The sequence below is a fragment of the Paraburkholderia strydomiana genome, from assembly GCF_046030495.1.
Taxonomy (GTDB): Bacteria; Pseudomonadota; Gammaproteobacteria; order Burkholderiales; family Burkholderiaceae; genus Paraburkholderia; species Paraburkholderia strydomiana_A.
The window spans coordinates 114,626-155,081 of the sequence record NZ_JAQQCJ010000019.1; the positions used below are offsets into that span (position 1 = coordinate 114,626).

33 protein-coding genes and 2 pseudogenes (1 of these 35 only partly in view) are annotated in these 40,456 nt (G+C 62.4%); 10 read left to right on the forward strand and 25 right to left on the reverse strand.

Annotated features, from left to right (window positions below):
• Nucleotides 1-46, reverse strand: the 5' portion of a protein-coding gene (locus tag PQQ53_RS23990; RefSeq protein WP_408326660.1) for a pyridoxal-phosphate-dependent aminotransferase family protein. The gene continues 1,175 nt to the left of window position 1, outside the view; the window shows 46 of its 1,221 coding nt (coding positions 1-46); it begins with the start codon at nt 44-46; the stop codon falls past the left edge of the window.
• 161 nt (nt 47-207) lie between these two features.
• Here PQQ53_RS23990 and PQQ53_RS23995 point away from each other — a divergent pair, with 161 nt between their 5' ends.
• Complete coding sequence (locus PQQ53_RS23995; protein ID WP_408141837.1) at nt 208-933, forward strand: GntR family transcriptional regulator; 726 nt, start codon at nt 208-210, stop codon at nt 931-933.
• A gap of 401 nt (nt 934-1,334) precedes the next feature.
• Here PQQ53_RS23995 and PQQ53_RS24000 read toward each other — a convergent pair whose 3' ends face one another.
• The 5 genes from PQQ53_RS24000 to PQQ53_RS24020 form a co-directional block, all read right to left on the reverse strand.
• Nucleotides 1,335-2,666 carry an MFS transporter gene (locus PQQ53_RS24000; RefSeq protein ID WP_408326663.1) on the reverse strand — a complete coding sequence of 444 codons (1,332 nt, stop codon included), beginning with the start codon at nt 2,664-2,666 and terminating at the stop codon, nt 1,335-1,337.
• A 76-nt stretch (nt 2,667-2,742) separates the two neighbouring features.
• Entirely contained in the window at nt 2,743-3,696 is a 954-nt protein-coding gene (locus tag PQQ53_RS24005; RefSeq protein ID WP_408154560.1) for a hydroxymethylglutaryl-CoA lyase, read from the reverse strand.
• Nucleotides 3,693-4,886, reverse strand: coding sequence for a CaiB/BaiF CoA transferase family protein (locus PQQ53_RS24010; RefSeq protein WP_408141843.1), 1,194 nt, complete (start codon nt 4,884-4,886; stop codon nt 3,693-3,695). The genes PQQ53_RS24005 and PQQ53_RS24010 overlap by 4 nt, the downstream gene beginning before the upstream one ends.
• 187 nt (nt 4,887-5,073) lie before the next feature.
• The gene (locus PQQ53_RS24015) at nt 5,074-6,006 is read right to left on the reverse strand and encodes a LysR family transcriptional regulator (protein ID WP_408141845.1); all 933 of its coding nucleotides are present in this window, start codon (nt 6,004-6,006) and stop codon (nt 5,074-5,076) included.
• Nucleotides 6,007-6,083: 77 nt separating this feature from the next.
• Nucleotides 6,084-6,722: an HD domain-containing protein gene (locus PQQ53_RS24020; RefSeq protein WP_408141846.1), complete on the reverse strand. Its 639-nt coding sequence runs from the start codon at nt 6,720-6,722 to the stop codon at nt 6,084-6,086.
• A gap of 241 nt (nt 6,723-6,963) precedes the next feature.
• On the opposite strand from PQQ53_RS24020, the gene PQQ53_RS24025 reads away from it, so the two are divergent.
• Both PQQ53_RS24025 and PQQ53_RS24030 read left to right on the forward strand, forming a co-directional pair.
• The gene (locus PQQ53_RS24025) at nt 6,964-7,926 is read left to right on the forward strand and encodes a GlxA family transcriptional regulator (protein ID WP_408326666.1); all 963 of its coding nucleotides are present in this window, start codon (nt 6,964-6,966) and stop codon (nt 7,924-7,926) included.
• Between the two features lie 331 nt (nt 7,927-8,257).
• Nucleotides 8,258-9,016: an SDR family oxidoreductase gene (locus PQQ53_RS24030; RefSeq protein ID WP_408326668.1), complete on the forward strand. Its 759-nt coding sequence runs from the start codon at nt 8,258-8,260 to the stop codon at nt 9,014-9,016.
• 704 nt (nt 9,017-9,720) lie between these two features.
• Here the strand turns inward: PQQ53_RS24030 and PQQ53_RS24035 are convergent.
• From PQQ53_RS24035 to PQQ53_RS24075, 9 genes are all read right to left on the reverse strand, one after another.
• The gene (locus PQQ53_RS24035) at nt 9,721-10,578 is read right to left on the reverse strand and encodes a class II glutamine amidotransferase (RefSeq protein WP_408141851.1); all 858 of its coding nucleotides are present in this window, start codon (nt 10,576-10,578) and stop codon (nt 9,721-9,723) included.
• 246 nt (nt 10,579-10,824) lie between these two features.
• Nucleotides 10,825-11,190: a response regulator gene (locus tag PQQ53_RS24040; RefSeq protein WP_408141853.1), complete on the reverse strand. Its 366-nt coding sequence runs from the start codon at nt 11,188-11,190 to the stop codon at nt 10,825-10,827.
• 20 nt (nt 11,191-11,210) lie between these two features.
• On the reverse strand, nt 11,211-12,182 hold the full coding sequence (locus PQQ53_RS24045) for a chemotaxis protein CheX (protein ID WP_408326671.1): 972 nt from the start codon (nt 12,180-12,182) through the stop codon (nt 11,211-11,213).
• 37 nt (nt 12,183-12,219) lie between these two features.
• Nucleotides 12,220-12,759, reverse strand: coding sequence for a hypothetical protein (locus tag PQQ53_RS24050; RefSeq protein ID WP_408326674.1), 540 nt, complete (start codon nt 12,757-12,759; stop codon nt 12,220-12,222).
• Nucleotides 12,756-13,496, reverse strand: coding sequence for a methyl-accepting chemotaxis protein (locus PQQ53_RS24055; RefSeq protein WP_408326676.1), 741 nt, complete (start codon nt 13,494-13,496; stop codon nt 12,756-12,758). The genes PQQ53_RS24050 and PQQ53_RS24055 overlap by 4 nt, the downstream gene beginning before the upstream one ends.
• Nucleotides 13,497-13,531: 35 nt before the next feature.
• The gene (locus PQQ53_RS24060) at nt 13,532-15,922 is read right to left on the reverse strand and encodes an ATP-binding protein (protein ID WP_408326679.1); all 2,391 of its coding nucleotides are present in this window, start codon (nt 15,920-15,922) and stop codon (nt 13,532-13,534) included.
• Between the two features lie 386 nt (nt 15,923-16,308).
• On the reverse strand, nt 16,309-17,844 hold the full coding sequence (locus tag PQQ53_RS24065) for an efflux transporter outer membrane subunit (protein WP_408326682.1): 1,536 nt from the start codon (nt 17,842-17,844) through the stop codon (nt 16,309-16,311).
• A complete protein-coding gene (locus PQQ53_RS24070) occupies nt 17,841-21,059 on the reverse strand; it encodes an efflux RND transporter permease subunit (protein WP_408326684.1) in 3,219 nt (1,072 codons plus the stop codon). Before PQQ53_RS24070 ends, PQQ53_RS24065 begins: the two co-directional genes overlap by 4 nt.
• Before the next feature lie 14 nt (nt 21,060-21,073).
• Nucleotides 21,074-22,294 carry an efflux RND transporter periplasmic adaptor subunit gene (locus tag PQQ53_RS24075; RefSeq protein ID WP_408326687.1) on the reverse strand — a complete coding sequence of 407 codons (1,221 nt, stop codon included), beginning with the start codon at nt 22,292-22,294 and terminating at the stop codon, nt 21,074-21,076.
• Nucleotides 22,295-22,642: 348 nt separating this feature from the next.
• Between PQQ53_RS24075 and PQQ53_RS24080 the strand changes: the two genes are divergently transcribed.
• Complete coding sequence (locus PQQ53_RS24080) at nt 22,643-23,380, forward strand: response regulator (RefSeq protein ID WP_408326690.1); 738 nt, start codon at nt 22,643-22,645, stop codon at nt 23,378-23,380.
• A complete protein-coding gene (locus PQQ53_RS24085; RefSeq protein ID WP_408326693.1) occupies nt 23,364-24,611 on the forward strand; it encodes an ATP-binding protein in 1,248 nt (415 codons plus the stop codon). Before PQQ53_RS24080 ends, PQQ53_RS24085 begins: the two co-directional genes overlap by 17 nt.
• 154 nt (nt 24,612-24,765) lie before the next feature.
• On the opposite strand, the gene PQQ53_RS24090 is transcribed toward PQQ53_RS24085, so the two are convergent.
• The 4 genes from PQQ53_RS24090 to PQQ53_RS24105 all read right to left on the reverse strand — a co-directional run bounded on the left by PQQ53_RS24090 (nt 24,766) and on the right by PQQ53_RS24105 (nt 27,583).
• The gene (locus PQQ53_RS24090; protein ID WP_408154584.1) at nt 24,766-24,951 is read right to left on the reverse strand and encodes a hypothetical protein; all 186 of its coding nucleotides are present in this window, start codon (nt 24,949-24,951) and stop codon (nt 24,766-24,768) included.
• A 676-nt stretch (nt 24,952-25,627) separates the two neighbouring features.
• Nucleotides 25,628-26,146: a hypothetical protein gene (locus PQQ53_RS24095; protein ID WP_408141872.1), complete on the reverse strand. Its 519-nt coding sequence runs from the start codon at nt 26,144-26,146 to the stop codon at nt 25,628-25,630.
• Nucleotides 26,147-26,367: 221 nt separating this feature from the next.
• Nucleotides 26,368-26,847, reverse strand: a complete 480-nt coding sequence (locus PQQ53_RS24100; RefSeq protein ID WP_121319791.1) for a nuclear transport factor 2 family protein — start codon at nt 26,845-26,847, stop codon at nt 26,368-26,370.
• 13 nt (nt 26,848-26,860) lie between these two features.
• Nucleotides 26,861-27,583, reverse strand: coding sequence for a TetR/AcrR family transcriptional regulator (locus PQQ53_RS24105; RefSeq protein ID WP_408326696.1), 723 nt, complete (start codon nt 27,581-27,583; stop codon nt 26,861-26,863).
• A 108-nt stretch (nt 27,584-27,691) separates the two neighbouring features.
• Here PQQ53_RS24105 and PQQ53_RS24110 point away from each other — a divergent pair, with 108 nt between their 5' ends.
• Nucleotides 27,692-28,342: a YceI family protein gene (locus PQQ53_RS24110; RefSeq protein WP_408154588.1), complete on the forward strand. Its 651-nt coding sequence runs from the start codon at nt 27,692-27,694 to the stop codon at nt 28,340-28,342.
• Nucleotides 28,343-28,413: 71 nt separating this feature from the next.
• Here the strand turns inward: PQQ53_RS24110 and tdh are convergent, their stop codons facing one another.
• Together tdh and PQQ53_RS24120 are read right to left on the reverse strand one after the other, a co-directional pair.
• Nucleotides 28,414-29,445 (reverse strand): L-threonine 3-dehydrogenase, encoded by a 1,032-nt coding sequence (tdh, locus tag PQQ53_RS24115; protein WP_408154590.1) that lies wholly within the window; start codon nt 29,443-29,445, stop codon nt 28,414-28,416.
• Between the two features lie 13 nt (nt 29,446-29,458).
• Nucleotides 29,459-30,658 (reverse strand): glycine C-acetyltransferase, encoded by a 1,200-nt coding sequence (locus tag PQQ53_RS24120; RefSeq protein WP_408326699.1) that lies wholly within the window; start codon nt 30,656-30,658, stop codon nt 29,459-29,461.
• A 167-nt stretch (nt 30,659-30,825) separates the two neighbouring features.
• Between PQQ53_RS24120 and PQQ53_RS24125 the strand changes: the two genes are divergently transcribed.
• The 3 genes from PQQ53_RS24125 to PQQ53_RS24135 all read left to right on the forward strand — a co-directional run bounded on the left by PQQ53_RS24125 (nt 30,826) and on the right by PQQ53_RS24135 (nt 33,121).
• On the forward strand, nt 30,826-31,464 hold the full coding sequence (locus PQQ53_RS24125) for a helix-turn-helix domain-containing protein (RefSeq protein ID WP_408141882.1): 639 nt from the start codon (nt 30,826-30,828) through the stop codon (nt 31,462-31,464).
• Nucleotides 31,465-31,581: 117 nt separating this feature from the next.
• Nucleotides 31,582-31,980, forward strand: coding sequence for a DUF2471 family protein (locus tag PQQ53_RS24130; RefSeq protein WP_408141884.1), 399 nt, complete (start codon nt 31,582-31,584; stop codon nt 31,978-31,980).
• Between the two features lie 58 nt (nt 31,981-32,038).
• Nucleotides 32,039-33,121, forward strand: coding sequence for a tyrosine-type recombinase/integrase (locus PQQ53_RS24135; RefSeq protein WP_408326702.1), 1,083 nt, complete (start codon nt 32,039-32,041; stop codon nt 33,119-33,121).
• A 51-nt stretch (nt 33,122-33,172) separates the two neighbouring features.
• Here PQQ53_RS24135 and PQQ53_RS24140 read toward each other — a convergent pair whose 3' ends face one another.
• Nucleotides 33,173-34,399, reverse strand: a complete 1,227-nt coding sequence (locus PQQ53_RS24140) for a DNA-binding protein (protein ID WP_408326704.1) — start codon at nt 34,397-34,399, stop codon at nt 33,173-33,175.
• A 2,077-nt stretch (nt 34,400-36,476) separates the two neighbouring features.
• Here PQQ53_RS24140 and PQQ53_RS24145 point away from each other — a divergent pair.
• Entirely contained in the window at nt 36,477-37,826 is a 1,350-nt protein-coding gene (locus PQQ53_RS24145; RefSeq protein WP_408141887.1) for a replication initiation protein, read from the forward strand.
• Nucleotides 37,827-37,872: 46 nt separating this feature from the next.
• Here the strand turns inward: PQQ53_RS24145 and PQQ53_RS24150 are convergent.
• The 3 genes and pseudogenes from PQQ53_RS24150 to parA all read right to left on the reverse strand — a co-directional run.
• Nucleotides 37,873-38,742, reverse strand: a pseudogene (locus PQQ53_RS24150) (ParB/RepB/Spo0J family partition protein); the annotation flags it as partial.
• Between the two features lie 74 nt (nt 38,743-38,816).
• Nucleotides 38,817-38,928, reverse strand: a pseudogene (locus tag PQQ53_RS24155) (ParB/RepB/Spo0J family partition protein); the annotation flags it as partial.
• Between the two features lie 25 nt (nt 38,929-38,953).
• On the reverse strand, nt 38,954-39,616 hold the full coding sequence (gene parA, locus PQQ53_RS24160) for a ParA family partition ATPase (RefSeq protein ID WP_121319770.1): 663 nt from the start codon (nt 39,614-39,616) through the stop codon (nt 38,954-38,956).
• Between the last annotated feature and the right edge of the window lie 840 nt (nt 39,617-40,456).

Consider the following 40,456-nt stretch of genomic DNA (forward strand, 5'->3'; position numbering starts at 1 on the left):
TCTGCAGAAAGTGACGTCCAGCGGGATGAAAGTCTAGCTTGAGCATGGGGCTCCTCCGATTGAATTTTGCATTCAAAAAACTATATCAGACGAAGTGTGACGCTCCCAAGGCAAAATTTGCGTCTGAGTGCCGGTGTTTACCCGCGCTATTAACTAATCTTTCGGCTTCCGATAAAATCCCAACTTATGCATGTTGAGGGCTTTTGTATGCAAAATTCGGATTTCACTGCAGGTGTAACCGCTTCCCCGCTGATGCCGAAGGTCGAGCGCCAGCGCCTGCACGACACGGTGGTGGAGCACATTCGCCGCTTTATCGTCGAAGGGGCGCTGGAGCCGGGCAAGAAACTGAACGAGCGGGAGTTGTGCGAGACGCTCGGCATCTCGCGCACGCCGTTGCGCGAAGCGCTGAAGGTATTGGCCGCCGAAGGGCTGATCGAGATTTCGCCGAATCGGGGCGCGTCGGTGTCGAAGATGTCGGAAGCTGAGTTGCGCGAGACCTTCGAACTGATGAGCGGCCTCGAGGCGTTTTCCGGCGAACTGGCCGCGGAACGCATGACCGCCGCCGAGCTTGCCGAGATCAAGGCGCTCCATTACGCGATGCTCGCGTGCCGCACCCAGAACGATCTGCCCGGCTATTACAGCCGCAACCAGGCGATCCACGACAAGATCAACGAGGCCGCGAGAAATTCAGCGCTGCGGCAAACCTATATCGCGGTGAACCGGCGCTTGCAGGCGCTCAGGTTCCGTTCGAACTTTCAGGTTCCGAAGTGGGACAGTGCGATTCACGATCACGATGAAATGCTGAAGGCGCTCGAAGCGCGTGATGGCAAGAAGCTGAGCGCGATTCTGCGGCAGCATTTGCTCGACAAGCGCGATGCGGTTTTGCAGGTGCAATCGCAGGAAGCGGTGGCGGCTTCGTCGTTGAAGACTTGAGATGCCTCGAGTTGTTTTGCCTTCGGCTTCGTGACATGCAGCGCCATCAGAACGCTCACGCCGAAGGCAAAAACTTGTCCACCTAAAATGTTCGCAAGCCTGTGGACAACATTCGCATATCCCAGCCAAGTGATTGATGCAGCAGCAGTATCCTGTTGCGGTTCATGTGTAGGCAGGGTTCGCCGTTACGGGATGCTTCGCGCCTGAAAGGCCGTTAGCAAGGACGCCATACGGGACGCGACGGAGTTGAACCCTAGTTGTCCACATAATTTGGGCACAAGCCTGTGGACAAGATGCGCACAGGCCTGCCAAGTGATTGATGCCACAGGGCTATCTTCCTGCGGCTCGCTCGCGGGCAGACCGCCAAGGGCGGCCCGCTCTACGTTATGCGGGGACCACCCTCACCGCGCCCCTTCCTTGCGCCGCAGCGACTCCGGCATCCCGTACAACATGATCAGCGCGCAGATCACGCTCATCGTGCCAATCACATACAACGCGGGCGTCGTGCTCCCCGTCAGATCCTTCACGCGTCCCACCATGATCGGGCTCACGATCCCGCCGAGTTGTCCGAGCGTGTTGATCAACGCGATCCCGCCTGCCGCGCCGGCGCCTGTGAGCAGCTTGGGCGGCAGTGCCCAGAACGCCGGAATCGACGCCACCACGCCCGCGCCCATCACCGCCAGCGCGATCACGAGCAAGGTGGTCTGCTTGTCGAAGAAGCCCGCGGCAAAGAAGCCGATCGCCGACATCACCAGCAAACCGAACACGAACTTGCGCCGCTCGCCGGTCGCGTCGGACAGGCGGCCCACCACCACCATGCAGATCGCGCCGCAAATATAAGGCACGGCCGTCAGCAAGCCGATCATGGTCGGGTTGTTGGTGCCCGCCACGTGGATCAGGTGAGGCGTCCAGAAATTCAATCCGTACGACGCCACCTGAATCAGGAAGTAGACCAGCCCCAGCGTCAGAAAGCCCGGAGTTTTGAGCGCGCCCATCAGCGAATGGCCCGTGCCCGGATGACGGCTCTGCTGCGCAATCTGACCCGACAGCAGCGTCTTCTCAGACGGCGACAGCCAGCCCGCGTCCTCGATGCGATCCTTGAGCAGTTTCAACACCATGATCCCGAGGACGACGCAAGGCAGCCCGCCGAGCAGAAACAGCCAGTGCCAGCCGGCCATGCCCAGCACGCCATTCATGTGCCCGATCACGAGCCCGGCGAGCGGCGCGCCAACGAGGCCCGAGAACGCGGACGCCAGGAACAGCATCGACGTGATACGCCCGCGATAGCTCGGCGGAAACCACAGCGTCAGGTAGTACAGCACGCCTGGCGCAAAACCCGCTTCCATCGCGCCGATCACGAAGCGCAGCCCGTAGAACTGCCATTCGTTGTTGACGAATACCATCGCCGCCGTCGCAATACCCCACGAAATCATGATCCGCGCAATCCAGCGCCGCGCGCCGACCTTGTACAGAAACAGATTGCTCGGGACTTCGAACAATACATAGCCGATCACGAACAGACTCGCGCCGAGACCGTACGCGGTATCGGACAGACCGAGATCGCTTTGCAACTGGAACTTCGCGAAGCTGATGTTGATGCGGTCGAAGAACGCGAACAGATAGCAGATCATGATCAACGGCATCAACCGCCACGCGACTTTGCGGATGACGGCCACGAGGTCGTCCGCGCTGTCCTGACGGCTGCCGCTTGCAACTGCGCCCAGGTCACTCATGCTTGCCTCCAATGCCGGATTCGGCGAGGCCGTCCGGTCGTTTAGTCGGTTAATCGATCAGTCGGTTTGGGGGAAATCAGATTTGCAGAACGTATTCGGGTACCGGATGCACGTCGCAATTGCGGCCCGCCTTCGCAAGCTGGCCAGGCACGTCGTGGCCGAGCAACGCAGGCAAACCGCGCGACAACGCGAGCAGCGTCGGCAGATCGACGCCAGTGGGAATGCCCATCTCGTCGCACATGTTCACGAGGTCTTCCGTGCAGATGTTGCCGGACGCACCCGGCGCGAACGGGCAGCCGCCGAGGCCGCCCAACGCGGCGTCGAAGCGGCGCGCGCCGACTTCGTATGCCGCCAGCACATTGGCGAGACCGAGCCCGCGCGTGTTGTGAAAATGCAGCGTGAGCGCGGCGGCCGGCAGCCGTTCGAGCACACGCGCGACCAGCCGTCTCACGTGGCGCGGATTCGCCATGCCGGTCGTGTCGGCCAGCGTGATGCCCTCGATGCCCATCTCGCGATACGTATCGACAATGCCGACCACGCGGTCTTCGTCGATTCGTCCTTCGAAGGGGCAGCCGAAGGCGGTCGCCACCGTCGCGTTCAGCAGCACGCCTGAGCCTTGCACGTACCGCACGATGTCGTCGAACGCCATCAGCGATGATTCGCAACTCATGCGCATGTTGGCACGGTTGTGCGTCTGACTCGCGGACATCACGAGATTCAGTTCGTCGGCGCGCGCGGCGAGCGCGCGTTCGGCGCCTTTCAGGTTCGGCACCAGCGCGACGTAGATCACGCCGGGATGCCGTTCGATCTGCTGGAACACCGCGTCGCCGTCGCGCAACGCCGGAATCGCTTTCGGCGACACGAACGAACCAGCCTCGATGCGCGTGAAGCCTGCGGTCGATAGCGAATCGATCAGTTCAATCTTGTCGACTGTCTCGACCCACGTGGGCTCGATCTGCAAGCCGTCGCGCGGAGAGACTTCCTGCACGATCAGCTTGTCGAATTGGGCGTCGTTGTTGGCGGCGTTCATTGCACGGCTCCTTCGCGGCGCAGCCGCTCGATGTCTTCGTTGGCAAATCCGAGTTCGCTGAGAACACTGCCGGTATGCTCGCCGAGCGTCGGCCCTTGCCAGCGCACTTCGCCCGGCGTGTCCGACAGCTTCGGCACGATGCCCGGCATCTTCACCGACGCGCCGCCCGGCAATTGCGCTTGCAGCAACATGTCGCGCGCCTGGTAGTGCGGATCGGCGACGATATCGGCCACCGAATAGATGCGCCCCGCCGGCACTTCGGCGCGTTCGAGCGCGGCCAGCACGTCGTCGGTGGCATGGCGCGAAGTCCACGCGGTGATCGCCTGATCGAGCATCGCGGATTGTTTCGCGCGGCCGTCGTTGTGCGCGAGCGCGGGATCGTCGGCGAGATCGGGGCGGCCGATCAGTTGCATGAGGCGCTTGAAAATCGGATCGCTGTTGCCGGCGATCACGACGTAGCCGTCGTCCTCGGTGCGATACGTGTTCGACGGCGCGATGCCCGGCAACGCGCCGCCGCTGCGTTCGCGCACGTGGCCGAGCAGGTCGTATTCCGGCACGAGGCTTTCCATCAGATTGAACACACTCTCGACCAGCGATACGTCGACCACCTGGCCTTCGCCCTGGCCGGTCTTCACGCGCAGCAGCGACATCAGCGCGCCGATCACGCCATGCAGCGACGCGAGCGAATCGCCGAGACTCACGCCGACGCGTGCCGGCGCGCCGTCCACTTCGCCGGTCGTATAGCGAATTCCGCCCATCGCTTCGCCGATCGCGCCGAAGCCCGGTCGGTCGCGATACGGACCGGACTGGCCGTAGCCGGAGATGCGGACCATCGTCAGTTTCGGGTTGATCGCGTGCAGCACGTCCCAGCCGAGGCCGAGCTTTTCGAGCGCGCCGGGACGCAGATTTTCAATCACCACGTCGGCATCGGCGGCGAGACGTTTGACGATCTCGACGCCGTCCGCCGATTTCAGGTTCACGCAGACCGACTTCTTGTTGCGTGACTGCAGATACCACCAGAGCGAGGTGCCTTCATGCAGCTTGCGCCATTTGCGAAGAGGGTCGCCGGTCTCGGGCGCTTCGATCTTGATGACGTCGGCGCCGAATTCGGCCATGAGGCGCGCGGCGAACGGCGCGGCGATGAGGGTTCCGATCTCGACGACGCGGATACCCTGAAGGGGTCCACCCATGATGCTGTCTCCGAAGCTGGTTTCGTATTGGAAGACAGCTTAGGAGCGGCGTGGCGGCGGCGTCCAACCGCAATTCGCCAACGACCGTTCGCGAACGGCGAACGCTCGGTGTTAGACGGCGGCTGGTGCAGGTTTGGGGGCGTCAGCGGCGTGGGCTGGCGTCGGGGGCTTATAGGGCTTCGGCGGTCTAGGTTGCTTCGGCGGCTTCGGTTGCTTCGATCGAGCGCAGGTGGTCGAACAGCAAACGGCTCACCGGCGAAAGCGCGTCGACGTCGCGCACCACCAGCACGAGGCTGCGTTCGGACCAGTCGTCCTCCAGCGGCGTGCCGACGAGCCCGAGCGGGGCGCCCATCAGTTGATAGACCTTGCGCGGCAGCACCCCGACGCCCATGCCGGCTTGCACCATCCGGCAGACCGCGTCGAAGCCCGGCACGTGGATGCGCAAGCGCAGCGGCTTGCCCGCCTGACGCGCGGCCAGATGCGTGCGAGCGTTGATCGAACTCGCGGCGTGCAGGCCGACGTGATCGCCGTCGAGCGTTTCGGCGAAGGCGACGCTCCCGCGCGCCGCCAGCGGATGATCGTCGCGCATCACGAGCACCAGCGAATCGCGCCGATAGTGCTCGACGTGCAGGTCGTGCGTATCGGCGTCGCCGGAACAGATGCCGAGATCGGCGAGGCTGTCGTCGACGGCTTCGACCACGCCGCCGCTCGGCCGCTCTTCGAGATCGAGCTTGACGCGCTCGTGCTGCAACTGGAACGCGCGCAAATCTTCGGGAAGAAACTCGACGATCGCCGACAGATTGGCCATCATCCGTATGTAGCCGCGCACGCCGCTCGCGTGGCCCGCCAGTTCGATGCCGATATTTTCGATGTCGCGCATGACACGGCGCGCGTGATGCAGCAGCGTTTCGCCCGCCGGCGTCAGCGTCATGCCGCGCGCGGTGCGCTGAAACAGCGTCGCGCCGACCGCCTGTTCGAGTTCGAGCAGACGCTTGCTCGCGGCGGAGACGGCGATTGCCTCGCGCTCGGCGGCACGCGTGAGCGTGCCTTCTTCGTAGACGGCGAGAAACAGCTGAAGCGTGGTGAGGTCGAGCCTTCGGAGAAGGTTTTTGATTACCATGGCGGGGCGCCGCGTTGTGTGCGATCCGTCTATTTTGACGCCAGATGCGCAAAATGGGGCGACGCCCTGTCAATCGCTCAGTCCTTCCACGCCGACCCAAGAATCATCGTGCAGAAATTCTCGCGATGATAATGCGGGTCTTTCAACGCCAGCACATCCGCCTTCACGTTGCCGAAGGTCGTTTCCGGCTTGTGGATCGTGCCGTGCGCGAACGCGTCGATGATGCCTTCCTTGAAGTGCGCGCCGCGCGGATGCGCGTGAATCACCTCATGTCGCTGATGCTCGGTGAACTCGTCGTAAGCGAGACCGAGCACGTCCATCTCGACGCCCGCCGTGACCAGTGCGACCACCGGCTTCATATGCTGCGGAATGCCAGGCGTCGTGTGCAACGCGATCGAATTCCATACCTGTTCGATGTCGTCCTCGCCAATGCCGTGACGTCGCAGAAAATCACGCGCCGCGTTGGCGCCATCCACTTCGAAGCGGTCATGTTCGCTGCTATACGGCGCGACGAGTCCCATGTCGTGAAACATCGCGCCGATGTACAGCAACTCGGAATCGTACTTCAACTGCTTGCGCGCGCCGGCCAGCGAGCCGAACAGAAAAACGCGCCGCGAATGGTGATAGAGGAGTTCGGTTTCGGTATCGCGCACGAGTTGCGTGGCTTCACGCGCCATCATGCTGTCGGGAATCTGGATGCCTGCGATCGTGGTCATGTGATGTACTCCGTGACGGATTCGAATGAACGGGAGGCGCTGTTCTCGCGACGTCAAAGCGCGTTTGGTATGCTGATCCGCGGCGCTTTTTCGTGCGCTTCGAACTGCGCATCCGATGAAGCCCAGTATTGGCCAATGCGCTGCCGCGGACAATCGCCGTGGACCGTTGAACACTGCCAAACGCACCGCGTTGACTGCCGCGCGCTGCGGATTTTCGTCCATCGTCAAAGGAAGTCTTTCGATGCCAACCGTCGCGATCGCGATCTTCCCCGGCGTGCAGGCGCTCGATGTCGCCGGACCTGTCGATGTGTTTTCCGAAGCCAATGGGTTCCTCGCGCCTGCCGATCGCTACGCGGTCAAACTGATCGCAGCGGAGTCCGCGCCGCTGCGCGCTTCGAACGGCATGACGCTGGTCGCCGACGCCACGTTCGACGACGCGCGCGGGCCGTTCGATCTCGCGCTGGTCGCGGGCGGCCCCGCGCTGCCGAATAATGAAAAACCCGACGCACGCCTGCTCGACTGGTTGACGAACGTCGCCGCACGCTGCGGCCGCTTCGGCTCGATCTGCACCGGCGCGTTCGTGCTCGGGCACGCGGGCTTGCTCGACGCGCGCAACGTCACGACGCACTGGCAGCATGCGGCGCAACTGGCCGCGCAATTTCCGCAGGCGCGTGTCGATTTCGACCGCATCTATCTGCGCGACGGGCCGCTCGTGACATCGGCGGGCGTGACGGCCGGTATCGATCTGTCATTGGCTTTGGTGGCCGAGGATCATGGTCCGCATACGGCGCTCGCCGTCGCCAAACGGCTGGTGGTGTTCGCGCAGCGGCAAGGCGGGCAGTCGCAATTCAGCCCTTATCTGACGGCGCCCGCCGACGATACGTCGCCAGTCGCCAGGGTGCAGGCGCACGTGATGGAGCGGATTTGCGAGAGCTTCACGGTGAAGCAGCTGGCGGATGTCGCGGGTATGAGCGCGCGCAACTTCGCGCGTGTGTTCGTCCAGGAGACCGGGGTGACGCCGCATGAGTTCGTCGAGCGCGCTCGCGTCGATGCGGCGCGCAAGCTGCTGGAGAGTAGTGGTGCGGCGCTTAAGGCGATTGCTTATGACTGTGGGTTTGGGACTGCGGATCGGATGCGGATTGTGTTTACGAAGCGGATTGGGGTGACGCCGATGGGGTATCGGGAGAGGTTTCGGGCGGGGTGAAGGGTGGAGCGTTTGTGGTCCCGCGAAGGCCAGCGTGGTCCCGCGGGCATCGGCTGGCTTGCCGCCACGGGCGGCTGCAAGCTTCCCCGTCGCTGCCGTCGACAGCGCAAGGGTACGAATGGCTGACGTGGGTTGCAATAAGCCCTTCATGACCACGTCCAGAAGGACTAGCCCCGCCAAGGCACCGCCGCGATTGCATCCCCTCTACCCGCGCGAACCCTCTCCCCCACAACCGCCAAAACACACCCCATCGCCCATCCCACCCGCAAAGCCCCACAAAAAACCCTATGAGAAAATGGCCCCTTGCCAGCCACCGTCCACAAGGAACCCCATGCCCTCCACGTCTCCCATTCGCGCAATCGTCACCGGCCACACGCGCGGCCTGGGCGCGGCGCTCGCCGAACAACTGATCGCACGCAACGTCACCGTGCTGGGCCTGTCCCGCTCGCGTCATGCAACCCTCAAGACACGCTTCCCGACACAGCTCGAAGAAATCGAACTGGAACTGGCCGACCCCACCCGCGTCGCGCAATGGATCGCAACCGACGCACTGCGCGCATTCGTCAGCGGCGCGCAAACGGTTGTGCTGATCAACAACGCGGGCATGGTGCAACCCATCGGTCCGATCGAAGGGCAGGACGCGGCGGCTATCGCTGGCGCGGTGAGCCTCAACGTGGCCACGCCGCTGATGCTGGCCAGCGCGCTCGCCGCAGCGGCCGTCGATGCGAGCGACCGGCGCATCGTGCACATTTCGAGCGGCGCGGCCCGCAATGCGTATCCCGGCTGGAGCATCTACTGCGCGACCAAGGCCGCGCTCGATCATCACGCGCGCGCAGTCACGCTCGATGCAAACCGCGCGCTGCGCATTTGCAGCCTCGCGCCGGGCGTCGTCGATACGGACATGCAGGCGGAGATTCGCGGCAGCGGCGAAGAGCAGTTCCCGATGCGCCCGAAGTTCGAAGACCTTAAACGCAACGGCCAACTGTCGACGCCGGAACAATGCGCCGCGCAATTGGTCGACTACGCGCTCGACGATGCATTCGGGCAAACGCCAGTGGCCGACATCCGCGAGATCGCCAAACCGGCGTAACGCGCGACAACGACGCCTCCCGAAAAATCTCACCTTTGCCGCGCAGCGGTGCGGGTTCGGCTTGAGGCGTCGCTCGAACAGCTCCCGAAAACGCTCACCTTTCGAGCTTGGGGGCAGGGCGCAAAGGCATGCTGGGCGTGCTGCGGTGGGTGCGAAACAGGCTACTCCCGCAAACCCTCACCTTTCGCGCAGTACGGAGTGATCAGCGCGCCGATCCAGGAACCGTGAGGGGCAACGCGTTGCGCGCGGTATTGTGCGCCGCGCACGACGGCTCTGGCAGCAACGGCGTATGGATTCCCCACCGCCCATCGGGCTGACGACTAAACCGTTGATACAGCACGCACTATCCGTCACGTTGAGCGCAGCAATGCGCAGTGGCGGAGTGCGCCGCCAGGCCAACACCACCGCATCGATCAGCGAGTGTTGGCCGACCTTGTCATCGCAATTGGCGAAGAGTGAGGCAAAGCGAGGCGCACGGACTCACGTATCGTCCAAAGCCTTCGGCTCCCGAATGTTCTCACCGTAGAGCCGCGAGGAGCATATTGAAGCCAGGCCGTTCGAAGGCAACCGATCAATTCACGCACGCAATCAGCACGTGCGATGGCGTCCGGCAGTCATCGGTGCCCGGCGGTTAACCCCTTAATTCAAGGTAAAAAACGCCCGCGCTCAGCGTCATTCCTTCGCAGGACACGCGCAGCGCGAAGTCACGCCGCCATCGCAGCGGATAGCTCGGAGGGTGCGTACTTCGAGGTCGCGAGGACTTCGGCGGGAACGGCAACATAGGCGCGCCGCAACAGCGCGCCACTGCGAAACATCAGCAGATCACCAGGCTTGCAGGCGGTCCAGACTTCATCGGTCAACGGCGTCGTAGCGATCACCGCCGTCCGGTCGGACGGCGTGCCGCGCTCGGCGAAGTTCACCGTCAGATCATCGTCCACCAGACGCGCGCTCGAAAACGGCCAATGGCGTATCACGTATGACAGACGCGTCGAGCAATACGCAAACTGCGCCTTGCCGTTCGACAGCACGAAGTTGAAGATGCCGAAGACGTTGAGCGTGCGCGTCGCGTGCTCGATGACGTCGAACACCGCGTCGATGTCATCCGGGTCTGCATCCGCATGCGTGGCGAAATGCGCGTGCAGGCGGTTCATGATGAAGCAGAACGCCGCTTCGCTATCGGTCGAGCCGACCGGCGCGAACGGCCCCGGCTCCTGCTCGCGGAACGGCTGCAGGTCGCCGTTGTGCGCGAACACCCATTGCTGGCCGCGCAACTCGCGCATGAACGGATGGCAGTTCTCGACCCGCGCACCGCCTTGGGTCGCCTTGCGGATGTGCGCGACGACATTGCGCGACTTGATCGGATAGCTTTTCAGAAACTCGGCGACGGGCGATTGATACGCCGGCCTTTCATCGACGAAGACGCGGCACGCGCGGTCTTCATAGAACGCCACGCCCCAGCCGTCGACATGATGATCGGTCAGGCCGCCACGCGCGGCGAAGCCGGTCAGCGAGAAGCTGACGTCGGTGGGTTCCGCGCAACTGAGGGCGAGCAATTGGCACATGTCCGGCTTCGTCCTAAGCCCGTTGTGCCAGGACGCGCGCGTGCGCCGTCACCGCCTTCGCAGTGATGGTATCTATGCGCCCAGAAGGTTTCGCCGCCATTGCAAGTCACCCGGTGTCGTTCACATTCACTGGGAGACTAGCGTGTTTCAACAGCCGCCGTTATAGCGAATCATGCTTTGCAAATCACCGGTTTCACGGCTCCCGAAAACCCTCACCTTTCGCGTGCCGCGCCGCCGCCGAGCCGCTTAGCCCGCCAGCTTGCGGAGCGTTTCCAGCACCGCATCGCCCTTGAACGGCTTGACGATCCAGCCTTTGACGCCGGCCGCCTTGCCGCGCTCCTTCATCGCCGGGCTGCTTTCGGTGGTCAGCATGATGACGTTCACCGTCGTGTTCGCGAGTTCGCCGCGAATCTTCTCGACCATCGTCAGGCCATCCATGTTCGGCATGTTGACGTCGCTGATCACGAGCTTGATGCCGGGGCTGGCTTTCAACCTGGCGAGGCCGTCCTTGCCGTCCACCGCCGTATCGACGTCCAGGCCGTTCTTCTTCAGAAAGCCGGCCACTTCGTCGCGCACCGTGCTCGAGTCATCCACCACCAGAATTTTCGCCATGTTGTTTCCTTTGACACTACTCAGAACAAATCCAGTTCGCCTGCTTCGACCATCGCGCCGACATCGCCGGAGACTTCCCTGAAATCTTCTGGCGACCAGCTCAGGCTGAACACGAAACGTTGATGCAACCTGACCGCGCGGCCCGATTGCGGCTCACGCAGCCAGTACATGAAGCACAGTTGCGGGTTGCCGCTGCCGAACGAGATGTACTTGTGCTTGTGATTCACCAGCAGCGGCACCTGCACCTCGCTGCGCCGCGAAGCATCCGCGTCGCCGACATAGCGATTCTTGAACGAGCCCCACACGAGGTTCGTCACTTCGCCGAGCACGCTGTTCAGATCGCGGAAATCCGCCTCGCCGTCGGGCGCGTTGTCGATCATCCGGTAACGGTCGAGCAAGTCGAGAATCGGGGTCTCTTCGGCCTGCATCATCATGTAGCCGCGGCACCACGCGCTTTCCAGCGGAATCAGGCTGAACACTTCGCCAAAGATGATGCGGTCGCGCACGATGTACGGCGTATCGCACGTAATGGTCAGGTCCTTGAACACGTCGCCGAGAATCGCCTGGGTCATTTCGGCGATACCGCGCACCAGCGCATTCGGATAGTCGAGGCTGAAAATGTATTCGTCGATCACGCGGCGCAGCGGCGCCATATCGTGCGCGACGTAAGCGGCGCAGACCACGCGGCGCAGGCTCTCGGGCAGGCCCTCCGTGCTCGGGTCGCGCTCACGCCGCATGATGATCGGCAACTCGGGACGCACCGCGTTGATCCTGATCGCGAGTTCGGCGCTGGCCTGGGGCGAACCGCCGTAGTTTTCGGCGAACAGTACCGCGCCGAGATCGATGTTCGAGCGCAGCACCGACTGCAAGCGGTTCTTGCCCACTTTCACGCCGACCAGATTGTTCTCGTCGCAAAAGCGCTTGAGCGCCTCTTTGTGCCCGGGGCAATCGTCCAGCACCAACACCTTGCTGACCGGCTCGTTGAAATTCATTTCGCTTTCCTGATGGCGGCGACGCGTGCTGTCATGGTCAAAACAACTCCAGTTCGCCGCTGGTTTCTTCGATGGCGCTCGTGTCCGCGACGAAGTCGAGCGGCGCATGCGCGCATACGCACACGGTCGCGGCGAGCCGCACGTCGCCGTTGAGCACGACCGAATACGACGACAGCAGAGCCGGCTTCAATTCATGCAGATGAGGCAGGCAATGCGCGTTCAACACATACGGCGTCGACATGCCGAGGTCTGGAAAGTAGCGCAGCAGCTCCTGGTTCATCGCGCCGCAACACAGGTTGCAGATTTCCAGAAACGCTTCCTGGAACGGGCGCTCGTCGGTGCCGTTCAGGTAGTAGCCGCGCGTGCTGTCGTCTTCGTCGAAATGCAGGATCAGCAGCAGCCTGAATACGATCGACGAAATGGTCAGCACGACCACCTGCGTGTCCTTCGTTGCGCCAGCGCCGGCTTCGACAAGCGGTGCGATCTCGCAGAGGTCGTCCGCATTCGCGAGCAGGCGCGTTTGCGCCGCCTTGCGGAAGATGCGTTCGAAGCTGTCGCGGGCCTGGGCCGAAATCACATCGGCACCTGATCGAGCTGCGCATGAAAGCGGTTGGCGAGCGACTCGACACTGGCAAGCGACGCCGCGATCATCTTGCCGCCCGCCTGGATGTCCTGGAACGTGGATGTCGTGGTCAGATCGTTGCGATGCAAGCTGTCGCGATAGCTCTTCGACAACTCCTCGGAACGCGCGGCGAGCGAGCGCACTTCGCTTGCCACCACCGCGAAGCCGCGACCGGCCGGACCCGCGCGCGCCGCTTCGATCGAGGCGTTCAGCGACACGATCACCACATGCCGCACGATCGACGACAACTCCTGATTCTTCGCGTGCATGTCGTGGTTCTGCGTCATCAGCGAGATCATCTGCTCGTGCCAGCGCTCGAACGTCGCGCCGAGTCCCTTCAGACGCGCAGCCTCACCGGCGATCTGGCGCGCCTGGCTGGTCCACCGCTCCGTGCTCCCGTGCGCGGCGTCGAGTGACGCCCGCAATTCATCGGCGCGGGCCGACTGCTGCATCAACTCGTCACGCAACTGTTCGGTCAACGCATGCAGTGCCTGCTCGGCTTGCTCGCGTTCTTGCAGCGCTTCGCGATGCGCCGCGTGCGCGGCTTCGAGCGCGTCGATCCGCGTTTGCGCTTCGCCGCGCAGTCGCGCCGTCAGCTTCGCGCTGTGCAGCTTGTGAGCGGCCCATGCCGGCAGCGCGATCAACGCGCCGCCCGCCAGCGCAGCGAATAGATACTCTTGATACTGTTGCATCACAACCAATCCTTGCGAAGTCCGTCGGTCGGCGCTCAGCCCGCCACTGCGTCGAGTTGCAGTTCGCCGGCCCGGCCGCGCGCCTGAACGCCGAGCGTGTCGACCGCGACGCTGTCCGGCAGGCAGACGATCGTCTGGAACTGACGGAACGGCGCGCCCGTGTGGTCGTCGGTGAAGCGCAGTTCGATGCTGCCGTTCTCGCGCCGCAGGAAATCGCGTACGGCGTCCATGCCGACGCCACGCCCCGACACTTCGGTAACCGTCTCAGCCGTCGAGAAGCCCGGCCGGAAAATGAAGTCGGCCACCGCCTCGTCGCTCAGCGTGTCGTCATTGCCGATCCAGCCGCGTTCCTGCGCGATGCCGCGAATCCGCTCGAGCGCGAGACCGCGGCCGTCGTCGCTGAGCGTGATCTGCAAGGCGCCGCTGTCCACGCCCACTTCAATGTCGACCGTGCCGGCCGGGGTTTTGCCATGCGCACCGCGAACCTCGGCGGGTTCGATGCCGTGGTCGATCGAATTGCGCAGCAGATGCATGAACACGTTGCTCAGCGTGCCGCCCGCCTGACCGCGCAAACGGTAGCCGTTGTCGTCGATCCGCACGGCCGGCGCGGGCTTGCCCAACTCGCTCGCGAGCGACGGCAGCGAGTCCAGCACGCCGGACAGCGCGTCGCGCACGCTCTGGCTGCCCAGTGCGCTCAGCGTACGGCGCAGCGCATCACGCATTGACTGCAACGCGTGAAGCTCGGCGGCATCGGTACGCTCCAGCATATTGAGTGTCTGCTGGATGTCGTCCTTGTCGACCATCACGTAGCGGCCCGCGTTGCCCGCATCGTTCGCCTGGCCTTTGCCCTTGCGTCCGAGGCTTTGCTCGTTGATCTTCGCGTAGCTTTCGATCGCCTCGCGCACCCGCGTCAGTTCGCGCATCAGATGCTCCTGATCCCACGAGCGATCCGCGTCCGGCTGGCGCAGTTCGTGATAGCTGCGCTCGGTTTCGTGCACGACGTTGGTCAGATGCTGCAGGTTGTAGGTCCGCGCATTGCCCTTGATGGTGTGCATGTTGCGGAACAATTCGGCGATCGCCGCATGATCCGCTTCGGAATGCTTGCGAATGATGCGCTCGTTCTCGCTGACAAAGCCCGCCGAACTCTCGATGAAGTGATGGAACTTCTCCTCGCTGACCGCGAGAATCTCGCCGATCATGTCGAGGCGGCGGCGCTGTTCGCTCGCTTCGGCCGCGAGCTTGCGCAGTTCGGTGACGTCGCGCACGCACAGCATCAGGCGCACGACGGTGTCGTTTTCGTCGGTGATTGCCGACCAGCTGAGGTCGAGTATCTTCACGCGGCCATCGGGCATGCGCTTCGAAATCTCGCCCACCAGCAGGTGCTGATTGAACGCGAAGTTGATGCAGTCTTCGCCGAGGCACGCATGGGTGGCCGCGTCGATTTGCGACAGCGCGTCGGCGCCGAGTTCGGTATCCGCGAAAACGAGGTCCATCAGGGCGCGCCCGGCGATGTCCTTCGTCTCGAAGATGTCTTCCAGATACGCCGAGTACTCCGCGTGAATCTTCGCGCCGTCGACCACCGTCAGAATGCCTTGCTGCATGTTCTGCAACATCGCCTGGATGTCGGCGGTTTTCTGTTTGAGTTGCGCGGAGCTTTCCTGAATCTTCTCGATCATGCCGTTGAACGCGACGATCGAGCAGCCGATCTCGTCGAGCCGTCCCACCGGCACGCGGCGCGTGAAGTCCTGGCTCGACGCGATCTCGCTCATCATGGCCTGCATGTGGCTGAGCGGGCGGGTGATCTGGCGATAGAGGAGCGCGCCGATCGAAGTGAGCAGAATGATCGCAAGGCCGGTGACGGATGCGATGGCCGTGGTCGTCGTGGCGAGCGTGGCGTTCAGCGCCGTGATCGCGTCGTCTTTCTCGCGATTCTTCTCGACGCGCAAGGTCTCGACGATGCCTTCGAGCTCGTCGCGATACTGCGCGACGTTAGCGAACAGATACGCCTGCGCGAGTTCGTTCTTGCCGTCGGCTTTCATTTTCGCGGTGTCGGCAATCGCGGAGAAGTAGTTCTCCAGGCTGTCCTTCGCCTGCACGACGAGACCCTGCTGCGCGTGGCTCGCGGCCTCCCTGGCCTGCAGCGCGAGTGCCTGTTGCAGCGAGGCTTTTTTCTTCTTCAGCTCGTCCTCGGCCTGGGCGACCATGTTGGCGTCGGGCGCATAGACGAGCGTCATCGTGGCGAGCTGCACGTCCTTGACTTGCGACACGAGGTCGGCGGATGCGAGTGCGCTGGGCACCACGCCCTCGGTCACCTTGCGCACTTCGGCGGCGCTGCCGCGCGTCTGGTAGACGGCATAGCCGCCGATCGCCGACAAGGCGGCGAACATCAGAACAACCAATAGCGTGATGCGATGACGGATCGTCATTTGAACCCCCCGGGGTCTGGCCTGCGCGCCAGCCCTCGATCGGAGCAGCGCGTTTTTGTGCGAAATATATGGTCTGACTTGCAGCGCTGCGGAGTATTGCCGATGCATATTACTCAGCGATGACTACATCGCTTTTTTCGCACACCCGAGGGGCTAAATTGAGTTCTAAAGTTTGCGTGGAAAAGGCCGTTATCCAATGCCCGTTCTATTGCGACGCGATTACGTCGCTAGGAAAAACGCTCGATGCACACGACTTCGCCCGAATTCGATCGCGCCGCACGCGTCCGCCTGGGCTCCCGAATTTCCTCACCTTCGGGGCTAAAGTGCGCCGACAGGTGTGCATATTCTCACCTCGCCGGCTCCCGAATCTTCTCACCTGTTCGCTGTCAGCCGTGTTCCCAACCACCGCCCAGCACCTTGTATAGCGTCACGAGATTCGCCTGCCGCGACAGGCTATCCGTCGCAAGCTGCTGTTGCGCGGTAAACAGCGTGCGTTGCGCGTCGAGAAAGGTGAGGAAGCTGTCCGTGCCCGCCTTGTAGCGCGCTTCGGCGAGCGTGTAGTAGCGCTGCGCGGAGGCCACATAGTCGCGATCCGCCTGCACCTGATCGACGTAAGTGGCGCGCGCCGTCAGTGCGTTCGATACTTCCTTGAACGCGGTCTGAATCGCGCTTTCGTAGTCGGCCACCTCGATCTGCTTTTCGATCTTCGCGACATCGAGCGATGCCTTATTGCTGCCGTAATCGAAGATCGGCACCGATACGCTCGGCGCAAACGCCCAGGCACCCGTGCCCGCCTTGAACAGATTCGAGAGCGTCGAACTCGACGTGCCGGCCGACGCGGTCAACTCGATCTTCGGGAAGAACGCCGCGCGCGCGGCGCCGATGTTCGCGTTCGCCGCCTTCAACGCATGCTCCGCCTGGACGATATCCGGACGACGGGTGAGCAGCAGCGACGGCACGCCCGCACCGATATCGGCGAACATCGATTCGTCGTCGAATGCGCGGGGAGGCGGCAGGTCGTCGGGAATCGGCGCGCCTAGCACGGCCACCAGATTGTTGCGATCCTGCGCGACCGCGCGCCGGTAGGACGCGAGGCTGGCCCGCGCGCTCGCGAGCGAGTTCTGCGCCTGCTGCACGTCGAGCAGCGAAGAATTGCCCAGCTCCTGGACGCGCTTCGTCACATCGAACGTGGATTGATTCGCCTTCACTGTGTCTTCGGTCAACTGCAGCAGACGCTCGTCGGCCAGCAAGGTCAGATAGTCGGTCGCCACCGTGGCGATCAGGCTGATCTGTGTGCTTTGCCGCGACGCGTCGGTTGCGAGGTAGGTCTCCAGCGCCTGACGCTTGAGGCTGCGCAGGCGTCCAAAGAAGTCGATCTCCCACGACGTGGTGCCGACGCTCAGATTGCTGACGCTGCTCGTCACGCCTTCGGTGCGTTCGCGGGTCAGGCTGCCGCTCGCGCTGATCGACGGCGCAAGCGCGGCGCGTGCGATGCGGTATTGCGCTTCGTATTCGGCCACGTTCAACGCGGCCACGCGCATGTCGCGATTGTTGGCGAGCGCGATGTCGATCAAACGTTGCAGGCGCTCGTCGCGGAAGAACGTGCGCCATGCGGTGTCGGTGGCTAGCGGGGCAGTGGCGGCGCTGATGGTTGCGGTCGTTGCGGTCGTTGCGGTCGTTGCGGTCGTTGCGGTCGTTGCGGTCGTTGCGGTCGTTGCGGCAGTGCCGCTCGCCGCTTCCGCGCTCGCGTTTGCCGATGCTTTTGCCCGTGCGGCGGCGCTCGTGCTTTCATACGCATCGCCTTGCGGATACGTCGCCGCGACGGGCGCCGCGGGCCGTTCATAGTGCGGGTCGAGCGTGCATCCCGTCAGCATGGCGAAGGCGAACGCGACCATGCACGCGCCCGGTTTGAGTCTCATCATTCGACACCTTCCTGTTGCTTGGCGTCGCCGTGTTCACCGAACAGACGGCGCACGACGACAAAAAACACCGGCACGAAAAAGATCGCGAGAATGGTCGCCGCGATCATGCCGCCCATCACGCCGGTGCCGATCGCATGCCGGCTCGCCGAACCGGCGCCGGTGCTGATGACGAGCGGGAGCACGCCGAAAATGAAGGCGAGCGAGGTCATCAGGATCGGCCGCAAACGCAGCCGCGCGGCTTCGATCGTGGCTTCGATCAGGCCGCGTCCCTGGGCTTGCAGGTCCTTGGCGAACTCGACGATCAGGATCGCGTTCTTGGTGGACAGCCCGATCGTGGCGAGCAGGCCGACCTTGAAGTAGATGTCGTCGGACAGCCCGCGAAGATGCGCGCCCAGCACCGCGCCGAGCACGCCGAGCGGCACGACCAGAATCACCGCGAGCGGAATCGACCAGCTCTCATATAGACCGGCAAGGCACAGGAACACCACGACGAGCGAGATCGCGTACAGATAGATCGCCTGCGAACCGGCCACGCGCTCCTGGTACGATTGCCCGGTCCAGTCGATGCCGTAGCCGGCGGGCAGTTTTTTCACGAGCGCATCGACGGCGGCCATCGCCTGGCCGGTGCTGGTGTTCGCGCCGGTTTGCGCGGTGATTTCCATCGCCAGCGTGCGGTTGAATCGCTCGATCTGCGGCGGTCCGAAGGTCCACTTACCGGTGGCGAACGCCGAGAACGGCACCATCTGGCTGTCGTAGCTGCTGGTCGTGCTGGTCGTGCTTGTGGCGCTGGTCGTGCTCGTTGCGCTCGAACTGCTGGTCGAACTCGAACTACTTGAGCTGCTTGTCGTACTCGCCCTCACGTACCACCGTCCAATGTCGGACGGCATCATCCGGTATGGCGCATCGGCCTGCACGTAGACCTTCTGGATGCGTCCCGTATCGACATAGTTGTTCACATACGCCGAGCCGAACGCGGTCTGCAACGTATCGTTCACATCGGCGATGGACAGCCCCAGCGCGCTCGCCTTCTCGCGATCGATATCGACATGAAACTGCGGCGTATCGTCGAGGCCGCCGGGGCGCATGCCGGACAATGCGCTATCTTTGGCCGCGAGTGCGATCAACTGCTGGCGCGCGGCCATCAGCTTGTCGTGGCCCTGGCCCATGCGGTCTTCCAGTTCGAAGTCGAGTCCGCTCTGCGTGCCGAGCTCCTGAATCGCTGGCGGATTGAGCGCGAAAATCTGCGCGTCGCGCGTGGCGGCGAAGTGCTGGTTCGCATGCTGGATCAGCGCCGCCGCCGAGCCGTCGCTGCCGCGCCGCTTGCTCCAGTCCTTGAGGCTCACGAATGCGAGCGCGTTGTTCTGGCCCGAGCCGTTGAAGCTGAAACCGGTCAGCGTGATGATCTTGTCCACCTGCGGAAGTCCGAGGTAATACGCCTCGACCTTCTTCACGACTTCCAGGGTCTGCGCGGCGGGCGTGCCCGCAGGCGCGGAAATCGACGTGATGAGGGTGCCTTGATCCTCGTCGGGCAGATACGACGACGGCAGCTTCATGAAGAGCAGCGCCACGACGCCGCCGATCAGCAGGTAGATCACCATGTAGCGCACCGGATTGCCTAGCACGCGCGAGACCGCCGAATCATAGCGATCGGTGCCGCGTGCGAGCACGCGGTTGAACCACCCGAGCACGCCACGCTTCGGATGATGCGCGACGTCCGCGCGCCGCAGCAGCGTTGCGCACAGCGCGGGCGTGAGCGTCAGCGCGAGGAACACGGAGAGCAGCATCGCCGCGACGATCGTCACCGAAAACTGCCGGTAGATCGCGCCCGTCGATCCCGAGAAGAACGCCATCGGAATGAACACGGCAACCAGCACCGTCGTGATGCCAACCAGCGCGCCGGTGATCTGCTTCATCGCCTTGCGGGTCGCTTCGAGCGGCGACAGCCCCTCTTCCGCGATCAGGCGCTCGACGTTTTCGACGACCACGATCGCGTCGTCCACCAGCAAGCCGATCGCCAGAACGAGCCCGAACATCGACAGCACGTTGATCGAGAAGCCGACCACCGACATCACCGCGAACGTGCCGAGCAACGCAACCGGCACGACGATGGTCGGAATCAGCGTCGCGCGCAGGTTCTGCAGGAACACGTACATCACGACGAACACCAGCATCACCGCTTCGATCAGCGTCTTCACCACCTCTTCGATCGAAATCTTCACGAAGGGCGTGGTGTCGTACGGATAATCGACCACGACGTTGCGCGGCAATTGCGCGCTCAGTTCGGTGAGCTTCGCGCGCACGGCCTTCGCGACGCTCATCGCATTCGCGCCGCTCGCGAGCTTGACCGCGAGCGAGGCGGCCGGCTTGCCGTTCAGGCGTGAATCCGTGCTGTAATCGTCGCCGCCCACCTCGATGCGCGCGACATCCTTGAGCATCACCTTCGAGCCGTCGCTGTTCACGCGCAACAGAATGTCGCCGAACTGCGCGGGGGTGGTGAGCAGGCTCGATGCGGAAATCGTCGCGTTGAGCGCCTGGGTTTTCGTGGACGGCGAGCCGCCGATCTGTCCCACCGACAGCTGCACGTTCTGATTCGTGATCGCAGTGGTGACGTCGCTGGTGGTGAGGCCGACCGCTTGCAGCTTGACCGGATCGAGCCAGATGCGCATCGCGTGCTGCGCGCCGAACAGCGTCACGTCGCCGACGCCGTCGATCTGCGTGAGCGGGTCTTCGATCTGCGTCGCGATGATATTGCCGAGGTCGATGGAATTCGTGCTGCCGTCGGTCGACGACAACGACACGATCATCAGAAACGAGTTCGCGGCCTTCGCGACCTGCACGCCCTGCTCCTGAACCGTCTCCGGCAGCGACGAGCTGGCCTGCTCGACCTTGTTTTGCACCTGCACCTGCGCGATGTCCGCATCGGTGCCCTGCTGGAACGTCAGCGTGATGCGTGCCTGGCCCGATGAACTGCTGGTGGACGACATATAGAGCAGATGGTCGATGCCGCTCAGCTTCTGCTCGATCACCTGGGTGACGGTGGTCGCGATGGTCTCCGCGGATGCGCCCGGATACGTCGCCGTGATCTGCACGGATACCGGCGCCACGCTCGGATATTGCTCGACCGGCAACGTCCCGATGGAAGCGCCGCCCACCATCATGATGACGATGGCGATGACCCATGCGAGGATCGGTCGGTTGATGAAAAAACCTGCCATGGGAGAGTCTCGCTTTAGCTGTGGGCGGCCGACGCGGCAACGGCGTTGTCCGCGGTGGCGGGCGTGCTGCCCGCTTCGACCGGCTTGACGAGCGCGCCCGTGCGCGCCTTCTGCGAGCCCGCGACGATCACGCGATCGCCCGCTTTAAGGCCACGGGTGATGAGCCAGTCGGCGCCCGACGCGGTATCGGCGGTGACGGGCGTCTGCGCGACCTTGTTGTCGGCGCCGACCGTGAGCACGCTCGCGGAGCCGTCCGCCGCGCGCGACACCGCGAGTTGCGGCACCGTGATCGCCTGCTGGTTCACGCCTTCTTCGAGCCGGGCGCGCACGAACATGCCGGGCAACAACGTGCCGTCCGGATTGGGAAACACGCAACGCAGCGTCACCGAGCCGGTGGTGGGGTCGACGGTGATGTCGGAAAACAGCAGCCTGCCTGGCTGCGCATAGGTGCTGCCGTCTTCCATCACCAGATGCACGAGCGCGCCGTCGCTGCCCGCCTGCTGCAACTGGCCGCTCGCGAATTCCTTCTGCAGACGCAGCCAGTCCGCCGACGAACGCGTGACGTCGAGGTACATCTCGCCGGTCGCCTGGACCGTCGCGAGCGCGGTGGTCTGTTCGGCGGTCACGAGCGCGCCTTCGGTGACGCTCGATTTGCCGATGCGTCCGGCGATCGGCGCGACCACTTTGGTGTAGCCGAGGTTGATCGACGCGCTCTTCAATGCGGCGCGGTCGGCGAGCACATCGGCCTTCGCTTCGTCGAGCGCGGCGACGGCGTCGTCGTAGTCCTGGCGGCTCACGCCCTGGATCTTCGACAATTCCGCGTAACGCGCCGCCTTGGTCTGCGCGGCGTTGGCGGTCGCCACCGCTTTGGCGAGCGTGCCGACGGCCTGGTCGTACGTGGCCTGGTAGCTGGACGCGTCGATCTGATAGAGCACGGCGCCGGCCGCGACCAGCGAGCCTTCGGTGAAAAGGCGTTGCCTGACGATGCCTTCGACTTGCGGCCTGACTTCGGCGACGCGAATCGCCGACAGACGCCCCGATAGTTCGGTGCTCGAAACAACGGCGTGCGGCGTGATCGTTTCGACGCCGACTTCGGGAACCGGCGATTGCGCTGCTTGCGACGCCTGTTCGCCGCAACCGCTCAGCATGAACGTGGCGGCCGCGACGCCGGCGGCCAGCAGCGTGAAGCACGGCGCGCGTCGTGACGGCTCGGCGGCGATAGAGGGATTGGGCATGCTGTGGGCATCCTTCGACTGGAAACGACAAAGGGCCGTCCGGCATGCGTCGTTCGTTCGCGGAGGAAAAGCCACGCAACGCGATGCCAGCGGCAAGATATGGCCGCAGCATAGTGAGCAGCGTCTTACGTTGGCTTAGGCGGGGATTACGAGGTGTAACGCTCGGCGTGGGATCGAAGCGAAGACTCGCGCTTGCCACTCGAACTGGCGGCGCTGCCGTAATAAACTGTAAGGCCGGACAAGAACCCGAAACCGCCGCCGCCGCGCGATTCGCTATATTGCGGCGTAAGACAAACGGGCGGCGGCGCTGTCCGTTCATCAATCGTCCTCATCGATCAGGGCCCAGCCATGTCCGACACGCCCATCCAGGTTTTACTGGTCGACGACGACGCCGACCTTCGCGACCTGCTCCGCACCTTCTTCCAGCAGCGCGGCATCGAGATGTCCGTGCTGCACGACGCCAACAATCTGGCGCGCCGGCTCGAACGCGAGCGGCCCTCGATCATCGTGCTCGATCTGATGATGCCGGGCGTCGACGGCCTCAGCGCGCTCAGGCAATTGCGCGCGAACGGCGACACGATTCCGGTGATCATGCTGACCGCGCGCGCCGACGGCGTGGATCGCGTGATCGGTCTCGAACTCGGCGCCGACGACTATCTCGGCAAGCCGTTCATGCCGCAGGAATTGCTCGCGCGCATTCATGCGGTGCTGCGCCGGCATGCCCCGCCCGCGACCGTGTCGACGCCGCCCGAGAAGCGCGAGGCGCTGCGCTTCGGCCGCTTCCGGCTCGAATTCGTCACCCGTACGCTGTTTCGCGACGACGAACCGCTCAAGCTGACGGGCAGCGAATATGCGCTGCTCGAAGTGCTCGCCCAACATCCGATGGAAACGCTGTCGCGCGCGAAGCTCGTCGACCTGCTGCACGGTCCGCACTCCGACGTGACCGAGCGCGGCATCGACGTGCCGGTGTGGCGCCTGCGCCGTCTGCTCGAAGACGATCCGGCCAATCCGCGCCGCATCCAGACCATACGCGGCACCGGCTATATGTTCGTGCCCGGCGGCGGTGACGATGAAGAATCCCTTTAACACGCTGTTCGGGCGGCTCTCGTTGATGACGGTGGGCCTCATCGTGCTGGTTCACGTCACCTCGATGGTGTTGGTGGACCGCGAGCGCGGCCAGATCGACACCGGCCATGCGCAGCGTGCGGCGCTGCTCGCGGTCGAGGCCGAACACGAAGGCTCGCTCACGCCCGCACAGATCTCGGCGACGCTCGGTATTGCCAGGGTCAACGCCAACGACGCGATTCCGTATGGCTGCCCCGCGCCTTGCGAAAACACCTCGGGTCCGTTCGAAACCGACTTGCGCGCGAAGTTGCCGGCCGGCAGCGAGGTGGTAGCCGACCCCGACAGCGGCACGGTCTGGGTGCGCTATGCGGGCCATCCCGGCTGGCTCGTGCTGCAAAATTCGATGCTGCCGGCGCGCCGCTTCCTCGGCGCCTCGGCGACGATGCTGGTGTTCGCGGTGGTCGTCGCGTTGTTTGGCGCGTGGCATTTGCAGCGGCCCTTGCATCGGCTCGCGCTCGCGGCGCGCGAGTTTCGGGTCGGCCATCGCGCGCCGGTGGTCGAGGCGAGCGGGCCGCGTGAGCTAAAGGAGCTGATCGGCGACTTCAACCAGATGGTGCACGAACTCGCGCAAGCCGAGCAGGAACGCGCGGTGATGCTCGCAGGCGTCGCGCACGATCTGCGCGCGCCGATCACGCGCATGCAGGTGCGCGCGGACCTGCTGCCCGATGAAGCGAACCGGCGCGGCTTTCTGCGCGATGCGGAATCGTTGTCGCGCATCGTCACGCAGTTTCTGGATTTCGCACGAGAGACGGCGGACGCGTCGCCCACTACAAGCGTCGATGCGCACTGCCGCCGGCATTACGGCGACAGTCTCGCGGACGACGCGCTCGTGCGTCTCGATCTGCAAGCGGGCGATGGCTTCGGGTTGCCGCTCGTCGACCTCGACCGGATTCTGACGAACCTGATCGAGAACGCGCTGACCTATGGCGACCCGCCGGTCGAAATCTCGACGTCGCGGCACAACGGCCACTACACGTTGCGGGTGCGCGATCACGGCAGCGGCATTCCGGCCGATCAACTCGATCGTGCATTGCAACCGTTCGTGCGGCTTGACGAAGCGCGCAGCGGCGATGCGCATTGCGGGCTGGGGCTCGCGATCGTGCGACGGCTCGTGCGCTATAACGGCGGCACTTTTCATGCGGACAATGCTGTCGATGGGGGTTTTGTGGTGTCGCTGACGTTTCCGGTTTAGGTTGTCGGCCGGGGTTGTTTGCCGAGGTTTCCCCGCTCAGGTTGTCTGCTCAGTTGTCTGCTCAGGCTGCCTGAGCGGCTCGCTGTTCAGTTTGCCGCGCGGTTGCGGCATCGTTGCTGCATGGTTTCCGCGCGGTTCACGTGAGGTGTGTCGCTCAACCCTGAGCGACATTGCCCGGAACGACGATCGCGCCATGCGGCCCGTCGCCTCCACCGTGGCCGCCACCGGGTCCGCCGCCACCCGGACCACCACCACCCCAAGCCGGCGGCGGTCCCCACCAGCATCCGCTCAACGTTGCGCTCAGTGCGGCGAGCGCCGCGATTGCCAACAGCTTCTTCATGCTTTCTCCTTCGATCTATCTGCGGTGACGCGACAACGTCGCTCGGGTTTCGAGGGACGATGCGATGCGTCATCCGCAACTTATCAAGCGGCGAAAGATCATGTTTTACGAGGCCGTTACAAGCTCGGCAGGCAATGACTACGACGAGGCGGCCTCGCTGTCGCGGACGTCGTCTTCCAGCGCCGGTTACGCGGAGTTCGAGAAGTGTTGCGCGGCATGCGTGCGCGTTCACCCTTTGTTTGCATATGGAAGAGGATGTAAGGGGATCGGCGGCTTCGATTCGCGCCGTTGTCTTGATAGGTGAGTTGTTAGATCTGCGACACGTCACCTTGAGCGGCCATGCCGACGACTCCCTGGAAATCCTCACCTTCGCATCGGTGCGGATTCTGAGTGGCCATGGATCACCTCCTGGAATTCCTCACCTTTGCGCCTATTTCGAGGCTTCCAAGGTGCTATTCAGCTCGTCGAACGGCTCGCTTCGCGGCGAATGGAAAGCCCGTCTCCTGGAACTCCTCACCTTATAGCCGCGATGAGACGATCTCCTGGAATTCCTCACCTTTGAGCGCGGTGATCACATCTCCTGGAATTCCTCACCATTCGCCGCACGGTCGCCATCCCCTGGAAATCCTCACCATCCTGGAACGGCTCACCTTGGTGTGCGTGAGCGGTAGTTCGCTCAGAACTTCACCTTCACCTGAAACCCGATCGTAAACGGCAGATCGTCCGAAGGAATCGGCGGAATCACGATGAAGTTCGCGCCCACGCGTTTGTATTCGACCATCACGATCGGCGCGACCACCGGTCCGATCGTGTGATTGCGGCCCAAGCCCCAGTTGCCGTAGTTATAGCCGGAGATGATCCCGGCCATCGCCGCGAGCCGCACGATGCCCCAGTGCGCGAACTCCGGCGCCCAGACGCCGCCGCCATAGTACGAAGGTCGGCGCAGCGAGTTACGAAAACCGCCGGCGGTCAGCGCCCATTGATTGTTGAGCCAGCACTCGACGCCGAGGCCCGGATTGAACTGTTCGAAATCGGTATTCGGATCGGGGTTGATGTGATACGAGCCGAGCATGGCGTCGACCCATATGCCGCCCTCGCACCAGCTGCCGGCCTGCGCGGCGGATGCCGCCGCCAGGCTCGCGATGAGCGCCACTGCAGTACGTCGGATGTTCTTTTTGATCTGCCGAAAATGCATGTCCTCTCCGCCACCGGTCGAGCGCCGGTGTCATCTATGTTCTGGCTATGAGTTTGCCGTCCGTCGCGCACTGTACCTCAACCCGCACACGCGATGTTGAGGCTGCGCTCGGACGTGCGGGCACAAGACGTGCCCGCAGCCTGGAACCGCAACGATAACGGAGAACCGATGGCAAAGCGGTGAATGCGTGCCCGCATCCACCGCCATTTTCGATGGCGGGTCTAGAGCCCGAGATCCGACAGGCCCGGATGATCGTCGGGACGGCGCCCGAGCGGCCAGCGATACAGACGGTCGGCTTCGCGGATCGGCAGGTCGTTGATGCTGGCATGACGGCGCGCCATCAGTCCATGCTCGTCGAACTCCCAATTCTCGTTGCCATACGAGCGGAACCAGTTGTTCGAATCGTCGTGCCATTCGTAGGCAAAGCGCACTGCGATACGGTTATCGGTGAACGCCCACAGTTCCTTGATCAGCCGGTAGTCGAGTTCTCTCGCCCATTTGCGGCGCAACAGGCCGACGATCTCCGCGCGGCCATGCGTGAATTCGGCGCGATTGCGCCAGATGCTGTCCGGCGTGTACGCGAGCGAAACACGCTCGGGATCACGCGTATTCCAGCCGTCTTCCGCAGCGCGCACTTTCTGAATCGCGGTTTCGCGCGTGAACGGTGGCAACGGCGGGCGGGTTTCGATGGAGTCGGCCATGATGGTTCCTCGGTCAGGTTGCGGCGCGCCGGGATGGCGGTCGCCGGTTTGCGGAAGGGCTTGTGGTTTTGCCTGGCGACGTGCCTGTGACGTTGCCGGTGGACGTAGCGCGTTCGCCGGCGGATGGGTTGGCCTCGGCGTCGAGCAAGGTCTGGGCTGCGCTGCGCGCGTCGAGCGCGGCGTCGGCCTCGCCGCTCACCAGCGCCACGGCGATTGCACCATCGAGCAGAAGCAGCCACTGACGCGACAATCGCGCGGCACGCCGCGCATCCATGTCTGACTCGACTGCGAATTCATCGCACTGGGTTCGCACGAAATCGAGCAGACGTTCCTTGTGTTTGCGCGCGACGCTCCGGATCGGATCTTCCGCCGACGCAATCTCACCGGCCGCGTTCAGAAACGCGCAGCCATGAAAATCGTCCGACGCAAACCATTCGCGCAGCACCTCGAACATACCGAGCAGACGCTTGCGCGCACTTTTGCCGCGCCGCTGCGTGCCGGCGATAAACCAGTTCATCCAGCGTTCGTCGCGCCGTTCGAGTGCGGCCGCGACGAGCGCGTCTTTCGATTCGAAATGCGTGTAGAAGCTCTTGCGCGCCGTGCCGGACTGCTTGACGATCGCGTCCACGCCGGTTGCGTGGATGCCGCCGGCGTAGATCAACGCTTCGGCGGCATCCAGCAGACGCTCGCGCGCGCTGCCGGGCGCGGCTGCTTCAGTGAGAGTGTCGGTAGCCATGGACGAAGGGTAGAACGATCATTCTCCCTCGTCAAGTTTTTGCGGGTTCCGGCAGCCAGGTGCGCTAGCTGCTATCGTGATGACGATCGCTCAACCGGAACGAACTTCATGAACTCATCGCCTGTCCGCGCCACGCTGGCGCGTGTCCTGCTGGGCGCCACGTTGCTGACGGCAGTCGCCTGCACACCGCTGCAAGTCCTCACGCATTCGGTCAGCCAGAACGAGGCGCGCGTGCCGGTCGGCCGCTACGAGATCGATCCGGACCACACCAGCATCACGTTCGACATCGACCATTTCAAATACTCGCGCTTTACGATTCGCTTCGATCGCAAGCAGGGTCAGCTCGACTGGAGCGAGGGCGGGCTCGAGCGGAGCTCGGCATCGGTCACGATCGACGCGGCGAGCATCGATACGAACGTGCCGCTGCTCGACAAGATGGTGAAGGGCCCCGACATGCTCGACGTCGCACGCAATCCGGCGATTCGCTTTGCGAGCACGCGCTTCGAGCGCACCGGCGAATCTCGCGGCACACTGAGCGGTGATCTGACGATTCGCGGCGTCACGCAACCGGTGACGCTCGACGTCACGTTCAACGGTTTCGCGCCCGATCCGCTGACGAAGAAAGACACGCTCGGCTTCTCGGCAGAAGGCCGTTTCAGCCGCGCGAAGTTCGGTTTGTCGACGTGGTATCCGGCCGTCGGCGACGACATTCATGTGCGCATTCAGGCGGAGTTCGTGAAAACGCCCGCAGGCGGGTGAGCGCGATGCGGGCGTTGGGTCGGCCGCGAGCCAAGGCGTTGGGCTCGTGGCGATGTGGCTGACGTGTCAACTCACGCAGCCGTCCAGTCGAGAATCACCTTGCCGCTCTCGCCGGAAAGCATCGTGGCAAAGGCCTGCTGATAATCGTCGACCTTGAAATGGTGCGTGAGGATCGGCGACAGATCCAGACCGCTTTGCAGCATCGCGACCATCTTGTACCAGGTTTCGAACATCTCGCGCCCGTAAATGCCCTTGATTTCAAGGCCTTTGAAGATCACCTGAGTCCAGTCGATCGCGGTCTGCGCGGGCGGAATGCCGAGCAACGCGATCTTGCCGCCGTGATTCATCGCTTCGAGCATGCCGGTGAACGCGCTCGGCACGCCCGACATTTCCAGGCCGACGTCGAAACCTTCGGTCATGTGCAGATCGGCCATCACGTCGCGCAGCGATTCGCGCGACACGTTCACCGCGCGGGTCGCGCCCATCTTGCGGGCGAGTTCGAGGCGATAGTCGTTGATGTCGGTGATCACGACATTGCGCGCGCCGACGTGTTTCGCGATCGCCACCGCCATGATGCCGATCGGACCCGCCCCGGTAATCAGCACGTCCTCGCCGACCAGATTGAACGACAGCGCGGTGTGCGTCGCGTTGCCGAACGGATCGAAAATCGCCGCGAGATCGTCGGAGATTTCGGGTGGAATCTTGAACGCGTTGAATGCCGGGATGACGAGGTATTCGGCGAACGCGCCTTCACGATTCACGCCGACGCCGACCGTATTGCGGCACAAATGCCGACGTCCCGCGCGGCAGTTGCGGCAGAAACCGCACGTGATATGTCCTTCGCCCGACACGCGATCGCCGATCGCAAAGCCGCGCACTTCCTGTCCCATCTCGACGATTTCGCCGACATATTCGTGACCGACGTGCATCGGCACCGGAATGGTTTTTTGCGCCCAGTCGTCCCACTTCCAGATGTGGATGTCGGTGCCGCAAATCGCGGTGCGCGTGATGCGGATCATCACGTCGTTGTGGCCGACTTCGGGTTTCTTGACGTCCGTGAGCGTGAGGCCCGGCGCGCGTTCGAGTTTTGCCAATGCTTTCATATGCGCCTCCGTGTCAGATCACGCCCAGTTCACGGCCAACGCGCGCGAAGGCGTCGACGACCCGGTCGATCTGCTCGGGCGTGTGCGCCGCGCTCATTTGCGTGCGGATGCGCGCGCGTCCTTTGGGCACCACCGGGAACGAGAAGCCGATTACGTAGACGCCTTCCTTCAACAGCGCATCGGCCATTTTCGAAGCGAGTAGCGCGTCGCCGAGCATCACGGGAATGATCGGATGTTCGCCCGGCACGAGCGTGAAGCCGAGCGCGCTCATCTTGCTGCGGAAGTGCGCGCCGTTTTCACGCACACGTGCGCGCAATTGCGCGCCTTCGTCGCTCGCCAGCAGTTCGAGCACTTTCAGCGACGCAGCGGCGATGCTCGGCGTCAGCGTGTTCGAGAACAAATAGGGACGCGAGCGCTGCCGCAGTAACTCCACGACTTCCTTGCGTGCGGCGACGTAGCCGCCCGATGCGCCGCCCAATGCTTTGCCGAGCGTGCCGGTGATGATGTCGACGCGCGACAGCACGCCACAATGTTCCGGCGTGCCGCGCCCATGTTCGCCGACAAAACCCACCGCGTGCGAGTCGTCGACCATCACGAGCGCGCCGTAGCGGTCGGCCAGATCGCAGATGCCGGCGAGGTCGGCGATGATGCCGTCCATCGAGAACACGCCGTCGGTGGCGATCAGTTTGAAGCGCGCACCGGCGGCGTCCGCTTCTTTCAGTCGGGCTTCGAGATCGGCGAGGTCGTTGTTCTTGTAGCGGAAACGCTTCGCCTTCGAAAGCCGCACGCCGTCGATGATGCTCGCGTGATTCAGCTCGTCGCTGATGATTGCGTCGTTCTCGTCGAGCAGGGTTTCGAACAGACCGCCGTTCGCGTCGAAACAGCTCGAATAGAGAATGCAGTCGTCGGTTTGCAGGAATGCGGCGAGCGCGTGTTCCAGTTCCTTGTGCACGGTTTGCGTGCCGCAGATGAAGCGCACCGATGCCATGCCGAAACCGTCGTTGTCCAAACCTTGTTTGGCGGCGTCGATCAGTCGGGCGTCATCGGCGAGGCCGAGGTAATTGTTCGCGCAGAAATTCAGTACGTTCGTGCCGTTGGCAAGACGCACATCGGCCGACTGCGGGCTCGCGATCACACGTTCGTTTTTGTAAAAGCCGTCGGCGCGGATCTGCTCGAGGGTGCCGCGCAAGTGGGCGAGATATTGGTCACGCATGAACCCTTCTCCTGAATGGGATGGTGGCGCCGGCCCGCGTTCGCCTGTCCGGCATAGGTGCGGCATGAGCGACGGCGGCGAGACGGCCTGCTATAGTCGGCTGTCAGTTTTATCGGATATTTTCGTTTTTTCGAACTAAAATCCGGTATATCGAACAACTCTAAACGATGGGTCAGGAAATGGCAAGTTCGGGTATTCGCCGCGCCGCGGCCAACGCGGTGCCTACGTCAGGCGTGACATCGGTGCCGGCGAGTGCCGCGCCGCCGCGCGTCGGCGAACAGATTCAGCGTCTGCGCGCCGAACGGCGCATGACGCTCGACGATCTGTCGCGTGCCGCCGGCGTGTCGAAATCGATGCTCTCGGAGATCGAGCGCGACAAGGCCAATCCGACGATCGCGGTCGCCTGGCGGCTGACCAATGCGCTCGGCGTCAGTCTCGATTCGCTGTTCGCGCCGCCCAAAGCGCCGGAAGCAATCGCGGTCTCGGGTCCGCACGAGATTCCCACCTTGAGCGGGCACGAGGCCAAGTATCAGTTGCGAGTGTGGGGGCCGATCGAGCTGGCGGGCAAGTTCGAATGGTACGAATTGACGCTGCAGCCGGGCGGGGCGTTGGTATCGAATGCGCATGAGCCCGGTACGCGCGAGCATTTGACCGTACTGCACGGCTCGATCGAAATCGAGGCGGCCGGCGCGACGAAACGGCTCAAGGCCGCGGACACCGCGCGCTATGTCGCCGACGAACCGCACGCGATCCGCAACGCCGGCAAGGGCGAAGCGAAAGCACTGCTGGTGGTGATCCACGGCTGATTTCGGGCTCGCGGTCCGGGCGCCTTGCGGCTAGCAGTTGGCGGATTTGGCCATTCGGCTGAGGTTGCATCCGACACTGTATATTTGTACAGTACAGGGTATCGACTGGAGCCGATAATGAACAATCTAAGAGCCGACCCTACCGATCAAGCTTTGGCCGCGCTGCGCTACCAAACTGCGGCGCGCGATCTCGAACACATCGTGCGCAATATCGCGGCGCGTTACATCGTCCAGCAGGTGCCGCTCACGTGGCGTTTGCTGCATGCGATCGAAGCCGAGGCGCTGGCCGACCTCGGGTTTGCGAGCCGGCACGACGCGCTGCTGCTAGGCCTGTTCCAACGTCCGTCCGACCTGCCTTATCCGGAAACCGATGAGGCCGTGGATTTCGGCACGTCCACCGCGCTGCCGGCGGTGTTCGCGTTCGCCGTCAGTGCCTATGAAGAAGCCGCTCGCCGCGCAGCGAAGCCGGCGTCGGAAGGTTCGACGCTGAAACGCTCGCGGCCCTGGGGCGGCTGAAGGCTGTATTTTCGTCGGTTGCCACCTACAATATGCGCAACTAACGGAAGGATAGCCCATGTCACCTCCTCATCTGTCCGACCCGGTCCTGCGTCCTGCGCCATCGACTGATCTGTTCGATCAGCAACGTGAAGACTGGCGTCTCGACCCGCAAATCGCCTTCGACGCCTGGCTTGCCAAGCAGCATTTCAGACGGTCGTCTGCAAGTGTCTACCAAGCGCAGTGGGGACTTTTTCTTGAGTGGCTCAGCGCACGCCAGAAGAGTCTGGTCACGGTCGACACGCATATGATTGCCGAATTCGTCGCCGGACTCGATGTCCGGAAACCTCAACGAATCCGGTATTTGCGGCTGATCGAGCGGGTCCTGGATCATGTGCGCGAAATCGAATCCGCGTCGACCAACCCCGCGCGCTTCATTGCTCAGGATGGCGAAGCAGCGTGGCGAAATGCGCGCGATAACGAGCCAACCGGCTTTCTCACCCATGCCGAACGAACCGCGCTGATCGCGCAATTGTTTGCACCGCTGCCTGATTTGTCGACCGCGCAGCGCTGGCGAGAGCGCCGCGACCGCGCGTTGATCGCCGCGTTTCTCGGCGGCGGATTGAAGACGGGCGAGGCCGCTGCGCTTACGGTTAGTTGCGTGAATGTCGGTTCGCCATGGGTAACGATCGAGTCCGCCAATCCCATGCTGACGCGCCGCACCCGGCTCGCGCCCTTCGCGACGGCGGTCCTCGACGCGTGGCTCGCCGAACGGCGTCATACGGAATTGGCCGGCAATCTGGTTTTCCCCGCAGCCCCGTCCGGGCGGCCGATGCACAAAGCCACCATGCTGCGCGCCGTCGACGCGTTGATCGACGGTGCCGGGATTGCGGCATCGCGGCTGTCCCGCGCCAGTCCGCAAACCTTGCGCAACACTTTCGCGGCAGATCTGTTCGAAAGTGGGGTAGAGGCCGAACTGGTCGGTCAATGGCTGGGATTCGTGCAGGCCGTGTCGGCCAACCGGCTGTATCGAGCGTGGCAAACGTGGGTTGACCAGCAGGATTCGTCTGCCGCCGAGGTACCTGATCCGGCCGCGCCGCCGTTACCCGCGCCTAGACGTGACGGGCGTTTGACGCGGAAATCGGGAGCCGGCGAGCCCTGAAAATACTCACCTTTCCGGTCCCGAATTTCCTCACCTTTGACGTTTTATCCGCTATCGCACCGCGTCGAATTGGCGTGCCGGCGTAGCGGCCGAGTCACTCGACAAAAAGCGGCTGACCGCCGCGAGCCTTGATTCGCCGAGTCCCGACGAGTGGTCGCATTCCGGGCAAAGCAGCTCGAAGCGGTGATCGACTTGCGACAACTCCGGCTCACCTTCATCACATTTCGGGCATCGTTGCGGCAGCATGACATGCCCGTCCGCTGCTGTGCCGATTACGCGCAGCTCGTCGCTCGTGAGCCGCCCCGCTTCGACCAGCGAACAAATCAAGCCGCCGATTGCCGGATCGATACCTTGTCGGCCGCGCAACACGGTGACCTCTTTCGTCAAGGCATCCACCTCGTCCGATTGCTCACGCAACTGAGCGTCGAGTCGATCGCCGCGCGCCTTGGCCGCCGCGATTTGCTGAATAAACTCGAATTCCTTGCGACTTGCGTCGCGAACGCCCGATTGATAGGTCGCAGCCATGCTGCGGAGCGAATCGAGTTCGACCAGCATCGGCTTGACGCGCCGCTCGGCCTCGGCGACCGCGTCCTTGATCTGTTGCGCATAGTGTTCGGTGCTTTGGCGCAGCTCGATATGCAATGCGTCGATCCGGTCACGCAAAGTGGCGTTGGTTGCCAGTTCATTATCGAGACGCTGACGGAGCGCTTCGTTTTCCCGATCGAGTCGATGCACCGTCGACTGCAAGCCTTCCTGGTGAACATTTCCGTGCGTGGTTGCACTGGATAGCTCGGTTTCGAGCGCGCGAACACGCTCCCACGCTGCTTCGGCGCGGAGCTCGCTGCGCTTGATTGCTTCGTCGGCGGCATCCCGGCGAATTTCCGCGTCCCGCGCACGTTGCTCGGCGGCCGCGATTTGCGCACGGATTTCCTCGCGTTCGCCGACGAGCGTTGTCTGCGCGTGAGCAACCGCTTCTTCGAACAACGCGCCCAATAGTTCGCCGGCGCGATCTTCCAAAGCTTTAGGAATGGCGCCGGCACCGACTTTCACACGCGACACGTTCCGGATGCGTTCCCAGAAGTGGTCAATGTCCTTCGGAATATCGCTTGCACTGCCGGTTTGCGTCAGATCACGAACCGCCGCCATGGATGGGCGGACGCCAAGATCGAAAAAGAGGCGCTTGCATGCATGAAGAGACAAGTCCTGCCGCCGGACGCCTTGCGCACGCATCGCTTCAAGCTCGCCACGGATGGCTTGTCGTTCCTGGTCCAGATTCATGTCAACCTCGATGTCGCTCGAATTGAATGGATCATAACAATTTACGTAACGTTTGCTACCTATTTGTTCGGAGCGTGGGGGTTTTGTTGAATTGATGTGTTTTTGAGCGTTACGGAGACCGATTGACTCGCACCTGCTGGTTTTTTCCGTGAAACAAAACGAAGAATAACCAATAAGTCTTTGTACAGAAAGCTTTTTTGCTGATCTCTCAGCGGTCGCGCACTGTTTCACGAACTTTCGATGAGGGCAACGTTGGGGTGAAGGCTTGGTCCGGAGGACTCGCGGGGAGAAATGCTAGAGAGTAATAAAAGTAAACACCTTTGAACCCATGTTAAAAACGTTAACGCCACGGCAAAGCCTTATCTGGCAAGGGTTCTAGCCCGGTAAGGTGAAGCTTTGCGGGAGACGTGGTGAGGTTTTGCGGGAAACTTGAGTGATGGGGTTCGGGGGCCTTGGTGAGTGGCTCCGGGACAGAACGTGAGCGGGTTCGGGAGACCGCGTAAACATGGGGTCGGCCAAAGGTGAGATTTTGCAGGACCTGATTGCCGTGAGGAGCCCGATCGTGCTTGAAAAGTCTCTTCCGAGGTGCGTCGGGTCAAAGGTGAGCGCTTTCGGGAGCATCGGCGAACGAGGTTTACGGTCATATTTGGAGCCCGTTAACTCCTTTGGTGAGCTAAGTCGGGAGAAAACGTGAACCGAAGGTGAGACTTTACAGGGCCAAGGGGCGGTTTTGCCATAATTTTGTGCATTCCGGGGCGCAAGGTGAGCTTTTGCGGGAGCTTGTAGGCGCTCAAGTGGGAGATTTGACGGCTGCGGCCTCGGGCTGCCAGTTGTTGGAATTGGAAAGGTGAGGAAATTCGGGAGGTCGTCTGCGGCGGGATTTGCTGCTGGTTGAATTGCCTGGTTTCCGTCAAAGGTGAGGCTTTTCAGGACGATTCTGAGCAGGTTTTTATGGCTGAGGTGAGGAAATGCGGGATCAAAACGGTGCCCGAGGCCTGAAAAGGCCCTACGGATGCCGCCTTCGCTAACGCTGCTTTGTGACTGCCAAATTTTATTGGTGAGGTTTTTCGGGACCCTCGAGAAAGTGTTTGGAAGACGCCCTTTTCAGAAGAAAAGGATTAGAGGTGAGGAAATACGGGGGCGCACATTGGTTGCCCTGCTATTTTGGCGATCCTAAGTCTTTGAAATTGTTGAAATATTTGGTTGGTTTTGTCAAAGGTGAGGCTTTTCGGGAGGCTCTCCCGGAGATGTGCGACGCTGCCCGGAAAGCTCAAAGGTGAGGCTTTCCGGGATTGTTTCGGGGTGGATATTGGGCTCGATGCCTCGGAAGCCCGCATCATTCCAAGCGTTCGCGGTGTGCAAAGGTGAGCTTTTTCGGGGGCACAGTGCGAGCGATGCGTCACGTCCTCACCAAGGGCAGTCTTTTCGGTCGATTTCGCCAACGGTGTTGACGTGGTTTCGAACGCTGTCGGCATTGCCGCGCGTACCTGCGGGAGGATTAGGGCGACGCTACGGGCACCTCGGACGCGCTCGGTAAGAAGTTGCCGGCGGCGCACGGCGCAGAGCGCCTGTTGCGTCGCTTGGATCGGCTATCCCGGCGGGCAGGCAGTCTGTGAGCGGAAGTCGCTACGGCCTTATCCCGGTGCACTCTAGGCCGCGCACATCAGGCAAAACCTCGCCGCAACTTCTGCTCGCCGACGCCATTGAGATCTTGTCGCTGCTCCCCTGCTTACGCACGAAACGGCACGAAGCACCCCGGAGCGCGGTTTCGGCATCAGTCCCACTCGAACTTCGAGGCGACGTCGCCTGAAATGCACGAAATTTTTTATGGTGAGGAGATTCGGGATTGAATGCTCCCCGTTCGCGCACGTTGCGAAAAAGTGCGAATTTGCGGAGGCCGCGACCCGTAAGGATGGCCCGAACCTGGTGCCAAACGGCTGAGGTGAGGGTTTTCGGGAGTTGTTCGAGGTGAGTCGTGCCTCGTAAACTCACTTCACCGGGAACGGTGAGAGTCGCACTATAGACGCGTATCACCACAGCCGGTATGCTCTCGCCAAATCCCTCCTCGACCAGACGCATGGCCACGAAGCGCGCGAAGAAGACCGACGTAGTCAGCCCGAGCTCCGCGGAATTGCGCAAAGCCGTCGAGGCGATCGCTATTCAGCCGAAGAGCGGCAAAATCACGCTGCTCACCCGCAAGCTGTTCAACGTGCTCCTCGCCGTGGCTCAGCAAGCCGACGAGTCGGGCGACACGTACCGAGCCTTGCTGTCAGACATCGTCGCCAATTCCGCGTTTGATTCGAACGACACCGCGCTCGTCAAGGAGCACCTGCGGCGCATGGTGTCGGTGCAGGTCGAATGGAGCACGGGCACGTCCAGCCAGAAGCCCGGTCGTAAATGGGGCATTTCGACGCTGATCGCCGACGCGGAAATTCTCGAAGACCCCACTACCCGCCGCGTCTGGGTGGAATTCTCGTTCGCGCCGAAGATCAAGAAGAAGCTGCTCGACCCGGTTCAGTATGCGCGTCTGAGTCTGCAGTTCCAGAGCCAACTGCGCAGCAGCGCGGGCCTAGCGCTTTACGAGATTTGCGTGCGCTATCTGACCAACCCGAGCCATCTGACGATGCGTGAGACGTGGGAATGGTGGCGCCCTATTCTGTCGGGCACGCCGGACACCGAAGCTGGCGACGAAGCGAAACGCGAATACAAGTACTTCAAGCGCGATTACTTGCGGCCGGCGATTGCTGAAGTCAACGCGGTCACCAATATCTTCGTCGAGTTGATCGAGCATCGCGAAGGGCGGCGAGTAGCCGAAATTCAGTTTCGCGTGACCGAGCGCAAGCAGCCAATGCTCGCACTCGACGAGCATCCGAATGTGTTCGACAGCACGCTGGTCGACCGGATGGTGAAGATCGGCATCCCGCTGAAAGAAGCGCAAACGCTGTATGCCGACAGTGAAGAAAACCGTATTCGCGCCGCGTTGCAGATGACCGAGCAACGCATGCGCAGCACGTCGTTGCCGCCTGTGCGCAGCGCGCCCGCGCTGTTCAAGGACGCATTGAAGAAGGGTTATGCGCCGCCCGTCGAAGCATTGTCGTCAGGCAGTGGCGGGAAGGCCGCGGTCGCCGCGCCGGCAGATGATCTCAAAGCGCGATTGTTGGGTGAATATTCGGCACATCGTCGCAAAGAAGCATACGAGTTGTACAACGAGCAAGGCGAGGCGGAAAGGGAGATCGCACGGCAGTCGTTTGAAGAAGACGAATTGCCGGGACTCGGTACACACATGCGAGACGATTGGCGTCGTCGCGGGCTGGATTCGAAGATTGTCGAAACGGCCTTTTTCGATTGGCTCGCACGCAAGACCTGGGGCGAACCGACCGACGGCGACTTGCTCGCCTTCACGCTGAGCCAATCGCGCGCAGCCTGATTCTTTGAAGAGGTAGGCGGCGACGATAGTGCGCCGCCCCGCTCTTTTACTTCAGCATCTTTTCAATTTGCCGCAGGATGTCATCACGCTTCTCACGCGTGAGTCCCTTCAAGCGCAGTTCGATCCGATCATCCCCGTACGATTTGAGATCGCCCACCGACACGCCCTCGAGTTTGATTTCCAGGCGCTGTGCATAGCGTTGTCGACCTGCCGGTTTAACGCTTTCCTGTGCACTCACCCTACCCTTCACGATATCCGCGACTTGCCGCGTGCTCAGGTCGTCAGAGAGGATCTTGTTGATCAACCGCAGTGTCGCGTCGGCACCTCGGGCGGAATGGTATCGACCCACCTGATAGGCCATGTTTGAACCGAAGCGGTCGGGACGCGCGACCATCTCGTGCATGACGGGCTCAGGCAACTTGGCGATGGACAATGCGACGGCGACAGTCGATTCGTCCAGATTGAGATGCTCAGCAAGTTCCTTCTGGCTCTGGAAATGGCGATCGTCGAGAAAGCGTTTCCAGACCACTGCGTTGTCGAACACTGTCTGCGAATCGCGTTGGACGTTGAGGTCGTATCCCAGCTTGTAGCTCTGAATACCGATTGGCAGATCGATGACGATCGCCTTCACGGACTCCTTGTTCGCCTCTTTCAGGGCGCGCACACGCCGACCGCCATCGCTGACAAAGTAGGTGCCAGGACTGTCGTAGTCGGGAATGACGTGAATTGCCTGCTGCTGGCCCTGCTTGGCGAGATTGACAGCGAGGTCCGCAATTGACGATTTAAGGTAGAAGTGCCGGGGATTGAACGGGCTAGGCTTGATGCTTTTCAGCGCAAGCTCGATAACCTGATTAGGCTTGTACCCGTGTTCGATTCTCCATGCGCGATAGGCGGCCGATTCATTGGCCGTATGGACGGCATCGGTTTCCGGGGCGCTCGGCGGCATCACGGTGGCAATTGGACGCGCAGCGGCTTCACTGCTTCCGGGGCTATTCCTGACAAGACCGTCGATCGCATTCAGACGGTCGAGCGCGGTTCGCTTTTCGCTGCTGGTCGTATCAGGACGTGCTTGAAAGCCTTTGGCGAATTGGGAGGGTTTCATTCAGGGTCCTTTATGCGCATAAATTTCACGGGAGCAAGGCGGCGATCTCGTTCGCGCACGCCCGTACTTCAAGGGCGGCAAGCTTGGCGCCCCGGTCGTTCATCTGAAGTACCGTCTGCCCTAATGCCATTGCCTGCTTGTAGGCTTCACGTGTCGGAATCTGGGTCTTGAGCAGAGGAAAGCCGAGTTCTTCCAACGCGCGCTTCAGTTCGCGCGTCAGCATCCGTTTCTCTTCGGTCTTGTTGAGTAGAAAGACTGCGCGCAGGTCCTCGTTCATCACTTGGGCTTGCTGGACAAGCTTGACCAATCCGATGCTCGACCAGTAGTCGGCGGGCGATGACGATGTGGGGATGACTGCAACGCTCGCTGCAAGCAGGACGACGCCAGAAACCTTTTCGGTGATGGACGGCGGGCAGTCGACGACGATGATGTCATAGTCAGCCACGAACTTCTTGATCTCACGATGGATCTGGCTGCCTGCTTCCGAGAGGTTGACGACCGGGAAAGGGATGCCGGTGTCTCCGTCTGATGATGCGCTGGCCCAGTGGATCAATGTGTTCTGACCGTCTGCGTCTACGACGAGGACGCGTTTGCCTTTCTCGTGAAACGCGGCGCCGAGATGCATCGCGATTGTGCTTTTCCCGACCCCGCCCTTCTGTTGTGTTACCGCGATGATTTCTGCTGCCAAATTCCACCTCCTCTTTTTAGACGCAAATGGATTTTACCTGGATGAATTTTCATTTCAATCGTTTTTATGAATTCAAGATCGAAATTGGCCATTCGGTATAGGTTTATGCGCATAAAGAGCATGAGGGCGGGAAAGGCTGTGAGGGCGGCGGTAGGCTAGGTGGACGGGCGCTGGTTCGGGAGTGCTCAAACGAAAGGAATGTGGCGTGCGAATCTGCATCGGCTTCCGACTGGCGGGCATTTTATTTTGGTATTTCGCTGCGCGCGGCGGGATTGGTATGGGCATTCTCCCGAAGCCCTCATGGGAGAGTAAGTGCCCAGCCAATGTGGACTAGCGCGCGACCGGAGGCCAATGGACGATGTGACAGGACTTTATGCGCATAAAGTCTACTCGTGCGAGCGGGCTCGATGGGTCGTCTGGAGAGGTCGCCACAGCGATGGTAAGTAACAAGAGGTTCGTCGGTCACTTTCCGATCGTTGGGGCGTTCCCCGAATGTTCGCGACGAGGTAGATGAAAGACCCTCGGACGATGCAGGCAATGTGTGTGAATCTAGTTAGGGGCCTGGTATCTCGTTTGAAATGACGGATGGTTTCAGTTCATCTCCTCGTAACCGAGAGTCGCCGACGTGTCAGGCAAGGGGATGAGATTAGGCGCGGAAACCGCGGAGTGATGCGTGCACGGGAATCGATCGAATGTGAACGCGCCGGAGTTTTTCGTGGCCGGGACAGAGTTCAGGGCGGCTGCGGCTGAGTATGTCAGCGTCGGCGATACAGTTTATGCGCATAACTACCACTGCCCCACTGCCCCACTGCCCCACTGCCCCACCAGCCCCCACCCCCC

What these genes read in the sequence shown, in the direction of transcription:
- PQQ53_RS23995 (WP_408141837.1), top strand. Translation starts at nt 208, where the DNA reads ATGCAAAATTCGGATTTCACTGCAGGTGTAACCGCTTCCCCGCTGATG.
- PQQ53_RS24000 (WP_408326663.1), bottom strand. Translation starts at nt 2,666, where the DNA reads ATGAGTGACCTGGGCGCAGTTGCAAGCGGCAGCCGTCAGGACAGCGCG.
- PQQ53_RS24005 (WP_408154560.1), bottom strand. Translation starts at nt 3,696, where the DNA reads ATGAACGCCGCCAACAACGACGCCCAATTCGACAAGCTGATCGTGCAG.
- PQQ53_RS24010 (WP_408141843.1), bottom strand. Translation starts at nt 4,886, where the DNA reads ATGGGTGGACCCCTTCAGGGTATCCGCGTCGTCGAGATCGGAACCCTC.
- PQQ53_RS24015 (WP_408141845.1), bottom strand. Translation starts at nt 6,006, where the DNA reads ATGGTAATCAAAAACCTTCTCCGAAGGCTCGACCTCACCACGCTTCAG.
- PQQ53_RS24020 (WP_408141846.1), bottom strand. Translation starts at nt 6,722, where the DNA reads ATGACCACGATCGCAGGCATCCAGATTCCCGACAGCATGATGGCGCGT.
- PQQ53_RS24025 (WP_408326666.1), top strand. Translation starts at nt 6,964, where the DNA reads ATGCCAACCGTCGCGATCGCGATCTTCCCCGGCGTGCAGGCGCTCGAT.
- PQQ53_RS24030 (WP_408326668.1), top strand. Translation starts at nt 8,258, where the DNA reads ATGCCCTCCACGTCTCCCATTCGCGCAATCGTCACCGGCCACACGCGC.
- PQQ53_RS24035 (WP_408141851.1), bottom strand. Translation starts at nt 10,578, where the DNA reads ATGTGCCAATTGCTCGCCCTCAGTTGCGCGGAACCCACCGACGTCAGC.
- PQQ53_RS24040 (WP_408141853.1), bottom strand. Translation starts at nt 11,190, where the DNA reads ATGGCGAAAATTCTGGTGGTGGATGACTCGAGCACGGTGCGCGACGAA.
- PQQ53_RS24045 (WP_408326671.1), bottom strand. Translation starts at nt 12,182, where the DNA reads ATGAATTTCAACGAGCCGGTCAGCAAGGTGTTGGTGCTGGACGATTGC.
- PQQ53_RS24055 (WP_408326676.1), bottom strand. Translation starts at nt 13,496, where the DNA reads ATGCAACAGTATCAAGAGTATCTATTCGCTGCGCTGGCGGGCGGCGCG.
- PQQ53_RS24060 (WP_408326679.1), bottom strand. Translation starts at nt 15,922, where the DNA reads ATGACGATCCGTCATCGCATCACGCTATTGGTTGTTCTGATGTTCGCC.
- PQQ53_RS24065 (WP_408326682.1), bottom strand. Translation starts at nt 17,844, where the DNA reads ATGATGAGACTCAAACCGGGCGCGTGCATGGTCGCGTTCGCCTTCGCC.
- PQQ53_RS24070 (WP_408326684.1), bottom strand. Translation starts at nt 21,059, where the DNA reads ATGGCAGGTTTTTTCATCAACCGACCGATCCTCGCATGGGTCATCGCC.
- PQQ53_RS24075 (WP_408326687.1), bottom strand. Translation starts at nt 22,294, where the DNA reads ATGCCCAATCCCTCTATCGCCGCCGAGCCGTCACGACGCGCGCCGTGC.
- PQQ53_RS24080 (WP_408326690.1), top strand. Translation starts at nt 22,643, where the DNA reads ATGTCCGACACGCCCATCCAGGTTTTACTGGTCGACGACGACGCCGAC.
- PQQ53_RS24085 (WP_408326693.1), top strand. Translation starts at nt 23,364, where the DNA reads ATGAAGAATCCCTTTAACACGCTGTTCGGGCGGCTCTCGTTGATGACG.
- PQQ53_RS24090 (WP_408154584.1), bottom strand. Translation starts at nt 24,951, where the DNA reads ATGAAGAAGCTGTTGGCAATCGCGGCGCTCGCCGCACTGAGCGCAACG.
- PQQ53_RS24095 (WP_408141872.1), bottom strand. Translation starts at nt 26,146, where the DNA reads ATGCATTTTCGGCAGATCAAAAAGAACATCCGACGTACTGCAGTGGCG.
- PQQ53_RS24100 (WP_121319791.1), bottom strand. Translation starts at nt 26,847, where the DNA reads ATGGCCGACTCCATCGAAACCCGCCCGCCGTTGCCACCGTTCACGCGC.
- PQQ53_RS24105 (WP_408326696.1), bottom strand. Translation starts at nt 27,583, where the DNA reads ATGGCTACCGACACTCTCACTGAAGCAGCCGCGCCCGGCAGCGCGCGC.
- PQQ53_RS24110 (WP_408154588.1), top strand. Translation starts at nt 27,692, where the DNA reads ATGAACTCATCGCCTGTCCGCGCCACGCTGGCGCGTGTCCTGCTGGGC.
- tdh (WP_408154590.1), bottom strand. Translation starts at nt 29,445, where the DNA reads ATGAAAGCATTGGCAAAACTCGAACGCGCGCCGGGCCTCACGCTCACG.
- PQQ53_RS24120 (WP_408326699.1), bottom strand. Translation starts at nt 30,658, where the DNA reads ATGCGTGACCAATATCTCGCCCACTTGCGCGGCACCCTCGAGCAGATC.
- PQQ53_RS24125 (WP_408141882.1), top strand. Translation starts at nt 30,826, where the DNA reads ATGGGTCAGGAAATGGCAAGTTCGGGTATTCGCCGCGCCGCGGCCAAC.
- PQQ53_RS24130 (WP_408141884.1), top strand. Translation starts at nt 31,582, where the DNA reads ATGAACAATCTAAGAGCCGACCCTACCGATCAAGCTTTGGCCGCGCTG.
- PQQ53_RS24135 (WP_408326702.1), top strand. Translation starts at nt 32,039, where the DNA reads ATGTCACCTCCTCATCTGTCCGACCCGGTCCTGCGTCCTGCGCCATCG.
- PQQ53_RS24140 (WP_408326704.1), bottom strand. Translation starts at nt 34,399, where the DNA reads ATGAATCTGGACCAGGAACGACAAGCCATCCGTGGCGAGCTTGAAGCG.
- PQQ53_RS24145 (WP_408141887.1), top strand. Translation starts at nt 36,477, where the DNA reads ATGGCCACGAAGCGCGCGAAGAAGACCGACGTAGTCAGCCCGAGCTCC.